Below are 56,562 nucleotides of genomic sequence, written 5' to 3'. Positions count from 1 at the left end.
GGCTCAAGTCTTGGGCAAGGTGACGCCGCGCTGGCCCTGGTACTTGCCGCCACGGTCCTTGTAGCTGGTTTCGCAGACCTCGTCGCTCTCGAAGAAAAGCACTTGCGCGCAGCCCTCGCCCGCATAGATTTTGGCCGGCAGCGGCGTGGTGTTGCTGAACTCCAGCGTCACATAGCCTTCCCACTCGGGCTCGAACGGCGTCACATTGACGATGATGCCGCAGCGCGCATAGGTACTTTTGCCCAGGCAGACCGTCAGCACATTGCGCGGAATGCGGAAATACTCGACCGTGCGGGCCAGGCAAAAACTGTTCGGCGGGATGATGCAGAAGTCCCCCTCCATGTCGACAAAGCTCTTCTCGTCGAAATTTTTCGGGTCGACGATGGAGCTGTAGACATTCGTGAAGACCTTGAACTCGGGCGCGCAACGGATGTCATAGCCATAGCTGGAGGTACCGTAGCTGACGATTCTTTCGCCGGCCGCATTGGCGCGAATCTGGCCCGGCTCAAACGGCTCGATCATGCCGTGCTGCTCGGCCATACGGCGTATCCACTTGTCGCTCTTGATGCTCATCTGAAATTCCCCAGGATTTGACAAGGCATTTTAGGGGCTGGCCCGAGCAAGCCCGAGTCAGCTCGACAGCGCCGGCGTGGTGATCTCTCCGGGCGTGCCCTTGCGCGCAAACAGCGTGTACATGGTCGGCACAACAAAGATGGTCAGCAAGGTGCCCAAGCTCATGCCGCCCACGATCACCCAGCCGATTTGCTGCCGGCTCTCGGCGCCCGCACCACTGGCCAGCGCCAAAGGCAAGGCGCCCAACACCATCGCTCCGGTGGTCATCAGAATCGGCCGCAGGCGCAAGGCAGCCGCCTCGACCACCGCCTCGGTCACGCCTCGCCCCTGCTGACGTAACTGATTACTGAACTCGACAATCAAAATGCCATGCTTGGTAATCAGGCCGACCAAGGTGATCAAGCCGATCTGCGAATAGACGTTCAGCGTGCCGCCAGACCATTGCAAGGCGGCAAGAGCTCCGGCCATGGACAAGGGCACCGACAGCAGAATCACAAATGGATCTACAAAACTCTCGAACTGCGCCGCCAAGACCAGAAAAATGAACAGCAGCGCCAGCACAAACACCAAGCCGAGCGCGCCGCTGCTGGATTTGTACTCACGCGACACCCCGTTCAACTCGGTTGCATAGCCGACCGGCAAGACCTTGGTCGCCGCCTGATCCATGAAGGTCAGCGCTTCGCCCAAGGCATAGCCGGGCGCCAGATTGGCGGTGAAGGCGACCGAGCGACGCTGGTTGAAGTGATTCAATTCGCGCGGGCTGACCGCTTCATTGACCTTGATCAGGCTCGACAGCGGCACCATGGTGTCGCCCCGCCCGCGCACAAACAGGCGCTCGATCTGCTCGGGCGTGGCACGCCCCGCAGCCTCGGTCTGCACCAGCACATCGTATTGATCCGCGCCACGCTTGTAACGCGTTACCGCACGGCTGCCCAACATCGTCTCGACCGTGCGCGCCACCGCTTCCACCGACACACCCAGATCGGCCGCTCGCTCGCGGTCGATTTCCATGAACAACTCGGGCTTGTTCAAGCGCAAATCATTGTCCGGCTGGCTCAAACCCGGGTTCTTGCCCATCTCGGCCATCATCGCCTGCGTGACCTTGGCCAGATTGGCATAGCTGTCACTGGTGACCACGACAAAATTAACCGGCCTGGCGGTGAAACCCTGCCCCAGGCTGGCCGGCGTGGTCGGGAAGGCCTGCACACCGGGTAAATTGCTGACCTGCGGCAGCATCAAGCGGGCGATCTCCTGCGTGCTGCGCTTGCGTTCGGACCAATCAACGGTGCGCAAGATCGCCAGCCCCGAGGACACGCCGCCACCGCCGGAGAACAAGAAAGCCCGGTCAAACTCGGGATACTGCGCCGCGATGCGGTCGACCGCATCGAGATAGCGTGCGGTGAAGGTCAAGGTGGAACCGTCCGGGGCGCTGATCGGCATCACGATCACGCCGCGATCTTCCATCGGCGCCAACTCGGACTTCATGGTGTTGAATAAATACCAACTGCCGGCCCCCGAGGCGAGCATCACCAACACCACCAACCAGCGGGCTCGCAGGGCAAAGCGCAATGCGCGGGCATAGCTGGCGGAGATCCAAACCAAGATGCGCTCCATGCCACGGTCAAACCGACTCGGATTGGCGTTATGGCGCAGCAATTTGCTGCACATCATCGGCGTCAGCGTCAGCGCCACAAAGCCCGAGACCACCACGGCTCCGGCCAAGGTCAGGGCAAACTCAACGAACAGGCGGCCGGTGCGCCCGGGCGTGAAGGCCAGCGGGGCGAACACCGCCGCCAACGTCAGCGTCATCGCCAAGACCGCAAAAGCAATCTCCTTGGCCCCCTTCAAGGCCGCTTGAAAGGGCTCCAAGCCCTCCTCGATGTGGCGAAAGATATTCTCCAGCACCACGATCGCGTCATCGACCACCAAGCCAATCGCCAGCACCAGCGCCAGCAAGGTCAAGGTGTTGACGGTGAAGCCGGCGGCGGCCATCAGCGCGAAGGAGCCGATCAGGCTGATCGGAATCGTCACCAGCGGGATGATGGAGGCGCGCAAGGTGCGCAAGAACACAAACACCACCAGCGCCACCAAGACCACCGACTCGACGATGGTGGAGTAGACCGACTTGATCGAGCGGTCAATGAAGACAGAGTTGTCGTTCGCCGGCAGCACCTTGATGCTGGCCGGCAAATCGGCTTGCAGCTTGGGCATCATCTCGCGCACCGCCGCCGACACTTCCAGCGGGTTGGCGGTGGCCTGGCGAATCACGCCCAGCGAAACCGATAACACGCCGTTCAAGCGCACGCGCGAGCGCTCGCTGGAGGCCGCTTCTTCAATCCGCGCCACGTCCTTCAGACGCACGGCAAAGCCGCCGGTCTGCTTCAAGATCACTTCGGAAAATTCAGCCACCGTATTCAGATCGGTGCGCGCGGTGACGCTGAATTCACGCTGCTGACTTTCAATCCGACCGGCCGGCACTTCCAGGTTTTGCCGGCGCAGCGCGTCCTCGACATCCTGCACGGTCAGTTTGTAGGCCGCCAAGCGATCCGCATCAAGCCAGATGCGCATGCCGTATTTGCGGTCGCCGCCGGTCTGCACATCGGCCACACCGGGGATGGTCTGCAGGCGCGGCTTGACCACCCGGTTGACCAGATCGGTGATTTCCAGTGGGCTCAGGGTCTCGCTGGAGAAGGCGATCCAGATGGTCGGTTGCGCATCCGCCTCGACCTTGGCCACCACCGGTTCATCGGCCGCGTCGGGCAAACGACCGCGCACCCGCGCGACGCGGTCGCGCACATCGGCGGCGGCGTCATCGGGGTTCTTCTCCAGTTTGAAGCGGGCGGTGATCTGACTCGACTCGGTACGCGAACTCGACGTCAGCACCTCGATCCCATCAATGCCGGCGATCGAATCCTCCAGCGGCTTGGTGATCTGGCTTTCGATCACCTCGCTGGATGCGCCCACCAAGCGGGTGCTGACCGTCACGACCGGCTCATCGATGCGCGGATATTCACGCAGCGAGAGGCGCCCGAAGGCCACCACGCCGACGAGAATCAACAGCAGAGACATCACCGTCGCAAAGACCGGGCGGCGGATTGAAATTTCGGAGATTCGCATCCCGGGCCTCTCAGTGACTGGCCGCGCTGGCAGCACTCGCCGCATTCATTGCATTCACCGCTTCGCGAGAAATGCCCTGCTTGTCAACGTCAATAATCTTCAAGACCTGACCCTCACCCCGCATCAGCTTGGCTTGACCGGCGGTCACCACCCGGTCCCCTGCCTTCAGCCCCGACAAGATTTCGACCTTGCCGGGCAAGCGCAAACCCAGCTTGGCCTCGAAACGCTGCGCGGTCGCGGGCCCCGCGCCGTCCTCCTGCAGCTTGATGATGTATTGCTTGCCGCCCTGTGGCACCAAAGCCTCCTCGGGCACCAACAAGGCGTTCTGATGGACCGCCAAGAGCACACGCACGCGGGCGAACAGGCCCGAGCGCAACTCGGGCGTACCGGCCGGCAACTTGGCCCGAACCAAGAGCGAGCGACCATTGGCATCCAACTGGGTATCCAAGGCGGCAATCTGCGCCGTGAAGGCCCTCCCCGGCAGCGCATCGAGTTGGACCTCAAGCTGCTGACCTATTTTCAAGCGCGGCACGAAACGCTCGGGCAAGCGAAAGTCCAACCACATCATCGAGGTGTCTTCAATACTGACCAGATCACTGCCATCCTTGACGTAGTCGCCCACATTGACCATGCGGATGCCCATCACCCCGTCAAAAGGCGCACGCACCTGCATGCGAGCCAGTTGAGCTTGGCTCAGCGCCACTTGCGCCTCGGCCACTTGCAAGACCGACTGAGATTGATCGACCGCGCTGGGACTGACAAAACCTTGCGCCAACAACTCGTTATTTCGCTTCAGGCTGGAACGAGCAATGCTGGCCTGCGCCTGCGACTGCTGCAACTGCGCCGCTTGCAGACTGTCATCGAGTTGCACCAACAACTGGCCCTGACGCACGTTTTGTCCATCGGTGAAGCCGAGCTTGACGATGCGCCCACTGACCTCAGGTTTCAGCAGCGCCGACTGACGGGCCTTCAAGGTGCCGACCGTTTGCGCATCGTCGGGCAACAACACCGACTCCACATTGCCCACCTCCACCGGGGTTGGGCCACTTGGCGCGTTCGGCCCGGCCGCAGATTTGCCCCCGCCGTCTCCCGCCATCTTGCCGGCAGACTTGCTCTCAAGGCCGGCCGCCTGAGCGGGTCGATGTTGCCACCAATAAGCGGCGCCGCTCAAGCCAACAAGGGCCACTACAGCCACCAGGGTGTGAAATTTTTTAACAGTCATGCAGGTCTCCGAGGCGCACTCTAGCGGCAGTCCGTGGCAGGCGCCTGGCAAATGGCCAGGCAAATGGTCTGAAATACGCTTTGGATGCCATGAACGACGGCGGCCGTACGCAAAGCGCACAAACACAATCTGCCACGGCATCCAGAATCATTCAGCGCGAGCTCCCATTCACACCCCGATTGGCCAGCGCATCGGCGCGCTCATTGCCTGGGTCCCCGGCATGGCCCTTCACCCAACGCCATTCAACTTGATGCAGCTTGCGCAAAGCCTCCAAGCGCTGCCAGAGGTCGGCGTTCTTGACCGGCTTGTTGTCGGCCGTCTTCCAGCCACGTCGCTGCCAACCGCCAATCCACTCGGTCATGCCCTTGCGGACATATTCGCTGTCGGTGAACACGGTGACATCACAGGTCCGCTTCAGCGATGCCAGTGCCTCAATCACGGCGGTCAACTCCATGCGGTTATTGGTGGTGTTGGCTTCGCCGCCGAACAGCTCTTTCTCATGCCCGCCGGCACTCAGCCAAGCGCCCCATCCGCCTCGACCCGGGTTGCCCTTGCAAGCGCCGTCGGTATAGATGACGACGACCGGTTTGGCGATCTTCGGCGCGGGAGCGGCTGTAGAGGCGGAAGGAATAACTGCTTGATTCATGGACCTTGTTCTTTATGTTGTTGCACCGCGACCGCAGGTGCACTGCTACGCCTGGCGCTGCGACTGCGCTCAAGCCCGACCAGACGCATGCCATGCACGCGCTTGACCGCTTTGATGAAATAAACCGCCCCCAGCACCGGCCACCAGCGTGCGCCGATCGGTTCGACCCAATCCCAACGCGCCAGCCAAGCGGCGGAGCGAAGCGGTGGGCGATAACAGCCGAACTGCGCGGCCTCGACTTCGAAACTGAGCAAGCGCAGCCAATCGCGCAAACGCCAGTAACCGATGAATTCGCCATCCTGAGGCAGATAGGGCCGCGGCCGGCCGGGCAGCATCGAGGCGAGATTTTGCCTGAGTCCCCACAGGCTGGCCGGATTCAGCCCCAAGATCACCAAGCGCCCCTCCGGCCGCAAGACCCGCTCCACCTCACGCAGGGTTTGGTGCGGGTCGCGCGCCAACTCGAGCGCATGCGGCAAGACCACCAAATCCAGGCTGCCGCTTTCAAACGGCAGGCTATCAAAGTCGCAGTGCAGCGCCACGCCGGGTGCGGACAGGGCAACTACCGGCCGCTGCTGAGCGTGCGACTCGAAGTGCGACTCAGGGCGAGGCAATGCCAACCAGCGATGCGGCATGCGGTTGCTGCGCAGCCCCGGCAGTTCGGGCAAACCAAGCTGCAGCGCATGAAAGCCGAACAGATCCACCACCGCCGCATCCATCTGCGCTTGCTCCCATGCCAGCAAATAGCGCCCGGGCGGGGTTTGCAGCCAGGCGGCCAACTCTATAATCGCAGCTTCACCGGCCATGGACATAAAAGAGTGAAAACAGGTATGGGTTTGACTGCATGAAACTTGAGGCCATCGCTGCCTTTGCAGACAACTACATCTGGATGCTTCACGATGGGGCCGAAGCCCTCGTGGTCGATCCGGGTGACGCTATCCCGGTACTCGACGCCTTGGCGGCGCGCTCGCTGCGTCTTGCTGGCATTCTAGTGACGCATCACCACGCCGACCATGTCGGCGGCCTGACAGCATTGCTGCCGCACCTGAGTGGTCCCGTATTTGGCCCGGCGCGCGAGAAGATGCCGATTCCCATAACGCCCTGCCAGCATGGCGACAAGATCAGCGTGGCGGGCCTGCAATTCAAGGTCTTGGACGTACCCGGCCATACCGCCGGGCATATCGCTTTTTACGCCGAGCAGCCAAGCGACCTTGGCTCCCCTTTGCTGTTCTGCGGTGACACCTTGTTTTCAGGCGGCTGCGGGCGCTTGTTCGAGGGCACGCCGGAGCAGTTGTTCGCCTCGCTGCAAACGCTTGCCGAGCTGCCCGGCGCGACCCGCATCTGCTGCACCCACGAATACACCTTGGCCAACCTGCGTTTCGCACGCACGGTCGAACCGGACAACGCCGAACTGGCGGCCTATCAACAATGGTGCGAAGAACGTCGCCGCCAGAACTTGCCCACCCTGCCCTCCAAGCTGGCCTTGGAGTTGCAAATCAACCCCTTTTTGCGTTGTAGCGAGCCGGCCGTCATAGCGGCCGCTCAAAGCCATGCGGCCGCAAGCCAGGTCAATGACCCGGTCGCGGTGTTCACGCATCTGCGCCAATGGAAGAACGATTACCGATGATAAAAACCAAGCTACAGGCGCCGCTCAAGCGCCTGCTCCCAAAGACGCTGGCATTGCTCGTCGCCGGCCTGCTCGGCGCCTGCGCCAGCACCACACCGCAACAAGACCTGACCCCTGGCAGTGCTCGCAACGCCTTGCCACGCAATTGGAGCCCGGTCCCCAACGCCGACGCCGGCCTGAGCGCAGCGCAGCCCAAGGTGGTCGCCGATGCAGCCGATATCGCCCACCCATTGCTGGAAGACAGCCTTCAGCCCGGTGTTGCCATCGACCTGAATGAAGCCCGCGCCTCGGCCGATTTGTGGGTGCGCCTGCGCAACGGTTTCGCCATGCCAGAGCTCGACAACAACGGCGTGCGCCGGGCCGAGATCTGGTACAGCAGCCGGCCCGACTATGTTCAGCGCATGACCGACCGTGGCGGGCGCTATCTGTTCCACGTCATCGAAGAGGTCGAAAAGCGCGGCATGCCGACCGAATTGGCGCTGCTGCCCTTTGTCGAGAGCGCGTTCAACCCGCAGGCCATGTCGAACGCCAAGGCCTCCGGCATGTGGCAGTTCGTGCCGGCAACCGGGCGCGATTTCGCCCTCAAACAAAACATCTTCCGGGATGACCGACGCGATGTGCTGGCCTCCACCCGTGCCGCACTCGACTATCTTGGGCGTCTGCACAAGATGTTCGGGGGCGACTGGCAACTCGCCTTGGCCGCCTACAACTGGGGCCAGGGCAATGTGCAAAAGGCCATCACGCGCAATCAAAAAGCCGGCCTGCCGACCGATTACGACAACCTGAAGATGCCGGACGAAACGCGCTACTACCTGCCCAAGTTGCAGGCGGTCAAGAACATCGTGCTGGCACCGCAGAAATTCGGGCTTAGCTTGCCGGCGATGTCCAACCATCCCTATTTTCTCAGTGTCATTCTGGACCGCGACATCGATGTGGATCTGGCAGCGCGGCTTGCCGGCATGAAGGTCGATGAGTTCAAGCAATTCAATCCGCAAATGAACAAGCCGGTAATGCTGGCCGCGGGCACCAACCAGATGCTGCTGCCCTACGACAACGCCAAGGCCTTCGCCGAAGGCTTGGCGGCGCACAGCGGTCCTTTGGCCAGCTGGACCGCATGGACCGTCACACAGACGATGAGCCCGGCCGCTGCGGCCAAGCAAATCGGCATGAATGAGGCGCTGCTGCGCGAGATCAATATGATTCCGCCGCGCATGCTGGTCAAGCAGGGCTCGACCTTGCTGGTGCCAAGAGCCGCGCATCGCATCGAGGATGTGTCCGAGCATATGGCCGAGAACGCCTCGATCAATCTGGCCCCCGATACGCCGGCCCTGCGCCGCGTCAGCTACAAGGCCGGCAAGGCCGAGACGGTGGAGAGCATGGCGAGCCGCTACCGCGTTAGCCCAGCGCAGGTGGCCGAATGGAACAAGGTCGGCGTAAAAGCCAGCTTCAACCCCGGCCAGTCGGTGGTGATGTATACCCCGTTCGCATCAAAACGGGTGGCCATGGCCAAGCCGAACGCCGCCGTCAAACCGGCAAATGCCGCCAAAGCGCCAAGCCCAGGCAAGGTCGGCAACAAGCCAATGGGTGGACGCACGGTTGCGGCAAAGTTCAACGGCGGAATCTTGCCAAGCGGGCTGGCGGCCCGTCAAATGAGCAAAAAATAATTAGCTGGCTTTTTAGGTCGATCAGCGGGCGCTGAAAAATAGTGCCACGCTGCAGACGACGCCGACAAACCATATGGCCGAGCGAAGTGAAGCCAGGTCGGCCATATAGGCGGCGATATAGGCCACGCGGGCGGCGATAAAACCCAGCGCCAGGGCATCAACCAAGCCTTGCGGCGCATTCATTTGCTGCGCCACCAAAACGCCCGCAATGAACAACGGCAAGGCCTCAAAACTGTTTGCTTGAGCGGCATTGGCGCGCGCCTTGCGGCCGCTCAATTGCGCCAACCAGGCACGTGGGTTGTGATTGTCATAACCCCCCTCACGGCGCGGGCGCCCGAAGCTGCCCGACTTGGCCAGCCCGGCACAAACAATCGGCAAGGCGCAGGCCGCCAGAATGCAGTAGTTGGCAATCGTCATCGGTAATCCTCAAGCATGTAAGGGGTAAACGGCCTAGCGACGCCTTAGCGCCGATCGACCAAGGCATGGGCGATGGTGCCCAAATCGACATATTCCAACTCGCTGCCGACCGGCACGCCGCGCGCCAAGCGAGTGGCTCGAATGCCGCGCGAGCGCAGCGCCTCACTCAGCACATGGGCAGTGGCCTCGCCCTCGGCCGTGAAGCTGCTGGCGAGAATCACCTCCGCCACACCGGTCTCGGCGGCGCGCAGGAGCAACTCGGCCGCACCGATCTGAGCCACACCGACGCCGTCGAGCGGACTGACCCGCCCGAGCAACACGAAGTAGTAGCCGCGATAGGAATTGGTGCGCTCTAACGCGGCCTGATCGGCCGGTGACTCAACCACGCAGAGCAGCGCCGGATCGCGGCTGACATCCGCGCAGATGCTGCAGATCTCCGTCTCGCTGAAGGTGTGGCAGCGCCTGCAATGCCCGATCTGCTCGGCCGCCGCACGCAGGGCCAGAGACAAACGAGCGGCGCCATCCCGATCATGCTGCAAGAGGTGATAGGCCATGCGCTGGGCCGACTTCTGGCCCACGCCCGGCAGGCGTTTGAGCGCCTCAATCAAGGTTTCGAGTGCAGTCACCAATTAAGACGGGCTTAAAACGGGAACTTCATGCCGGGCGGCATGGGCATGCCGGCGGTCAGCTTGCCCATCTTTTGCGAGCTGACTTCTTCGGCGCGGCGCACTGCGTCGTTGAAGGCGGCGGCGACCAGATCTTCCAGCATGTCTTTGTCATCGGCCAGCAGGCTGGGATCGATAGTGACGCGCTTGACATCGTTCTTGCAAGTCATCACGACCTTGACCAAGCCGGCACCGGATTGCCCCTCAACCTCGACCAGCGCAAGTTCGTCCTGCGCCTTCTTCATATTGTCTTGCATCGCCTGAGCTTGTTTCATCAGACCTGCGAGTTGACCCTTCATCATCTTCGTACTCCTTTGGTTTCTTGAAATTTCAATGGGACCGGATCGAACCGGGCACGATGCGAGCTGTTTTGAACTGAGCCAGCAATTGCTGCGCCAGCGGGTCTTGGACCACGATCTGTTCGACCGCTCGCTGACGAGCCTGCACTTGGGCGGCGTCGCGTAGAGCGGGCGAATCATGTGCCACACCGGCCTCCAACTCGATCAACACCGGCCGCTCCAAATGAGCCGACAGCGCGGCCTGCAATTTATCCTTGAGGGCCGGCTGGCGCAGCGACTCACGCTCAACACGCAAACGCCACAACAGCGTGTCGCCCTGTTCTTCGACGGCGACGCATTCCGACCTGACCGCCAATTCCCGCGTCAAAGCAAGCAAACCCATGGGGCGAATCTGCTCATGCCAGCGCTCACCCAAGGCCGTCGGCCGCAAAGCGACATCGACACCCGAGGTCGAGGCATAAGCTTGGCGCTCGGCGGAGCCCGCGCCGCCCTGCCATTCGCCCTGCTCGTCCGAACCGTCAACGGCATCGAAGCCTTGGTCTTGCGAACCCCCGCCCTCATCGTCAGCGGGCGGCGCGTCCATCCAGGGCGGCACTTCATCATTCGCGGATGCCGCCGCCTCTGCCATCCTGCCCGAGGCGACTTTCGGCGCAGGCTCAGGCCTGGGCTCAAGCGCGCGTGGGCGCAAGCGAGCGCTATGCCCACCGGCCGACTCGCGCGCCGACAACGCTGTTGCCACCACGGGCGCGGGGATGGCGCTTGGCGCCGCAGGCTCAGCGGCCAGTTGGGGCACAACCTGAGCTGGCTCTTGAGCCAATTGAGGCGCCGGCTCAGGGGCCGGCTCTTTCGCCAGATTCTGCATAGGCGCCGGCCTGATCGGCTGAGGTGCCCGCACCGTAGCTTGTGCAACTTGAGGCCGCAGCAAAGGCGCGCTGGACGCAGCGGCCTGCGGCCGGGGCTTGACGGGCTGAGTGCCGCTCAAGCCCTGCGGCCTGAAGCTCAACATGCGCAACAAGACCATCAACAGCCCTGCATACTCATCCGGTGCCAACGCCAGCTCCTGCCGGCCATGCAAGGCCATGCTGTACATCAGCTGGATTTCATCCGCCGGCAGCAGCGTCGCCAAGCGCTCGGCTTCGGCGGTATCCGGATCCTGATCATCCAGAGCACCCGGCGCAGCTTGCGCGACCGCCATTTGCTGCAAGAGGCCGGCCAAATCTTCCAGCGTGCCGGCCGCCGACAGCCCGAGGCTGCGCAAACCATCGGCCTGCGCCACCACATCGGCACCACTGGCCGCGATCAAAGCATCAAGAATCGCCACCACATGGCCGCGATCGACCGTGCCCAGCATCTGCCTCACACCGTCTTCGACCAGACTGCCGGCGCCAAAGGCGATCGCCTGATCGGTCAGCGACAGCGCATCGCGCATCGAGCCGCGCGCGGACCGACTCAATAGGCGCAAGGCCCCAGCGTCGACCGGCACGTTCTCGGCCTGCAACACTTGGCGCAGATGCGACAACACCGTTTGCGGCGCCATCGGCCGCAAGTTGAACTGCAAACAACGCGACAGCACGGTGACCGGCACCTTCTGAGGGTCGGTGGTCGCCAGCACGAACTTCAAATAATCCGGTGGCTCCTCCAGCGTCTTCAGCATCGCATTGAAGGCGGTGTTCGAGAGCATATGGACTTCGTCGATCATGTAGACCTTGAAGCGGCCCATCACCGGCTTGTAGACCGACTGATCCAGCAGTTGCGAGATTTCCTCGACACCGCGATTGGAGGCCGCGTCGAGCTCGATGTAATCAACAAAGCGACCCGCATCGATGTCGCGGCAGGCATCGCAAACGCCGCAAGGCGTGGCCGTGATGCCGCCTTGCCCGTCGGCGCCAGTGCAATTGAGGCTTTTTGCCAGAATGCGCGAGACCGTTGTCTTGCCGACGCCGCGCGTTCCGGTGAACAAATACGCATGGTGCAGCCGCTGCTGCGTCAGTGCATTGGCCAAGGCCTGCACCACATGCTCCTGACCCACCAGCTCTTCAAAACTGTGGGGGCGATATTTGCGGGCAAGGACCTGGTAGCTCATGGGCGTGGATTCTACGGTCCTCTCGACAAGCCCGTTGGCGAACCAGGCTCAGCAACCGCTTGGGAACTATCAGCAACAAGGCCGCGGCGACAAGCGCAGACTGACCGATAATCCCGCCCCATGAGCACGCATGAAGCCCCATCCTCCGCCGACACCCTTAGCTACAGCCAAGCCGGTGTCAATTACGACTTGATCGATCCCTTGAAGATCAGCGCCCAGCGCGCGGCCGCCGCCACCGGCGCCCACCTCGGCGCCCATGGATTCACCGAAGTACTGGCCTCGCGCGGCGAGTCGGCCTATGTGGTCGATGTCGGTCCCTTCTACATCGCCTCCATCGTCGAATGCCTGGGCACCAAGACCCTGGTCGCCGACGAAATGCGCGAGCTGACCGGCAAGAGCTATTACGACAGCATCGCGCAAGACACCATCGCGATGGCGGTCAATGACCTGATCACCGTCGGCGCCACGCCGCTGGTCGTGCAAGCCTACTGGGCCGCCGGCGGCTCGGACTGGTTTGCCGACAAGCAGCGCGCCCAAAGCCTGGTCGAAGGCTGGAAGCGCGCCTGCGACACCTGCCAGGTGGCCTGGGGCGGCGGCGAGACCCCGGCCTTGGCCGGCATCGTTGAAGCCGGTCGTATCGATCTCGCGGCCTCTTGCACCGGCCTGATCAACCCGAAAGAGCGGCTGTCGGTCGGTGACAAGCTGGGCGCCGGCGACGCCATCGTCCTGCTGGCCTCCAGCGGCATCCATGCCAACGGCCTGAGCCTGGCGCGCAAGTTGGTCGAGCGCCTGCCGCAAGGCTATTTGACCGAGATCACCCCCGGCCTGACTTACGGCGACGCGCTGCTGGCACCGACCACGCTGTATTCGCCGGTCACCGAGGCGCTGTTCAAGGCCGGCATCCTGCCGCATTACTGCGCCAATATCACCGGTCACGGCTGGCGCAAGCTGCTGCGCCACCAGGCCCAGTTCACCTACCGCATTCACAGCGTGCCACCCGTCACGCCGGTGCTGCGCTTCATGCAGGAGCAGGCCAAGCAAGACGACCGCGAAGCTTATTCCACCCTCAATATGGGTGCCGGCTTTGCAATCTTTGTGAAGGCCGAAGATGCGGCTCGCACGGTCGAGGTCGCCAAGGCCTGTGGCATCGACGCGATGATTGCGGGCCAACTCGAAGAAGGCCCGAAGCAGTTGCTGATCGAGCCGCTGAACATACGCTTTAGCGACGACGATTTGCAGCTGCGCTGAGCCAGTTTTACCAAGCATTTTGGGGCGAATTTCCAACAGCGAGCCAGGGCAAGTCGGGGCTTCGTTTACAATCCGCTTTGACGGGCCTCCTCGCATGGAAGCGCGGCCAACCGGGTCAGGTCGGGAACGAAGCAGCCCTAACCGTTGTGACCAGTGCCGGGGTAAGGCTCGTCAACCCCACTTCAAGATTTAAACAATCAAACCTGCATTCAGCAGGTTTTTGTTTTTTGCGCGCGACGCTCTGGACAACTCCCAGCCCTCCCCGTCCCTCAGATTTAGTTGGCGCCGGACGCGCGTCCATCCAATCGATCAGAGACACCGACTGGAGTAGCGGGAAGCTGCCCCGCACACGGTGGGTACGGTCCTGTGACAAGGCATTGCCGAACTGCATTACGGCCTAATCCCGCTTGAAAAGCCCCATGGATTGAACCGAAATGACGCGAGGACTGGCCCGTTGCCGATCCAAAGCATCTCAAACCACTGATGACATTGAAGATGCGGGTAAACAGGGCATACATATCAGCCCCTAGAAGCATCAATCAAACAAGCCCACCAGCGATAGCATCATGGCTTTGTGTCAAAATCATTCGGCACCCATACCAGCCACGAAAGCGCAACGCCGGCAACACAAACCGGCTAGCCCAAGGACAATTCATGAGCAGCGACCTGATCAAACATATTTCCGATGCATCTTTTGACGCCGACGTGATCCAAGCCGGCAAGCCCGTGCTGGTTGATTACTGGGCCGAATGGTGCGGCCCTTGCAAGGCGATCGCCCCGATCTTGGATGAAGTCTCCAAGGACTATGGCGACCGGCTTCAAGTCACCAAGATGAACGTCGACGAAAACCGCGATGTGCCAGCAAAGTTCGGCATTCGCGGCATCCCTACCTTGATGCTTTTCAAGGACGGTCAGTTGGCCGCAACGAAAGTTGGCGCTTTGTCAAAAGCTCAGTTGACGGCCTTCCTCGACGCTAATCTATAATCAAACTCAGCTTGCTGTTGAAGGCCTGGGTTCTACCGAACTTTCGGCCCTCAACGACAGCCAATTGCCAACACGCTCTTGTCATTTCGATGATTCTGAAGCGTGGACTCGGCGCCCAAGCTCCCGCATTCTTATCTGCTCAGCGACACCGCCCGCCACGCTTGTGGCATCAGCGGTTTTGCAACGCATCAGCGGTCGACTGGCTGCCGCAGTATTTGTCCCGGTCCTTGGCAGGACCTTTGACGACCTACCGGGTTCTCACCCATGCATCTTTCCGAACTGAAAGCGCTTCACGTCTCCGAGCTCATCAAGATGGGCGAGGCGCTGGAGATCGACAACGTCGCCCGCATGCGCAAGCAGGAGTTGATGTTTGCGATCATGAAAAAGCGCGCCAAAGGTGGCGAACAAGTGTTCGGCGACGGCGTTTTGGAGGTCCTGCCGGACGGCTTCGGCTTTCTGCGCTCGATCGACGACAGCTATATGGCATCCACCGATGACATCTATCTGAGCCCGAGCCAGATCCGCCGCTTCAACCTCCATACCGGCGACATGATCGAAGGTGAAGTGCGCGTCCCCAAAGACGGTGAGCGCTACTTTGCCCTGGTCAAGGTTGACCGCGTCAATGAACTGACGCCCGAGGAGAGCAAGCACAAGATCATGTTCGAGAACTTGACGCCCCTGTTCCCCAGGGAGCAGTTCAAGCTCGAGCGCGACAACTTCAAGGGCGAAGAAAACGTCACCGGCCGGATCATTGACCTGATCGCGCCGATCGGCAAGGGTCAGCGCGCGCTGATCGTCGCCCAGCCCAAGACCGGCAAGACCGAGATGATGAAGAGCATCGCGCATGCGCTGGTGGCTAATCATCCCGAGTCCCACCTGATCGTGCTGCTGGTGGACGAGCGCCCCGAAGAAGTGACCGAGATGATCCGCACCGTACGCGGTGAAGTGATCAGCTCGACCTTCGACGAGCCGGCCGCCCGCCATGTGCAGGTCGCCGAAATGGTGATCGAGCGCGCCAAGCGCCTGGTCGAACTGAAGAAGGACGTGATCATCCTGCTGGACTCGATCACTCGCCTTGCCCGCGCCTACAACAACGTCTTGCCCTCATCCGGCAAGGTGTTGACGGGTGGCGTGGACGCCAACGCCTTGCAGCGCCCCAAGCGCTTCTTTGGCGCGGCCCGCAAGGTCGAAGAAGGTGGCTCGCTGACCATCATCGGCACGGCGCTGATCGATACGGGCAGTCGCATGGACGAAGTGATTTATGAAGAGTTCAAGGGCACCGGCAACTGCGAAATCCATCTGGATCGCCGCATGGCCGAAAAGCGCGTCTACCCTTCGATCCTGATCAACAAGTCCGGCACCCGCCGCGAAGAGCTGCTGCTCAAGCCCGAGATCCTGCAAAAGAGCTGGATCTTGCGCAAGCTGCTCTACAACATGGACGAGATCGAGGCGATGGAGTTCGTGCTCGACAAGATGAAATCGACCAAGAACAACTTGGACTTCTTCGACATGATGCGTCGGGGCGGTTAAGTCGCCAAAGGTTGATTTCAACGGTGCCGCTGACGGGCACCCACTGAGCGCCTCGCTTGCAGGGGCACTCAAATACAGGCTATAATCCGCGTTTTGCCGCTGTCGAAAAGTGCGCCACATGGTGTGGCGAGGCTGTAGATACGTCAGCGCATCGAGAATTCGCAATCGAGCGAGAGGTTCATCATGAAAGACGGCATTCACCCTAACTACCGCGAAGTTTGCTTCGTGGATCAGTCCAACGGCTTCAAGTTCGTTACCCGCTCAACCATGGGCAGCAAAGAGTCCATCAAGATGGAAGACGGCCGCGAAATGCCGCTGATCAAGTTGGAAACCACCAGCGAAACTCACCCGTTCTACACGGGCACCCAGAAGAGCATTGACTCGCTGGGCGGTCGCGTTGAGAAGTTCCGCAACAAGTTCGCGGGCTTCAGCACCAAGAAGTAAGCCTTTCAAGGCCGAAGACAAAGGGCAGCTTAGGCTGCCTTTTTTTCGCCCATTTTTTGACTGCCGTGGCGTTGTTGATGAAGTCGGGCGATCTCGATACGGCATGATGATGACCCAGGTTTGACCCCCACAATATTCGCGTGAATTTACCTACTCCAGCCGTCGTCGGTATCCGTGGCGCCCAGCGTCTGCCAAGATTTGCCCTGCTGCTGCTGTGCGCCGCCTATGTTTTGCCGGGCTTGTTTGGGCGAGACCCATGGCGTCAGGCGGACCTCAGCTCATTTGGCTTTATGGCCAGCATTGCCCAGGGCCATGCCCCCTGGTGGCAACCTGCCATCGGCGGCGTTCCCGCCGAAGGCGGCCCGCTCCCCTACTGGGTGGGTGCCTTGGCGATCAAGGCCTTGCCTTTCTTCGATGCAGCCTTCGCCGCCCGCCTTCCGTTTGCGGTGATTTTGGGGCTGACGCTGGTGCTGGTCTGGTACAGCTGTTTCCATCTGGCCTGCACCGAAGCCGCTCAACCGGTCGCTTTTGCATTCGGCGGCGAAGCTCATTCCATCGATTACGCGCGCGCATTGGCCGATGGCGCTTTGCTCGCCTTGATGGCCACACTCGGGCTGCTGCAACTCGGGCATGAGACGACGCCGGAACTTCTCCAACTGCTGGCTTCATCGCTATTTTTGTATGGGCTGGCCGCGGCCCCCTATCGTCCCAATAAGGCGCGTTGGGCGGCCTTGAGTTCGCTGCCGGTGCTGGCGGCCAGTGGCGCACCTATCGTGGCGATGGTGTGCGCAGCGGCTGGCGCGTGGCTGTGCAATCGCTCGCGCTATACCGAGGCGCGGGCCTTGGTGAAATGGCTGTTGTTGGCGGGTTTGCTGGCAGCTTTGAGCGCCTGGGAATTCAATGCCTGGGCCTGGCGTATCAACACCTCATCTCCGGCCGACCTCGGTCTGCGAATGTTCAACCTGCTGGCCTGGTTCAGTTGGCCGGCGGGGCCACTGGCGGCATGGACGGTTTGGCGCTGGCGTGCGCATTGGCAACGCCGACATGTGCTCCTGCCCTTGGTTTGTGCCGTCATCCCCATCATTACCAGCATCTTGATGGGTGGCTCGGACCGTGCGCTGTTATTGGCCCTGCCGGCCTTGGCTCTATTGGCTGCGTTTGCGCTGCCGACGCTGCAACGCGGTTTCACTGCCGCCATGGACTGGTTTTCGGTGTTCTTCTTCAGTGCCAGCGCCTTATTTTTCTGGGTCTACTACAGCTCTATGCATTTGGGCTGGCCGGCCATTCCCTTGGCCAATTTGCGTCGACTAGCACAAGGCTTCGAGCCCCGCTTCAACGCCCTGGCCCTGTTCTTTGCCATTGCCGCCACGATAGCCTGGCTGGCCCTGGTGCGCTGGCGCACGGCCAAGCATCAACACGCGATCTGGAAGAGCCTGGTCTTGCCCGCTGGCGGGGTCGCCCTGGGTTGGTTGCTCGCCATGACCTTGCTGCTGCCACCGCTCGACTACGCGCGCAGCAACCGCCCTTTGGTGGAGCAATTGCGAAAATACATCCCGGTGAATGCGGATTGCATCGCAACCCCCGAGCAAGCACTGTCAACCGCGGCGGCGCTGGAGTTTCAAGGCCATTGGCGAGTCGATGCCAAGCATGCACTCGCTGCCAGCAACTGCAGCTACGCGATACAAGCCAGCCAGACGGCGATCCCTGAGGCCTGGGAGAAAATTGCCTTTGTCAGGCGACCAACCGATCGCGTGTCCGGCTTTGCCGTCTTGCGGCGCCGCTAGAAGCCCGAGCAAACCAACTCAGAGCAGCGACGCATTGGCCGCCTCAACACCCAAGGCTGGCTCCCCGAGATGGCGTACGCGCACTGCCGGCATGGCTAATCTGAACTTTGAGCCCTTGCCGGGTTCACTTTCGATTTGCAGTTCACCGCCGTGGCGATGCATCACATGTTTGACAATAGACAGACCCAAACCGGTGCCGCCTGTTTCACGCGAGCGGCTCCCGTCAACCCGGTAAAAACGCTCGGTCAAACGCGGCAGATGCTCGCGCGCGATGCCAAGGCCGGTGTCGCTGACGCAAAGTTCCCCCGAGCCATCGCCGAGCTGTCGCCAAGAGACTTCGATGTCCCCGCCTGCCGGCGTGTAGCGAACCGCGTTGTTGACCAAGTTGGCGGCGGCACTGAGCAACTCCGACTCAATACCAGCCAACTCGATTTGCGTATCCGGTTGGAACTTCAGCTGATGCCGCCCCGTCGACAGAGCCAGCGCATCGGATTTGATACGCGCCAGCAAACCATCCAAGGCGACCCAACGATCGGCGCTCGGGCGCGGGCTGCCCTCCAACTGAGCCAAGGTCAGCAAGTCGCTGACCAAACCTTGCATACGGTCGGTCTGCTGCCCCATCAAAGTCAACACACGCGTGCGCTCGGCCGCCGTCAGGGGTAGCGACACCATGGTCTCGATGAAACCCGCCAACACGGTCAAAGGCGTGCGAATCTCATGCGACACATTGGCTACGAAATCGCGCCGCATCGCGTCGGAGCGCTCACGTTCGGTGATGTCTTGCGACAGCACCAATTTCATGCCGCTCCCGTAACGCTTTACGATGACTGACAGGGTGCTGAACCCACGTACATTGCTCAACACCAAGGGGGCCGCATAACTATCTGTTTGGAGATAGGAAACAAACGCAGGCGAGCGCACCAGATTGGTCACGCGCTGAAGCAGGTCGCGTTTGGGGTCGAGCGAAAAATGGTCGGCGGCCACACGGTTGCACCAATGGATGTGATCGTGCGCATCCAACATCAACACACCGTTAGGCGACGCATCGATTGCCGATAAGAACTGTTCCAACTGCAGTCGCTCACTGGCGATTACTTTGTCGCGCTCACGCACCGCGCGCTCGACCCGGTAACCCAACTCCCCCCACATGCCGGTGTCTCGTGGAGCAGTGTCCAGTTGCGAGCCACGCAACCACTGCAGCAGGCGGTGGCCGCGCACGGCATCTACCAGCACCAAGGCGATAACGGCACTAGCGGCGCTCAGACCCTCGCCCAAAAAGGGCCAAGCCAGCAAGTGGCCAATCCAATGACCAAAAAAAACACCCGCAACGACCGCTGAGGCGGCCAATATAAAACGCGGTAAGAGCCAATTCACGCCAACTCCAGAAAAAGCCCCAGGCCAAAGCCCCGCCCCATAGTCATACGGGCAAGGCCGCCATCTGCTGCGTCAAACGGTAACCCGCGCCGCGAACGGTTTCGATCATGCGAGCACATTGAACACGCTCCAGCGCCTCCCGGAGCCGCTTTACATGCACATCAACCGTGCGCTCTTCGATGAACACATGATCACCCCAGACCCGGTCCAGCAGTTGTGAGCGGCTGTGAACGCGCTCCGGATGGGTCATGAAGAAATGCAGCAAGCGAAACTCGGTGGGGCCGAGTTTGACCTCGGCGCCATCGCGACTGACGCGGCGAGTACCCGGATCCAGATTCAAGCCACCGACTTCGACCAGGGTGTCCAGCGCCTCGGGGGCCTTGCGCCGCAGCACGGCACGAATTCGTGCCAACAATTCATTGGTCGAAAACGGTTTGGTCAGGTAATCGTCCGCTCCCGCATCCAGACCGGAGACCTTATCGGTCTCCTCTGCGCGAGCGGTCAACATGATGATGGGCATCTCTTTGGTACGAACTGCGCCGCGCCATTGGCGAGCCAGGGCCAGGCCCGATTGACCCGGCAGCATCCAGTCCAAAACCACCAGATCAGGCAGGATGCGGTCCACTTCGTATTGCGCCTGATCGGCACTCGCTGCGATCGTGACCTCAAATCCCGCATGACGCAGATTGATGGAAATCAGCTCGGCAATCGCCGACTCATCTTCCACCACAAGAACTCGGCTCATTCCTATTCCCCTTCGCTTTAGCGAACCATGGTCTCAACGGCCTCGGGTGTGTTGTGACGCACATCCGTACCCTTGACCACATAGATGATCACTTCGGCCAAATTCTTGGCATGGTCGCCAACCCGCTCAATCGCCTTGGCCACAAAAATCAGATCGATCGACGATGAGATGGTGCGCGGGTCTTCCATCATGTAGGTGATCAGCTTGCGCATCAGACCGTCGAACTCCTTGTCGATCTGGTCATCCTGCTTGAGCACCTCGACCGCACGCTCGACATCCAAGCGCGCAAACGCGTCAAGCGCCTTGCGCAGAAGCGCGGTCGCCAATTCGGCCTCAAAAGACAGGTCGCTCATCGGCAAGCGCAAGCGACTGGATACACCCGCATTGATCAAACGCTGCACCGTGCGCGCTATCCGGGCGGCCTCATCACCGACCCGCTCCAGATTGGCAATCGTCTTCGAAATCGCGATCAGCAAGCGCAAGTCGCGCGCGGTTGGCTGCCGGCGAGCAATGATGCTGGAGAGGTCGCGGTCGATTTCGACTTCCATCGCATTGACCAGTTCTTCCTGCTTGAGCACCGTACTGGCAATGTCGCCACTGAAGGTGGTCAGCGCCAGAACCGCCTGGGCCACTTGAGACTCGACCAAGCCGCCCATCTCCAGCACGCGCGTGGAGATGCCGCTCAGTTCGGCATCGAACTGCGTTGACAGATGTTTTTCACCCATGATTTGATCCTGAAAAATTTTGGTTTAACAACAGCGCTGATGCGAGCTTCAAACTGGCCTGCAGCGAGCCGAACTCATAGCCCGAAAATATCAACCGAAACGCCCGGTGATGTAGTCTTCGGTGTCCTTGCGCTTGGGCTTCATGAACAACTCGGCGGTCGGTCCAAACTCGATCAGGTCGCCCAAATACATATAGGCCGTGTAGTCCGAACAGCGTGCGGCCTGCTGCATATTGTGCGTAACGATGGCCACCGTGTAGTCGGTCTTCAGTTCATGAATCAGCTCTTCAATCTTGCCGGTGGAGATCGGATCCAGCGCCGAGCAAGGCTCGTCGAGCAACAAGATTTCGGGCTTGATGGCAATGCCGCGGGCAATGCACAAACGCTGCTGCTGGCCACCGGACAGGCCCGAACCGCTTTGATTCAGCTTGTCCTTCACTTCACCCCAAAGCGCCGCCTTCTTCAAGGCCCATTCGACCCGCTCATCCATTTCAACGCGCGGCAAGGTTTCGAACAAACGCACACCGAAAGCGATGTTGTCATAGATCGACATCGGGAACGGCGTCGGCTTTTGGAAAACCATGCCGATCTTGGCGCGGATCAGCGAGACATCGTCCTTGCTGGTCAGGATGTCATTGCCGTCGAGCAAGATCTGACCCTCGGCGCGCTGCTCCGGGTAGAGCTCGAACATCCGGTTCAAGGTGCGCAGCAAGGTCGACTTGCCGCAGCCCGACGGGCCGATAAAGGCCGTCACCTTGTTCTCGGGGATGTCCAGATTGATATTCTTCAGGGCAAGAAAATTGCCGTAGTAGAAATTCAAATTGCGTACCGAGAGCTTCGCCCGCTCGGTAACAGGCATATCAACTTTTGCGTCCATGGTGAACTCCGCTCTCTCTATCAATGCTTGTTCTTGAAAAGTACGCGCGCCAGAATATTCAGCGCCAACACACCCATCGTGATGATGAAAACACCCGCCCATGCCAGCTTCTGCCAGTTTTCATAGGGGCTCATGGCGAACTTGAAGATCGTGACCGGCAAGGTGGCCATCGGCTTGCTCAAATCCGTAGTCCAGAACTGATTGGACAAGGCCGTGAACAGCAAGGGAGCCGTCTCGCCCGAGATACGTGCCAGTGCCAGCAAAATACCGGTCAGCACGCCGGCGCGGGCCGACTTCAGCGTCACCGAGATGATCACCTTCCACTTTGGCGTGCCCAGCGCATAGGCCGCCTCACGCAAGGCGTTGGGGATCAGGCTCAACATGTTCTCGGTAGTGCGAATGACCACCGGGATAACGATCAAGGCCAGAGCCAAAATGCCCGCATAACCCGAAAAGGTCAGCATGCGAGTCACCACCAGGCCATAGATAAACAGCCCCACCACAATGGAAGGCGCCGACAACAAGATGTCATTGATGAAACGCACTGTGCTGCCAAGCCAGGTCCGCTGTCCATATTCGGCCAGGTAGATTCCGGCCATGATGCCGATCGGCGTGCCCAGCAAAGTAGCCAGTCCGACCATCATCAATGAACCAAAAATTGCGTTCGCAAGGCCACCGGTCTCGGCCATCGGAGGCGGGGTCATTTCTGTGAAAGTCGCCAGTTGCAAGCCACCCAGGCCCAAAACCACGGTCTCGAACAGAATCCACATCAACCAAAACAGGCCAAAGGCCATTGCGCCCAAAGACAGCGTCAAGGCAACCATATTGACGCGCTTGCGCTTGGCATGCATGGCCAAGCGCTTGGCATGCAGTTGGCTGGCGGCGGTCGCCATATTTGTTGCAGGGTTGCTCATGAACGTGCCCCTTCACTCTTCTTCAATTGCGACAACAAAACCTTCGAGCAAGCCAACACGACAAAAGTAATGAAGAACAACACCAGGCCCAAATAGATCAACGACGCCTGATGCAAGCCCTCGCCGGCCTCGGCGAACTCATTCGCCAGCGCCGATGTGATGCTATTGGCAGCCTCGAAGACCGACAGCGAGTTGAGTTGATTCATATTGCCGATCACGAAGGTCACCGCCATGGTTTCACCCAGGGCACGCCCCAGCCCCAGCATGATGCCGCCCATCACGCCCGTCTTGGTATAGGGCAGCACCACATTGGCCACGACTTCCCAGGTCGTGGCGCCCAGGCCATAAGCAGACTCCTTCAACATCGGTGGAGTCACCTCAAACACATCACGCATCACCGATGCGATGAAGGGGATGATCATGATGGCCAAGATGATGCCGGCCGACAAAATACCGATACCCACCGGTGGGCCTGACACCAGACCGCCAAGAAACGGCACGCCGGTGAGCAGGGTTTGCAGCGGTTGCTGCACATAGGTGGCCAGGATCGGCCCAAACACCATCAGGCCCCACATGCCGTAAACGATCGAAGGCACGGCCGCCAACAACTCGACGGCAACGCCCAAAGGACGCTTGAGCCAACTGGGCGACAACTCTGTCAAAAACAGGGCGATACCAAAGCTGACCGGCACCGCGATCAGCAAGGCAATGAATGAGGTCATCAAGGTGCCGTAAATCATCACCAGACCGCCAAACTTCTCTTTGACCGGATCCCATTCGGTAGTCCACAAGAAGCCCAAGCCGAACTCCTTGATGGCGGGCGAGGCTCCTATCACCAAAGAAACGATGATGCCCGCCAACAAGGCCAGCGTCAGCCATGCTGCGCCATGCGCGAGCAAGGAGAACACCGTATCAGCCCATGGGGCAACTCGGCGGCGCGCCGGCGGCAGGCCCTGGGGCTGAACCAGGTCGGCCGGCCTAGCGGATTCAAAATTATTGGCTGGAAGTATTGCGGCCACGGGGCCTCCGCATGGTCTGCGTTAAAGGGAAAAAGTGAATGTCTGATTCAACAACAGCCCGATCAAGCCAAGGCCGTCGGGCTGTTGCAGAAGTTCAAGTCAAACTTACTTGAAAGAAATGGCCTTGCCTGCGGTGTCCTTGACGTTGGCGGCCCAATGCTTGCGCACCAATTCCTTGACGCTGTCCGGCAGCGGCACATAGTCCAGTTCGTCGGCCATCTTGTCGCCGTTGTTATAAACCCAGTCGAAGAATTTCAAGGCGGCGCTCGCATTGGCAGCCTTGTCTTGCGACTTGTACATCAAGATGTATGTCGGGTTGGTGATGGGCCATGTGTCCTTGCCGGCTTGCTCGGTCGTGACCTGGAAGAAGGTCTTGTTCCAATCAGCACCGGCGGCGGCGGCCTTGAATGCAGCATCGTTCGGACGTACAAAAACGCCGTCCTTGTTCTTCATCTGAGCATAGGTCATCTTGTTTTGCAGCACATAGGAGTACTCGACATAACCAATCGAGTTAGGCAGACGCTGCACAAAAGCGGCCACGCCTTCGTTACCTTTGCCGCCGGCGCCGGTTGGCCAGTTCACGGCCGTGCCGTCACCAACCTTGGACTTCCACTCTTCATTGACCTTAGACAGGTAGTTGGTGAACACAAAAGTTGTGCCCGAACCATCGGCGCGGCGCACCACTGAAATTGCTGCATCCGGCAATGGCACACCTGGGTTGAGCGCGGTCAACGCAGCATCATTCCACTTGGCGATCTTGCCCAGATAGATATCACCCAATACTTGCCCCGTCAGACGCAACTGGCCCGGAGCAATGCCCTTGATATTGACCACGGGCACAACGCCGCCGATGACGGTGGGAAACTGGATCAAGCCGTCCTTGGCCAGATCCTCATCCTTCAAAGGCATGTCGGAAGCGCCAAAATCAACCGTTTTAGCCTTGATCTGCTTGATGCCGGCGCCGGAACCTACCGACTGATAGTTGATTCGCACACCGGTTGCCTTGTTATAGGCATCGGCCCATTTGGCATACAGAGGCGCCGGGAAGGTAGCGCCCGCACCTGTTACATCCTGGGCGTGCAGCAAGGGCAAAACAGCCATGCCGACGGCAAAGAACAATCCATTGCGAATCTGTGTAAATTTCATGTGCGGCCTTGTCAGATGAGGGCTTGAGTTAACAACGATCGTCATCGTATGACTTGAATATGACATTGTTGTGACCGAGTGCTACTGTAATTCGGCTCATCGCCGAACGGGCTATAGCCACTTCAAGTGAAATACAAATTTCATTGGACTGTCACATTTGATCTCTAAGCTGGGAATCTGTCCCCCTTCTTATCGAGCTCCCATGACAATCAAAGCCCTTCGTACCCTCGCCTTATCCAGCGTCGCAGCCTTGACTTTGCTGCTCGGCGCATGTGCAGTCGCTCCGGTTCCCGCTACCTTGGCCGATACGCTCGCGCTCAATCCGCAGCTGAGCACCTTTAACCGTCTGCTTGAACAAGCCGAGCTGAAGGCAACCCTGCAAGCCGCCGGCCCTATGACCGTGTTCGCACCGAACGATGAGGCCTTCAAGGCCGTGCCCGCCAAAACATTGGAAGCCTTGGTCAAAGACAAGGAACAACTGAAGTCGGTGCTGAGCTTCCACATCCTGGCTTCGCAATTGAAAGCAGCCGATGTCAAAAACGGCAATGTCAAGACCTTGCAAGGCGCCGAGTTGGCGTTGGGCCGGGCCGGCGATTTCGTCACGGTTGAAGACGGCATGGTTCAACAAGCCGACATCAAGGCCAGCAACGGCGTCGCTCATATCGTTGACCGCGTGCTGATGCCGCCGAAGAAGAAGTAAGCAACCATTGCCCAAATTGAAAAAGCCCCTGCAGCCGATGCTGCAGGGGCTTTTGTCTTGGCCGTCGGTGTCAGTTGCAGTTAGGAACCTCGGGCTTGCCGCTCGCCTTCATGCATTGCTTGTAGCCGCCGGGCAGATTCGTCAATTGGCGCGACTGCCCGGTCGCCAGTTTGAACTGATCGAAGACCTGGTGCGTACAGGTGGTCGTCGTCTTGCCGGCTTCACCCTCGACACTGTCACAACGGCTGGTGAAGAGTGCGTAATTGCACTCGCCGCTTGGGCTGGCCACACATTCGATCTTGGCCGAACCCGGGCTCTTGACGGTGGCGCTGTCGCCGTCCTTGGTGGTAGTGATGTGAACGGCGCAGCCGCTCAAAAGGGCGGTCAGCAGGCTGGCGAAGCAGCCAAGGCGGGCAATTGTGGAGAGTTGGAGCATGGGATTCCTAAGATCATGCAGGCCGATTGACCCGCGTGAGCGCATCCTAGGCAAGCCGGTCATCACCAGCAAAGCGGATGTGACGAGGCGACAAAAAAGACCACCCACCGGCAAAATCCAGGGGGCGGTCTTGCTCAAGCCAAGGAGCTATGGTCGGGGCTCAGGCCTTGCGGCGGCGCAATGTGAGCGTCAAAAAACCCAGGCCCAAGGCCAACAAGCCATAGGTTTCAGGCTCAGGCACAGGCGCCGCGCTCATCACAAAGGCGAGGTTATCGGCATAGCCGTCGTTGTCGCCACCACCCTGGCGCTCCATTGACAGATCAAACTTGATGGCGCTGGTGCCAACCGGCACGAAGCCGGTGACTTGGCGATAGAACAAGCCGGTCTGGTTGCCGCGATCGCCCGGCGTGACGGGGCCCAAGGTCACCATGCTGATATCGGCGCTGGCCGCATCAATAAAGGTCACCATGAGTTGAGCGTTGTCGCCCTGGCTGGTCCAGCCACCCAGGTAGCCATTCAGATCAAAGGCCGTAGTGCCGGCGGCAAAAGATGCCGTCAGGGCGCTGACGTCAATGGTTTGAAAGCCCGCCGAGTAGGCCGAACTCTGACCAGCAAACATCTTGGCACCGCGATCGACCGGGCCCGGCTGTGTTGGCAAGACCCAGTTGCTGCCGTAGGAGACGGACTGAAACAGGTCGGCATCGGCATAGGCGGTCCAAGCGCCGGCGCCGGCTTCGGCATCGCCATTGACGATCAAATTGCTGCCGAGGCCGGCGGCTTGCGCGGCCAAGGCGGCAAAGGCGAGCGATAGGGCAGCGGCGCTGCGGATCAAGGTGTTGGTTTTCATATTGATTCCTGAGTCGATAAATGAGTGATGGGGTGAACTTGCGATCAAACGGGCAGGCGGTACTGATTCAGCTGAGCCGGGCCTTGCATGGCCGGGTCGCTGATCGAGGGTTCGCCGGTTTCCAAGTGCCCAGCAAAGCGCCGGCTGAAATCGGCTTGGCCCACGACACGCACGCTGAAGTCATACCAATAGGCGCTGTCTTTCAGGGGCAGGCGCACGCTGGTGCTGGCACGCGGGGCCAGCTTGACGGTTTGCGGCGCCACCTCGTAATACTTGTTGGCGACGAGCGTCATGCTGCAAGCGAAACTGCCGGCGTTGCTCATCTCGATCAACAACTCGCCATTGACCGCGTCCATGGACACGCGCACCTCGGGGTTGGGCTGAGCGGCGGCGGCCACGCGGCGGGCGTTGCCGGTGAAGTGGCGATGAAAGCCATTGGGCCCCAGCACCCACAGGTCATAGGCGCCGCTGGCCACCGGCGTCCAATTGCCCTGCAACTGCTTGCCCGCTTCGACCGTGTAGCGACGCGGCAACGCGGCCAGGTTCAGGCGGTCATAGACATGGAACACCGCCGCGGCGGCGCCGGTATTGTCGAACTGCAACTCGACGCGGCTGGAGCCGACCCGGCCCGGGTTGACCTTGATCGCGGCACTGGTGTGCAACTCGTAAGGCAAGGCGCGCGCCGGGCGTGGGCCGCCCAATTGCTCGGGTGCGATCAAGTTGGCCGGCGTAGGCGGCGTGGTCGTGCCCGGCAAGGCACGGGCGCGCGTGGCCAACTCCAAGGTCTTGGGGAGCGCGGCGAAGAAGGCGCCGTCGTTGGGGTCTCGGAAGTTGAAGGCCGACATCATGTCGCCGCAGACCGCCCGGCGCCAAGCGCTGATATTGGGCTCCATCACGCCAAACCGCTTCTCGATGAACCGGATCACCGAGGTATGGTCGGCGACTTCGGAATTCACCCAGCCGCCCTTGCTCCAAGGCGAGATCACATACATGGGCACGCGTGGGCCGACGCCGTAAGGCTTGTGCTGGTGCGTGGCGGCGGTGCCGTTGAGGATGTGGTGGTATTCGCCGGTGGTGTCCACGGTCGAGGCGCCGGCCAACTCCGCCTTGGCCGGGTCGGCGTCCCAGGCCACGTAAGACGGGGCGGCCGGCGGCGGCATATGGTCAAAGAAGCCGTCGTTCTCGTCGAAGTTGATGAACAAAACAGTCTTGCTCCAGACCTCTGGATTGGACGTTAGCGCGTCCAGAACCTTGGCCGTGTAGTCGGCGCCCTGGGCCGGACTGGAAGGCCCAGGATGCTCCGAACCTTCTGCGGTTGCGACGATCCAACTGACCTGCGGCAGCTTGTCCGCCATCACGTCTTCAAGCAGCTTGTCGAGGTCGCGCGTGCTGATGCCGCGCTCCTTGAGTTGCTGCGAGTAGCCGGGGCGGCCGTACCAAGCGTCGCGGTAGGGCCTGAAGCCCGCCAGCGAGTTGTCGGTGAAGTTGTCGGCCATATTCTGGTAGACCTGCCAGCTGATGCCGGCGTCCTGCAGGCGCTCGGGGTAGGTGGTCCAGCTGTAATCGTCCAGCGGGTTCTCGTTGAACCAGTCGTGGCTGTTGTCGGTCGACGGGCCATTGCCCAGGCGCAGCGGGTCGTTGCTGCCGGTCCACAGGAACAGGCGGTTGGTGTTGGTGCCGGTCTGCGAGGCGCAGTGGTAGTGATCGCAAATCGTGAAGGCATTGGCCATCGCGAACTGGAAAGGCAGATCGCTTTCCTTGAAGTAGCCCATCGAATGGTTGTTCTTGGCCTTGGGCCAGGCATTCATGCGCCCCTGGTCCCAGGCGGCTTGTGCGTCGCTCCAGGAATGCGGCGTGCCGGAAACCCGCATGAACGCGAAATTCTGGGCCGTGTTCAAGTGGAACGGTGCCAAGGCCAATGGGCCAGTCGAAGGACGGCCGGGCACGGCGGTCACTGCGTTGGGTTGCACCCAGACGTTCTTGGCCGTGATGCCGGTTTTGTCCGCCACCGGCACCGGGAAGGGGTCGGCAAAGCCGCGCACGCCATTGAGGCTTCCGAAGTAGTGATCAAACGAGCGGTTCTCTTGGGTCAGGATGACGATATGTTCGACGTCCTGAATCGTGCCGCTGCGGTTATTGGCTTGAATGGCCAGGGCGCGTTGGATGGCGGGCGGAAAAGTTGCCAAGGCAGCGGAGGCGCCGGCTGCCGAGGCGACGGTGCGCAGAAAACTGCGGCGGTCTTGTTGGGTCATGGTGGGAGCTTTGTGAAGTGAGATTGAAGGCTCAACGGGACTGTTGGCGGCGTGTCGCGACACCCACAGCCAGCAGACCCGCCAGCAGCAAGGCGTAGCTATGCGGCTCGGGCACGGCTTGCGTGAACGTGAAATCGTCCATCACGAATTCGCCATGGTTGACGCTCTTGACCTGCACCATATCGACCAGGCCGGCATAACCACTGGCCAGAAAGCTCGGGGCCGCCGAGGGGTCAAGAGTTGCCGAGCTGTGCACCTTCTGGCCACCCAGGTAGAGCTCGAAACTCAACACAGCGCCGCCCTGGCCGGCGAAGAATGCGCCGTCGAAGGTGGTCATTTGAGCAAAGCGAATTGCGCTGCTCGCGTCATCGGCCATGAAGCCGGTCGTCACGCGGCCGGTACCCGAATGGGCGCTGTAGGGCGCGGCAGGGATTGAAAAAGCGGTCCAACCGGCGGTCGACCAGTCCAAGCCGCCATAGCCGGCGGGCAAGACGCCATCGGCCAAATCATCGAAGCTCAAAACCGTCGTGATGCTGGCGGCCATAGCCGCCGGCAAAGTCGCCACCGTTAGAACGCCAGCGGCCAAAACACCGCGCAGCAAATGCAAATTTTTCCTCATCGAAACCCTCCTGTTTGTGGATTCGATGCAATTTACTGAGGGAATATGCAAATTTGATGTTGAGCCATGGGCCGAATGGCTCCACAGCACAAAGCGACTGCCGCAGGGGCAAGCGCGCCCTGCCCCATGAAATCAAGCCAATTCGGCTTCGTTTTCAGGGCTGAAAGTAACGCTGTACTTGTGCGCATAGCAACCCAGCACCATTCAATCCGACTGGCCGAGCAAAATGCTCAACAAGATAATTTGTTCCGATCTGGCCTCGCCAGGGCGCGCGCTCAATGTTGGAATTAACCGACACCACGGCGGCTGCAGCATTGTTATGGTCTGCCCCGCCATCGTCACTCAGCCTCGAAAGCCTCACGCATGAAACGTATTTGGGACATCTCACCGCAGGTATCGGAGCAGTCGCCGATCTTCCCGGGCGATGAGCCATTCAGACTGAAATGGACCGCCAGACTTTCTGCCGATTGCCCGGTCAACCTCAGCGCGATCACGATGTCGCCTCATGTAGGCGCGCATGCCGATGCACCACTGCATTACGCCAATGGTGCGGCCAGCAGTGCCGAGGTCGAGCTGCAAGCCTATTTGGGCCCTTGCCGCGTGATCCATGCGATCAACTGCGGCCCGTTGATACAGATCGAGCATCTCAGACATGCTGCCGCCTTGATGCCGGCGCGCGTCTTGGTGCGCTGCTGCCAAAGCGCCGACACCGAATGGAACCCGGACTTCAGCGCCTTTGCGCCGGACACCGTCGATTGGCTGGCCGGCCTGGGCGTCAAGCTGATTGGTCTGGACACGCCCTCGGTGGATCCGGCCAGCAGCAAACTACTGGCCAGCCATCAGCAACTGCTGCGCCTGAACCTGCGCGTGCTGGAGAATCTGGTGTTGGACGAGGTGGCCGAGGGCGACTATGAATTGATCGCCTTGCCGCTCAAATTAGCCGGGGCCTGTGCCTCGCCCGTTCGCGCCATCTTGCGCGAGCTCTAATTACTTCGCGCCATCTTGCGTGAACTTTTGAACTCTGGAGAAGCTGCGATGACCACAAAGCAAGATTGCGACGTACTGGATCAGGAAGATCCGCTGCGTGAGCTGAAGCTGCAATTCGATTTACCTGTCGGCACCATCTATCTGGACGGCAACTCGCTGGGCGTATTGCCGCGAGCGACCCTCGGCCGAGTGCAAGAGGTGATTCAGAAGGAATGGGGTCAGGACTTGATCAAGAGCTGGAACAGCGCCGGCTGGATCGACCTGCCCGGACGCATCGGCGACAAGATAGCGCGCTTGGTCGGCGCCCGGCCCGGTGAGTTGATCGTTGCCGATTCGACCTCGCTGAATTTGTACAAGGTTTTGTCGGCGGCACTGCGCATTGCAAAAGAGGATGGGCCGACGCGCAAGCTGATCGTCTCCGAGCGCAGCAACTTCCCCACCGATCTCTATATTGCCCAGAGCCTGGCGGAGCAGCATGGTTTGCGTCTGCACCTGGTCGACGGGGTGGATGAAATCCCGGCGGCGCTGAACAGCGAACTGGCCGTGCTGATGCTGACCGAGGTCAACTACCGGACCGGCTATAGGCACGATATGAAGACCGTCACCGCCGCCGCTCACGCGGCGGGTGCGCTGGTAATCTGGGACTTGGCCCATTCGGCCGGCGCCGTGCCCGTCGACTTGAACGGTGCCGATGCCGACTTCGCGGTGGGCTGCGGCTACAAATACCTGAACGGCGGCCCCGGTGCGCCGGCCTTTGTATGGGCTCACCCCAAACATGCCGAGCGTTTCTGGCAGCCCTTGTCGGGCTGGCTGGGTCACGCCGCGCCATTCCAGTTCACGCCCGACTACCAACCGGCCGCTGGCATCAAGCGTTATATCTGCGGCACGCCGGCGCTGCTCTCCCTGGCAGCATTGGAGTGCGGCGTTGACACGGTGCTGGCAGCCGAGGCCATCGGCGGCATGGCGGCATTGCGCAAAAAGTCGATCGCACTGACCGAGCTATTTATCGAATTGGCCGAGTCGCGCTGCGCCAGTTTGGGCGTGCGCCTCGCCTCGCCTCGCGATGAATTGCAGCGCGGCAGCCAGGTCTGCTTGAGCCTTGACGAGCCGCTGCATGAGGCCGGCTACGCGGTGATTCAAGCCTTGATTGCGCGCGGCGTGATCGGCGATTTCCGCGCCGGTGACCCGGCACGACTGAAAGACATGCCTCACATCTTGCGCTTCGGCTTCACGCCGCTCTACATCGGTTTTGCCGATGTCTACGACGCCGTCGAGCATCTGGTCCAGGTGCTGAAGAACAAAGAGTGGCAACGACCCGAGTTCAACGAAAAAGGAGCAGTGACATGAGTTGCCCACACCAGCCAGAGAACATCGTCAAAGAAGAGGGGGCACAACTCGATTTCTCCAACGATATGAGCTACGGCGACTATCTGAAGCTCGACCAGATCCTCGGCGCCCAGCAGCCGCTCTCGCCCGAGCACAACGAGATGCTCTTCATCGTCCAGCACCAGACCTCGGAGCTGTGGATGAAGCTGATGCTGCACGAGATGCAAGCGGCTGTGGCTTGTGTGGCGAATGATCAACTGCCGGCCGCGTTCAAAATGCTGGCAAGGGTCTCACGCATCATGGAGCAACTGGTCCACGCCTGGGACGTGCTGGCCACGATGACGCCGCCGGAGTACACCGCTATTCGACCGTACCTCTCCAATAGCAGCGGCTTCCAAAGCGCCCAATACCGGCGCATCGAATTCATGCTGGGCAACAAGAATGCGGCCATGCTCAAACCCCACGCTCACCGGCCCGCCTTATTGGCTGAAGTTGAGGCCGCATGGCGCGCGCCCTCGCTGTATGACGAGGTGCTGCGCCTGCTGGCAAGGCGCGGTATCAAGGTACCGGCGGACGCGCTGGAGCGCGACTGGACACAACCTCGCTCGCTTGATGAAGGAGTCAAAGCGGCTTGGCTGACGGTCTACCGCGAGCCCGAAAAAAATTGGGATCTCTACCAAATGGGCGAAGAATTGGTGGATCTGGAAGATGCCTTCCGGCTCTGGCGCTTTCGTCACGTGACCACGGTGGAGCGAGTGATTGGCTTCAAGCGCGGTACCGGCGGCACCTCGGGTGTCGGCTATTTGCGCAAGATGCTTGACGTGGTCTTGTTCCCCGAGCTGTGGGCGTTGCGCACCGAGCTTTAATGGCATGCAGATGGAGCGTAATTGTTTGAGTCAAGCACTCGGCCTTTTGCTATAAAGTGAGCAACAAGCAAATTCGACCAATAGAGTCGAGTGGAGCCGGGTGGGACAGCAGAGAGTCTTGTGATGCCTCAAGCACTTGGACCGATAGATTTAACCTTGATCCCCGACGGTTGGGGGTCAAGTCTTGCCATCTATAGCCCAATCCGCACCAGAGCAAACGGGCGAGCTGCATGCCAACAGTCATGACGACTACTGAACCGTCGTCAGCAACGCCAACCCTGCCCTCATGGTTGAAAAGCCGTCTGGCAATCAGCGGCGCAGCCTTGCTGAGTTCAATCTTGATCCTTCTGGCGACAGGATTCATAGCGCTCGAATACCGCCAACAGAGTCAAATCGGGCGAGAACAAAACGAGTTGTACGTTCGGGCTCTCGAGGTCCATATCAGCCAGACCTTGAAAAGTGTCGATCTGGCGCTGCTCGGCATGGTTCAGTCCTTCGCCGGGCAGGTGGAAACAGCCGAAACGGCGACGTTGAATACGCTACTGGCCTTGTCTGCGAACAAGTTGCCTGAGGTGCGAAGCTTTTCCTTGCTGGACGCCCAGGGGCTGGTGCTGGCCAGCAGTTCGCCTCGCAATGTGGGGCGCAAGGTCTCCCTGCTCCAACTACAGTTGCAAGGGCAAGCCCAGCCCGCCGGTCTGGGCCGTATTTTGCCTGGGCGGGATTTGGCGGACTTGACGGACTTGGGTGCAAGTCCACCGCCTCATGCCGAATTGCAGCCACCCCAAAAGCCCGCCAATCCGAACCAGCAGTCAATGCTCCCACTGACCCTGGTTCAACAAACCGAGCGCGGTGTCCGCTATTGGGTGGCGATATTGAAGCCCGAATCCTTCGCCAAGATTTTGGACCGCTTGGTGGAAGACCATGGCCAGCAAACAGCAATACTTGGCCTTGATGGTGAAATGATTGCCGCCAGCCAGCGCCTGCAAGGAACATCTGCCACCGCAGCCGAAACACACACGGTCTTCAAGGACCTTTTACCCGACCGGGAGAGCGGCAGCTATCGCGCCATAGGTTTGATGGGTTTGAACAGTACCGGAAGTTTCCAGCGTATTGCCGGCCATCCGCTGGTGCTGCTGGTTGAATTGCCGGGCACCCAAATCTGGGAGCGGATGCAGAGTTACGCCCAAGCGGTGGTGCTGATGACTCTGGTGGGATTGGTCTTGATGATGGCCCTGGGTACGTTCTCTTGGCGGGCGCTCAATGTTTATGAGCATGCAAAACGCGAATTGGTGACCACTCACGAGAGCTTGGCCAGCAAAGCGCGCGAGCAAAGCCTGTTGATCCAAAACGTACAGGAGTTGATGTTCCACACCGATTCCAATGGTCTGCTGCAGTTCGTCAACCATGTCGATTTTTTGGGCGCCAAAAGCATCGACTCCTTGCTGGGTCAGCCATTTGAAGCCTTGATCGATCCGCGGGACAAGCACAAGGCACGCGGCCTGTTCCGCAGAACCACTGGTTTTTTGAACCTGCCGGTCATCCTGCGCCTGGCGGCACCCGATAGCCGCCAACGTGTCTTGGAAGTGGTCGTCACCGCGGTCAAGCCGAATGAAGGCGGCGTATCCGGTTTCGTGGGCTTCGCTCTGGATGTGACCGAACGCGAAGACGCGCGCCAGCGACTGCAGACTCAGCTGGATTTCACGGCACGGCTGATCGACGTTTGCCCGATTCCGATTTTCGCCAAGGACAGCGCCCTTCGCTTTGTGATGGTCAATCAAGCCTGGAGCGATATGACCGGGGTCGACAAAAACCTGGCGCTTGGGCGCAGGCTGAGCGAACTCAGACCGGCGAGCCTTGCCGAGCCGGTCGAGTTGCAGGACGCCCGGTTGATGTCCCAGGGTGGCAGCGAACATCTGGAGATCAGGGAACGCGAGCGGGACTTTTTGACGCATCGTGCCGTGTTCACCGATGCCAATGGCGCGATCGCCGGCTTGCTGGGAAGCGCGATCGACATCAGCCGCTTCGTAGAGGCAGAGCGCCAAATTGGCGAAGCCCGAGATGCCGCGGAGCGTGCCAACAATATCAAAACCGAGTTCGTTGCCAATATGAGCCATGAATTGCGCACGCCGCTGCAGAGCATCATCGGGTTCTCCGAACTGGGCGTGAACCGAAGCGGCGACAAGCCTCGTTTGCAGGACATGTTCGCTCGCATACAGGCCTCGGGGCAACGGATGCTGGAACTGGTCAACAACCTGCTTGACCTGTCGCGACTAGAAAGCACCATCGGCCATTTGATCTTGACCGAACAGGATTTGGTGCCGCTCATCAAGACCTTGATCGATGAGCATGCAGAGGCAGCCGACAAGCGATCAATCAAGCTGAAACTGCAATTGCCCGAGCAACCCTTGATCGCCGCAGTTGATGCGGAACGTCTCCAGCAAGCGCTGCGCAATGTGCTGGACAACGCGTTGCGCCTGGCCCCCGAAACCAGCCAGGTCACCATCAAGGCACACCAAGATGGCACAGAGCTTTGTATCAGCGTGCATGACCTCGGGCCGGGCATTCCTCCAGCCGAATTGGAGAGTATCTTCACGCCCTTTTCACAGAGCTCCCTGACCAAGGAGAGTGCCGGCGGCACCGGCCTGGGCCTGGCCGTTTGCCGCAAAATCATGTTTGCCCATGGCGGCGGGGTCTCGGCCCACAACCATGTTGAGGGCGGCGCCGTCTTCGAGTTGTGGCTGCCGCTCAGTTGAATCGCTGCCCGCACCTACAATCCGCGCCAGCCTCAACCACCTTAAAGCAAGCTCGGTCAGCGAAGCCTACCCGGCCTCGCCTGCCCCGGCGGAGACAAGATATGGATACCCGCACTTCAGAAGTTATGTTGCGCATCGAGAGACTGCGCGATGCGATGAAAGCACTCGGCGTGCACGCCTGCCTGATACCTTCAAGCGACCCGCATTTATCAGAGTACTTGCCCGAGCGCTGGCAAGGTCGGCAGTGGCTTTCCGGCTTTACCGGTTCGGTCGGTACCTTGGTGGTGACCCTGGAGCGCGCCGCCGTATTTGCGGACAGCCGCTACTGGACCCAGGCCGAAACCGAATTGGCCGGCACCGGCATCGCGCTGGAGAAGATCCCGACCGCAGCCGCCACCCATTACCTTGACTGGATTTCAGCCCAACTGCAGGCCGGTCAAAGCTTGGCGGTAGACGGTCAGATCCTGGGCTTGGCGCTGGCCCAGCAGTTGCGAGTCGCGATGCAGCGTGCCGGCATTCAGTTGCGTACCGACCTGGATCTGATCGACCGTATCTGGCCGGCTCGGCCGGGCCTGCCGGCGGGTCAGATATACGAGCATCTGCCGCCCCAGGCGGTGGTCTCCCGGGCCGAAAAATTGGCCGATATACGTACGGCAATGGCTCGCATCGGGGCCAGCCATCATTTCATTTCCAGCGTCGATGACAGCGCTTGGCTGTTCAATCTGCGCGGCGCCGACGTTGACTACAACCCGGTGTTCATGGCCCATACCTTGCTCAGCGCGGACTCGGCCACGCTATTTGTGGACGGTGGAAAAATTGATGCGGCCTTGCTGGCTCGATTGAATGCAGATGGCGTGCAGGTCGCCCCCTATGGTTCAGCGCCGGCCGCGCTGGCGGCCCTGCCGCAACAAGCCCGCGTCTTGATGGACCCGCGCCGCGTCACACTGGGCTTGCGTGAGGCCGTGCCCGCCCATGCGACGGTGCTGGAGGCGATCAATCCGAGCACGCTGGCAAAGAGCCGCAAGACCGCGGCGGAGGCACAGTTCGTGCGCAAAGCAATGGTGCAAGACGGTGCCGCGATGTGCGAGTTCTATGCCTGGTTCGAGCAAGCCCAAGGGCGCGAGCGCCTGACCGAGTTGAGCGTTGACGAACATTTGAGCGCCGCTCGCGCCAGGCGGCCGGGCTTTGTGGGCTTGAGCTTCCCCACCATCGCCGGCTTCAACGCGAATGGCGCAATGCCGCATTACAGGGCGACGCGGGCCTCACATGCGGTGATCGAGGGCAACGGATTGCTGTTGATCGACTCCGGCGCCCAATATCTGGGCGGCACCACCGATATCACCCGGGTTTGGCCGATTGGCGAAGTTTCAGCCGAGCAAAAGCGCGACTACACCCTGGTACTGAAAAGCACGCTTGCCTTGTCGCGTGCCTGCTTTCCGCGCGGTACGCTCAGCCCCATGCTCGACGCATTGGCGCGGGCGCCAATGTGGGAGCACGGCCTGGACTACGGCCACGGCACCGGCCACGGCGTCGGTTACTTCATGAATGTGCACGAAGGCCCGCAGTCCATTTCCAAAGCACTGCCGGACGCCAATATGGCGATGGAGCAAGGCATGATTACCTCGATCGAGCCGGGCATCTATCGACCCGGCAAATGGGGCGTTAGGATTGAGAATCTGGTCCTCAATGTGGCACTGCAAACGCCCGAGAACAACCAGTTTGGCGAGATGTTGGCGTTCGAAACCTTGACGCTGTGCCCGATCGACACCCGCTGCATTGACTTTGGCCTGCTAGGCGCCGAAAACATCGATTGGCTGAACCGGTATCACGTCGTGGTGCGTGAGCGGCTTGCGCCTTTGCTGTCAGGCCCTGCGCTGGCTTGGTTGCATTTGCGAACGCAAGCAATTTGACGCTCGGCAAATGCGATCAAAAAAGCGCAGTTTTACTGCGCTTTTTTTATGCTTAAGCACCTGGTAGAAACCCTTGACTCACCTTAAAGTAGGCATTAGGGAATCGATGATTTCTGTCAAGGAGCCCATCATGAGTAGCAACAAGATTCACACCTTCTCCGAGTCTGGACTGCATACCGCCTTGTTGGTGGCGTTGATTTTGCTTTTGGTCATCAGCTTGGTCGATGCTTTGTTCTTCACCCCTGAAGGCAGCACGCCGATGCTATGGCGCTTGGACCCCGTGGTGATCTCTGGGCAGGCGCAACCGGCGCGTTGAAACCGGCCACTCCGATCACATCTGCCGGAACAAATGTAGATAGCTGCGGCTGACGGGCAGCACTTCGGTGCGGCCTTTCAGGTGCACGTCGGCTGTTTCGTTCGGCCCTCGCGTGATATGGCTGATTGCATGCAGGTTGACCACGACGGAGCGATGCACCTGCACAAAACTGTTCGGATCGAGTTGATCCATCAACTCGCGTATGGGCGTACGTATCAGCGCCTCACCCTCGCTCCAGGCGACCAAGGTGTATTTTTCGTCCGAGCGCAAATAGACGATGTCGTCCACCGGAATCAGCTTCAACGTTGCCCCGACCGAGGCGCGGATCCATTGCAAATACTTGGGTGCAGGCCCGGCTTCGGCGGCAGGAGCCGGCGGCTGAACAACCGCTTGCGACACATGCTGCCCCAGACGCTCAAGTAGCTGAGCGATTACCGCCTCCAAGACCTGCGTAGACGGAGACGGCGGCGATGGCGATGATGACAACGCGCCCGCATGGGCATCGGCCCGCCTCGCCTTCAGGCGGGCCACGGTGTCATCCAACCTGGCTTCTTCAACCGGCTTGACCAAATAGTCCAAGGCACCTTGGTCAAAGGCCTGGACCGCATATTCCTCGTAGGCGGTCACAAACACAATCTGCGTTCGACGGGCCAACTGGCGCGCCGCCTCAATGCCGTTCAGCCCTGGCATATGCACATCCAGAAACACGATCTCAGGCTGAAATTGCTCGAACAGTTCCAGTGCCTCGCGGCCATTGCGAGCCTGCGCCACGATCTGCAATTCCGGCCAGGCGATGGCCAGACTGCGCGCCAGACTATCCCGCAACAAGGGTTCGTCATCCGCGATCAGCGCGGTCGGTCGATCGATTTGTGTGCTCATGGAAAGAACTGCAGTTCGGCCCGCAGGCCATGAGGAGAATTTTCGGTCATATCCAGGCGTGCACTGCTGCCGTAAAACATCTTCAGGCGCTCTCGCAAATTGCGCAGTCCGGTGCCAATGCCCGTGCTTTGCGTCAGCCCTACTCCGGTGTCACTGACCCAAACACGCACCGGCGAACCTGCGACCGAGGCCTCGGCCATCACCTCGATCACACCGCCCTCCTCACCTGGATCAATGCCATGACGAATCGCGTTTTCAACCAGGGTCAACAAGGCCATGGGCGGGAAGCGCAGCGAGCGCAAATTATCGGGCACCTCGATCCGAAAGCAGAGCCGATCGGGCATGCGCAGGTGCATCAATTCCAGGTACGAGCGCACCAAGATCAACTCATCCCCCAAGGTGGCGGCCTCGTTCTGCAGCCGCGGCATTGCCGCTCGAAGATAAGCGATCAAACTGCGCAAGACCGGGGCTGCTTGAGGTGAACCGGTTTCGACCAGAGCCCGGATATTGGCCAAGGTATTGAACAGGAAATGTGGCTCGATTTGCGCCTGCAGCAAACGCAAGCGGGCGTCCAGGGCCTGCCGCTCCAACTCGCTGCGCTCCAACTCAAAGCCAAGCGCCTGACTGCGCGCCTCGGCATCACGGTGCCGGTACAGGGCGCCCATCGCCAACAAGGGGCCCACGACCAGGCCCGACCCGGCAATCCAGATGAAGCCGGAGATGCGGTGTTCGTTCTGGAGCAGCGAAGCGATGTCGCCACCCACTAACACCAGATAAACCAGCACGGTCGCAAGCGGCACGGTCAGGCCCACCACCACGACCTGCAACAACCAGCGGGCCAACCATTCAGGCAGACGCCGCGGCCATTGGCCTGCGGCTGAAAACGCCAACAAGGCCAGCAAGCCGATGACCAAGGTTCGACCCAACAACTCCGGCAAAGGAGTCACAAATATTGGACTGAGCAATAGCGCAGCCAAGGCCGAAAGCCCAAGCGAAAGAGCCAACCTCTTCGGGGTCAAATAGGCAATGAATTCTGCCCATGCTTGAGCATGGCTGGGCATGGAAGTAAGCGGAGGCTTTTGAGGTATGGCGTTCAGCATATGCGCAGCGTAACGGGCCACGCCGAGCTAACCAAGACCTTTGGGCTTCTCAAAGCGATGAGTGGCGGTATACCGACCTCAGGCCGCAGCTCAGCGACTGATTGAGCGGCGTTTAAGCCACAAATGCCGAACCCCGGTTGAGCGGAATTTGCTGAGCTTTGCCGCCCATCGCGCTCAAACCATGGCGCCAACCCGACACATCACCACATCTCGGCCGGCGTTGATCGCGAAGCGCAGAGCCTCGGCGGGCGACGACCAGCAAAAACCGCCGGCCAGACTTTCTTCGCGGTAGGCCTCTTGGCGAGGCTGGCCCTCCCGCATGCGAATCACCACCACGGCCGCCACATAGCCGTAGCTATGGGTCCGATCCATGGCGCCGGCATAAATCCGATAGTCCCCTGCATCCACTTCGTCAAAATACATGATCAGCTCCAACGCAGGTTTAATCTGCGCCTAGGACCCAATGTCGCACTCACCACCCTGGGGGGAGGCCAAAGAAAATGGGGCCCCAAAAAGAGGGGCTTGCTCTTTTGACGGCCGCTTATTCGATTTCGCGGCGAAGCAAAACTAGACGACCGGTCTAATTGCGATTAGAATGATATTTATGCGAGCCGCCTACGACGACAACAAAGCCCATATCTTGGACAGTGGGCGCCCATTGATTGAGAGCAAGGGGTTCTCGGCGGTCGGTTTGGCAGAAATCCTGCAAGCGGCGGCCATACCCAAAGGTTCTTTTTATCACTACTTCGCCTCCAAGGAAGACTTTGGCCGAGCCTTGCTGGAACGCTACTTCTTGGACTACGGCCTGCGGCTGGACGACTTGTTCGGCCCCTCGGAACGCTCGGCGTTCGACCGTTTGATGCACTATTGGTCGCAATGGGCCAAGAGCCAGGCAGGCAATAGTGTTGATGCCAAATGCTTGGTCGTCAAACTGGGTGCCGAGGTTGCGGATCTGTCCGACAGCATGCGCGACTGCCTGCGCCAAGGTACCGACGATGTGATCCGGCGGTTGCGCGACTGCATTTTGTCGGGGCAAGAAGATGGCTCGGTGTCGGGCCAAATTGAGGCCCAGCAAAGCGCAAGAATGCTCTACCAAATGTGGTTGGGGGCCAGTCTTTTGAGCAAACTTCACCGTGATGATTCAGCGCTGCAAGCGGCCTTGTTGGTCACTCAAAAAATGCTGGCTCCGGCCCACGGCTAAGGCAGGGTCAGCCAAGTCGACTCGGCCAGGATATTGCCAATTCAAAAGTTTCCCGACAAATTAGTCGACCGGTCTAATAAACAACGAAAGCCACGCAATGAGCACAGCCATCAACACCCATCGCCGAATCGTCTTGGCCAAACGTCCTCAGGGCGCACCGACTACCGAAACCTTCAGCCTGCAAAGCGCAGCGTTGCCGGGTCTTGGTGAGGGTCAGGTCTTGCTGCGCACGCTCTATCTCTCCCTCGACCCCTATATGCGCGGCCGCATCAGCGAGGCCAAGTCCTACGCGCAATCGGTCGGCCTTGGTGAATTGATGGTCGGCGCCACGGTCTCTCGAGTGCTAGCCTCCACGCATCCCGAGTTCAAGTTGGGTGAGTTGGTGCTGGGCAATACAGGCTGGCAAGACCACGCCATCTCCGACGGCAGCGGACTGAGCCAGCTTGATCCGCAAATGCCCAGGCCGTCCTGGGCCTTGGGCGTGCTCGGCATGCCGGGCTTCACTGCCTACACCGGCCTCTTGGAAATTGGCCAGGCCAAGGCAGGCGAGACCGTGGTTGTGGCTGCGGCCACCGGGGCGGTCGGCGCCTTGGTCGGGCAAATCGCCAAGATCAAGGGCTGCCGCGTCGTGGGCATTGCCGGTGGCGCTGAAAAATGCCGTTATGCGGTGGAGGAACTGGGCTTCGACGCCTGCATCGATCACCGCGAGGCAGGCTTGGCCGCCAAGTTGGCTGATGCCTGCCCGCAAGGCATTGATGTGTATTTTGAAAACGTCGGTGGCGCGGTATTTCAGGCGGTGCTGCCGCTGCTGAATGTGGGTGCACGCGTCCCCGTCTGCGGCCTGATTGCCCAGTACAACGCACAGGAACTCCCGAGTGGGCCGGACCAAAGCCCGTTGCTGATGCGCGCTTTGTTGACCAAACGCATCCGCATGCAGGGATTCATCATCTTCGACCATTACGACGATCGCTACGGCGAGTTCCTCAAGCAGATGAGTCAATGGTTGGCCGATGGTCGTATCAAGGTATTGGAGGATGTCGTCGTCGGTCTCGAGAACGCCCCTCAGGCCTTCATCGGCCTGCTCGAAGGCCGCAACTTCGGCAAGCTGGTCGTTCAGATGGCCGCATAAACCAAGACCAAATTCACTTCCCCCATTCACACCCAAGGAAACAAAATGAATATTCTGATGGTTCTGACCTCGCACGATCAACTCGGCAACACCGGCCTCAAGACCGGCTTCTGGCTGGAAGAATTTGCCGCGCCCTACTTTGTCTTCAAGGACGCCGGCGCCAAGATCACGCTGGCCTCACCAATGGGCGGCCAGCCGCCGCTGGACCCTAAGAGCGATGACCCAAGCGCTCAGACCGAAGCCACGGCGCGCTTTCGCGCCGACAGCGCCGCCCAGACCTTGCTGGCCTCAACGGCCAAGCTATCCGGCATCCGCGTCGCTGACTTTGACGCCGTGTTCTACCCGGGCGGCCACGGTCCGCTGTGGGACTTGGCCGAGGACAAGCACTCGATCGCCTTGATCGAAGCCTTTGCCCGCGCGGGGAAACCGGTGGCGGCCGTCTGCCACGCACCGGCCGTGCTGCGCCACCCCCAAAACGCCGACGGCACGCCGCTGGTCCAGGGCCGGCGCGTGACCGGCTTCACCAATAGTGAAGAAGCGGCGGTGCAGTTAACCGAGATCGTGCCCTTCCTGGTCGAAGACATGCTCAAGTCCAAGGGCGGCGACTACAGCAAGGCGGCCGACTGGCAACCCTATGCGGTGGTCGACGGCAAGCTCGTGACCGGGCAGAACCCGGCCTCCTCCGACCTTGTTGCGCATGAACTGCTGAAACTGCTGGACTGATTCACCGCGACTCAAGTCGCGTAGAATCACCCACCGGGCCCAAATATTGGCGCCCGGTTTTTCGTTGATCGCACCATCCTTTGCTGATGGCCTCGCGGTCGGATGGCCGGACGTCCAAGTCAAGCGCTCGCAGCCCCAGGTGTGCACTGCATGAACGCACACCGAAACTTGCGAACCAATGATCCATCATGGAAATTTTTGACTACGACAACATCCTGCTGCTGCCACGCAAATGCCGTGTAGAGAGCCGCAGTGAATGCGACACCTCGGTCCAGTTCGGGCCACGCCGCTTCAAGCTGCCCGCCGTGCCGGCCAATATGAAAACGGTGGTCGACGAAAACATCACCGAGCATTTGGCCCGTAACGGCTATTTCTATGTGATGCACCGCTTTGACCTCGATACGGTCGCCTACGCGAAATCAATGCGCGACAAGGGCCTGTTCGTTTCGGTCAGCTCGGGCGTGCAAGCGGCCGACTATGCGGTGATCGACCGCTTGGCGGCAGAAGGCATTGGCGCCGACTACATCACCATCGACATTGCGCATGGCCATGCCGACAGCGTGCAACGCATGATCGCCCACATCAAGCACAAGTTGCCCGACAGCTTTGTGATCGCCGGCAATGTCGGCACGCCCGAGGGTGTGATCGACCTGGAAAACTGGGGCGCCGACGCGACCAAGGTCGGCATCGGCCCGGGCAAGGTCTGCATCACACGCTTAAAGACAGGTTTTGGCACCGGCGGCTGGCAGCTCTCGGCTTTGAAATGGTGCGCGCGCGTGGCCACCAAGCCCATCGTCGCCGACGGCGGCATCCGCCACCACGGCGACATCGCCAAAAGCATGCGCTTTGGCGCGGCCATGGTGATGATTGGCTCGCTCTTCGCCGGCCATGAAGAATCGCCTGGCAACACCGTTGAAGTGGACGGTAAGCTGTTCAAAGAATATTACGGTTCGGCCAGCGACTTCAACAAGGGCGAGTACAAGCATGTCGAGGGCAAGCGCATCTTGGAGCCAGTGAAAGGCAAGTTAGCCGATACCCTGCGCGAGATGCAAGAAGACCTGCAAAGCTCGGTGTCGTACTCGGGTGGCAAGACCTTGGCAGATCTGCGTAAAGTGAACTACGTGGTGCTGGGGGGTGAAAACGCCGGCGAGCACCTATTCATGTAACAGGGCAATGGCAGCCGGCGTTTCGGCGCAGCCAGAACGCAGGGGGACATTTGTTCATGTGATGGGCGGGCGTACAGCCATTCCAATGGATAAGGCTCCCTGCGGCGTTCGATCGAGCGCCGCACTTGACCAACTGCCCGAGCGGCGCGAAATGTTGCCGAATCTTGGTAACTCCGTGGAGCGCAGTGTCCCGGTCAGGATATTTACCAAGCCTAGACTTCCCCCTTGATATCAAGCGCACCTTGGGTGCCGGTCTAACAGGTGGAACTCATTGTGCTGAAAACATTCACCATCGCCGCTTTGGCGGCCGCATTACTGGCCATGGGCTACGCCCTGATACGCATCGAGAAAGAGCGCTACGCCCTCGCGATCGGGCTATGCACGCTAGATCCGGCGGGCCGCAACTCGGTCGTGCCTTGCGAAGCCAGGTTTACAAGTCGAAGCTCTTGGACCGGCCATTTGGCCGCAGCGCTACTGCCGGAATCGTAGAGAAGCAAGCACAAGTTCACCATCAATGACTCGGTCATAGGCAATTCGGCAAGTTGAGGCGAGTGGCAACCTACAATCCAGGCCCTCGCTCCTCTTCTCCCTATGAACTCCACTGCCCGGCCCAGCCGCCGTGCAGCATGCCGCCATCATGACCGAACTCGCCAAATCGTTTGAGCCCGCCGCCCTTGAAGCTCATTGGGGTCCCTTGTGGGAGGCCAAGGGCCTGTACAAGCCCACCCTGGACAGCGCCCGCGAATCGTTTTGCATCCAGTTGCCGCCGCCCAATGTGACCGGTACCCTGCATATGGGCCATGCCTTCAACCAGACCATCATGGACTCGTTGACGCGCTACCACCGCATGCTGGGGCACAACACGCTGTGGGTGCCGGGCACCGACCACGCCGGCATCGCGACCCAAATCGTCGTCGAGCGCCAATTGGCCGACAAGGGCGTCGTGGGCCAGAAGACCCGCCACGACCTGGGCCGCAAGAACTTTGTCGCCCGCGTCTGGGAATGGAAAAAAGAATCCGGCGACACCATCACGCGCCAGATGCGCCGCATGGGCGACAGCGTGTCCTGGGAACATGAGTACTTCACCATGGACGCGGGTCTGTCCAAGGTCGTCAGCGAAACGTTCGTGCGCCTGTTCGAGGAAGGCCTGATCTACCGCGGCAAGCGCCTGGTGAACTGGGACCCGGTGCTGAAGTCCGCCGTTTCGGATCTGGAGGTCAGCAGCGAAGAGGAAGACGGCTTCCTCTGGCATATCCGCTACCCGCTCGCCGATGGCAGCGGCGATCTGGTTGTCGCCACCACCCGCCCGGAAACCATGCTGGGCGATGTGGCCGTGATGGTGCACCCTGAGGATGAGCGTTATGCGGCCTTGATCGGCAAGCAAGTGGTGCTGCCGCTGTGTGATCGCCAGATCCCCGTGATTGCCGATGATTATGTGGACCGCGCCTTTGGTACCGGCGTCGTCAAGGTCACGCCCGCGCATGACACCAATGACTACGCGGTCGGCCAGCGCCATGGCCTGCCGATGATTTGCGTGCTGACGCTGGACGCCAAGATCAATGAGCAAGCGCCCCTGGCCTACCAAGGGCTGGACCGTTTTGTGGCGCGCAAAAAGGTCGTCGCCGATCTGGAGGCCGGCGGCTTCCTGGTCGAGGTCAAGAAGCACAAGCTGATGGTGCCGCGTTGCGAGCGCACCGGCCAGGTGATCGAGCCGATGCTGACCGATCAGTGGTTTGTCGCGATGAACAAGCCCGGCGCCGATGGCAAGAGCATTGCCCAGGGCGCGGTTGAGGCGGTCGCTTCGGGGGATGTGAAGTTCTTCCCCGAGCAATGGGTCAACACCTACAACCACTGGATGGGCAATATCAATGACTGGTGCATCTCGCGCCAGCTCTGGTGGGGCCATCAGATCCCAGCCTGGTACGGTGTTGGCGGCGAGCTCTTTGTGGCGCGCAATGAAGACGAAGCGCGCGCCAAGGCGACAGCCGCCGGCTACACGGGTGAGCTGACCCGCGACGAGGACGTGCTGGACACCTGGTATTCCAGCGCCTTGGTGCCCTTCTCGACCCTGGGCTGGCCGGAGAAGACGCTGGAGCAGGATTTGTTCCTGCCCTCGTCCGTCTTGGTCACCGGTTACGACATCATCTTCTTCTGGGTCGCCCGGATGATCATGATGACCAAGCATTTCACCAAGTCGGACGCGCATCCGAACGGCCAAGTGCCGTTCAAACATGTCTATATCCACGGTCTGGTGCGCGACGCGCAAGGCCAGAAGATGAGCAAATCGGAAGGCAATGTGCTGGACCCGGTAGACCTGATCGACGGCATCGAGTTGGCCCCGCTGCTGGAAAAACGCTCGCATGGCCTGCGTCGCCCCGAGACGGCGCCCAAGGTCCGCAAGGCAACCGAGAAGGAGTTCCCGGAAGGCATCCCCGCTTTCGGCGCCGATGCCTTGCGTTTCACTTTTGCGTCATTGGCATCACTGGGTCGGAACATCAGCTTCGACACCAAGCGCTGCGAGGGCTATCGCAATTTCTGCAACAAGCTCTGGAACGCGACCCGTTTTGTCCTGATGAACACCGAGGGCCAGGATTGCGGCCTGCAAGAACATACCAAGGACCAATGCGCGCCGGGCGCCGAGCTCCACGGCTATCTGTCCTTCAGCCAAGCGGACCGCTGGATCACCAGCGAGTTGCAGAAGGTCGAGATGACGATTGCGCAGGGCTTTGCCGAATACCGGCTGGACTTTGTGGCCAACGCGATCTACTCATTCGTGTGGGACGAGTATTGCGACTGGTATTTGGAAATCGCCAAGGTGCAGATCCAGAACGGCAACGAGGCGCAGCAGCGCGCCACGCGCCGCACGCTGATCCGCGTGCTGGAAACGATTCTGCGTCTGCTGCACCCGATCGCCCCCTTCATCACCGAAGAGCTGTGGCAGACCGTGGCGCCGATCGCCGGGCGCAAATCGACCGAGTACCTGGTCACCGCCGCCTACCCTATCGCCCAGCCTGAGCGCATTGATGCGGCAGCGATTGCCTGGGTCGACAACCTGAAGGCCATCGTCAGCACCTGCCGCAGCCTGCGCAGCGAGATGAACCTGTCGGCCTCGGCGCGCGTGCCGCTGCTGGTCGGCGGTGACACCGGCTTTGTGGCCGAGGCCGCGCCCTTCCTGAAGACGCTGGCCAAGTTGAGCGAGGTGCAGATCATCGGCGACGATGCGGCCTTTGCGGCGGCCAGTGCCAGCTCGCCGGTGCTGGTACATGGCGAGGCACGCCTGGCCCTGCATGTGGAAATCGATGTGGCGGCCGAAACGGCGCGCCTGAACAAGGAAATCGCGCGCCTGGAGGGCGAGGTCGTCAAGATCGAGGCCAAGCTCGGCACCGAGAGCTTTGTGGCGCGCGCCCCCGCCGCTGTGGTCGAACAGGAGCGTCAGCGTCTGCTCGATTTCAGCAACACCGTGATGCGCTTGCGCGCGCAATTAAACCAGTTGCTGGCCCGCTGACGCGGGTCAGCGCCACCGGCGTTCGGCTACGGGATCAGCTAACGCGCCTGGCCCGCTGATCCTGAACTCCGGCGCCGGCTCCGGCGGCGCCGCCAGCAATTCATCAATGCGCCGCGCCACGCCCCAAGCGGCGCGGGTGCGTGACTCACGCGTGGTGCTGGCCAGCCGGGGCGTGACCTGAAACGAGGGCACACCGTGCAAGGGGCAGCCGGGCTCTTGAAGGCCCGGCTCCATGCTGTCGAACCAGGCCGCCAAAATGCGGCCGCTGGTGAGTGCCTCGGCCAAGGCTTGATCGTCAAAAATCGCCGAATGCGCAATGCTGACCAGCACCTGATCGGGTTTGGCAAAACCCAGCACGCGCTCGCCCATCAGGCCCCGATAGCGCGGAAAGTAAGCCAGCTGCACACATACACCGTCACTTTGCTCCATCAAGTCACGCAGCGGCAGCGGCTCGACCCCCCATTGCGCCCACAGCGGGTCACTCTGGTGCAAGCTCGGGTCATAACCAATGACCCGCGTGCCAAAGGCCGGCAGCAACTGCGCCAACATGCGTGAAGCCGGCGTCATGCCGATCAAGCCGATCGTCGCGCAACCGAGTTCGCGCCCCACCATCATGCCGTCGTTGGCCAGCACGGGCACACGCCGCAGCAACGCCAACAAGGCACCAATGGCAAACTCTGCCTCGGCGCTGGCGGTGGCGGTGAGACTGCGGATCACCTCGACGCGCGCGGCGCGGCAGGCATCCAGATCGATGTTCTCGCCACCGGCACTCACGCGCCCGACCACCCGCAGGCGCGGAGCGGCCCGCAAGAGGGCGGCGTCCACGGCCACGCTGGGCGGCACGATCAGGGCTCGGGTGTGATGCAAAGCTTGCAAGAGCTGCGCGGTCTCGCCGACCAACTCGGGGGCAAAACGAACGCTATTGCGCTCCGATAGCCATTGCATGACCTCGGCTTCGAGCGGTTCTAAGATCAGCAGACTCATGTCATTTTTCAATGTTGTAATCTCGGCATTGGCGCGAATACCCCACAAAGACCCCATGCAACAATAAGCGCCAGCCAATAGGAGAGTGTACGGTTATGGCAGTCAACACAATCACGAAAGCGATCTTCCCCGTCGCCGGTTTAGGAACTCGATTTTTGCCCGCCACCAAGGCGCAGCCCAAAGAGATGCTGCCGGTGGTGGACAAACCGTTGATCCAGTACGCGGTAGAGGAAGCCTACGCCGCCGGTGTCAGGGAAATGATTTTCGTCACCGGCCGGCACAAGCGTCCGATCGAAGACCACTTTGACATGACTTTCGAATTAGAGGTAGCCCTCGAACAGGCGGGTAAGGAAGAATTATTGGCCGTGGTGCATAGCGTCAAGCCGGATGACATGGAATGCGTCTACGTTCGGCAAGCTCAGGCGCTCGGTTTGGGCCACGCGGTGCTGTGCGCACAGCGTCTGGTCGGCAATGAGCCCTTTGCCGTCTTGCTCGCCGATGACTTGATGGTGGGTCAGCCGCCGGTGCTCAAGCAAATGGTCGACCAATTCACCGATTGGCGTGCCTCGATCTTGGCTGTGCAGGAAGTGCCCGCCGAGCATACGCGCCGTTATGGCATCGTGGCCGGCACCCAGATCAACGACAAGTTGATGGATGTCAGCCGCATCATTGAGAAGCCGGCCCCCGAAGACGCCCCGTCACGCATGGCGGTGGCGGGGCGCTACATCTTGACGCCCGGCATCTTTCACGAAATCGCCAATCAGCCACGCGGCGTTGGCGGCGAGATTCAACTGACCGACGGCATCGCCGGTTTGCTGCGCCGCGAAAAGGTATTTGCCTATCGCTATGAAGGCAAGCGCTATGACTGCGGCAGCAAGGAAGGCTTTCTACAGGCCAATGTGGAACTTGCTCTGGCGCATCCACAGCTTGGCCCTGGCTTCCGCGAATTCCTGCGCACGCTGGAGCTTTGAATTCATCAAAGCCGAGCCAAGTAAAAAGGCACGCATGCGTGGCCTTTTTTTCGCCGAAACAGGCCGCAGAGCAGGTCTCAGCGCCGCTTCAGCACATGAATGAACTCGTCCGCTAGCGTGCTTTGCTCCATCAGCTCATTGCCGGTTTGGCGGGCGAAGGCCTGAAAGTCGCGGGTTGAACCGGGGTCGGTTGCGATCACCTTCAACAACTGCCCGCTCTCCATCTCGGCCAAGGCCTTCTTGGCCTTCAAGATGGGCAAGGGGCAATTCAGCCCTCGTGTATCCAGTTCTTTGTGAACGTCCATTTTTTGTGATCCTTGAGCTGGCTTAGCGCCCTATTTTAGAGGCGAGCCCGCCTGCGGGCTCAGGCATTTCAGGCCGGGAAAACGCCGGTAGACAGATAGCGGTCGCCACGGTCGCAAACCACGAAAACAATCGTTGCGTTCTCCACCGTCCGCGCCAACTGCAAGGCCACCCAGCAAGCGCCTGCCGCCGAGATGCCGGCAAAAATTCCCTCCTCCCGAGCCATTCGACGAGCCATTTCTTCGGCATCAACCTGACTCACCAACACCAGCTCATCGACGGCCAGCGGGTTATAGATTTTAGGCAGATAGGCTTCCGGCCATTTGCGAATACCCGGAATCCGAGAACCCTCGGCCGGCTGCGCACCGATGACGCGCACGCCCGGGTTTTGCTCTTTCAAAAAACGCGACACGCCGGTGATGGTGCCGGTCGTGCCCATGGCGCTGACGAAATGAGTGATCTGCCCGTCGGTATCGCGCCACAATTCCGGCCCGGTCGTTTCATAGTGAACACGCGGATTGTCGGCATTAGCAAATTGATCCAGTACGCGCCCTTTGCCGTCTTTTTCCATCTGATCGGCCAAATCGCGGGCGTATTCCATACCGCCTGATCTGGGCGTCAGGATCAATTCGGCGCCAAAGGCCTTCATGGTTTGCGCCCGCTCGATCGACAAATCCTCCGGCATGATCAAGACCATGCGGTAACCCCGAATAGCCGCCGCCATCGCCAAAGCAATGCCCGTGTTGCCCGAGGTCGCCTCGATCAAGGTGTCGCCGGGCTTGATTTCTCCGCGCTCTTCGGCGCGCCTGATCATGCTGATGGCCGGTCGATCCTTCACCGAGCCCGCCGGGTTGTTGCCCTCCAGCTTGGCCAGGATCACATTGCCGCGCTCAGCCAGCTCTGGAGTCAGCAGCCGCTGCAGTCGAATCAGCGGCGTGTTGCCAATGACGTCTTCAAGGCTGGGGTATTGTTTATTGCTGATGATCTTGCTCATGACCGACATTGTGGCAGTCAAAGTGAAATAAGTGTTTACAAGGCTTAAATTGTCATGGCATAATCGTGGGCTTCAGCAGCGAGATACCTGCCAACACCCAGCCCGGGTGGCGGAATCGGTAGACGCAGGGGACTCAAAATCCCCCGCCGCAAGGTGTGCCGGTTCGAGTCCGGCCTCGGGCACCATAGGTCAAACTAGGGTGACAGGTAGATTGCAGTTGAGGTCGTTGCGCATTGATGGATTGAGCCATTGATGCGCTGCGCAGATAGCCACCCTTGAGGTGGCTTTTTTGCGTCCTTTCACCGATGGCTTGCCTCGTTAGCTGCGCCGAACGGCATGCAAATTTCAGCGCATCCGCCTGCGATTACACTCGGGCCTTTGCAAGGGCAAAAATTCGCCCAGCACCCATTCGCGGCATTCAGAGAGCTAGTCATTCATGCCCCAGATCCCTCCGGTTACCAAGGCCTTCATGCTGGCCTGTGTTGGCTTGTACTGCGCGTTCTTGCTGCTCCCGCGCGGCTTGCAAGTGCCTTTTGAGTTGTGGCCATTGCTGTCGGGCCGCTTCATGCCTTGGCAGCCCATCAGCTACGCCTTTTTGCATGGCGGCGAGTTTCATTTGTTTTTCAATATGCTGGGCCTGTGGATGTTTGGCTCGGAGCTGGAACGCGTTTGGGGCGCCAAGCGCTACACCCAAATTCTGGTCGCCAGCACACTCAGCGCGGCCGCGGTTCAATTAATTGTGACATTGCTGGCCGGATCAATGGCGCCGACCGTGGGCGCCTCGGGCGCTTTGTTTGGCCTGCTCTTGTCCTTCGGCATGCTCTTCCCCGACCGCATCATCGTGCCGCTGTTCCCACCCATTCCGATGAAGGCCAAGTACTTTGTCGCGATCTTTGGCGCATTGGAATTGCTGATGGGTCTGAACAACAACAGCAGCGTTGCGCATTTCGCGCACCTCGGCGGCATGCTGGGCGCCTATTTGCTGATTCGCTACTGGCGCACGGCCCGTCGCCGCTGATCAGGCCAAGAGGCCATCGGCAAGCCGCGCATAGCGAAGGCGCAGACCTAACTCGGTCTTCAAGCGGGTATTGATCAGACGCCGCGATTCGCTCATGAAACTGAGCTGCATCGGCGACATCAATCGCTGCGCCTGCGCCCGATCAATCCGCGCAGGTCTCGGCAAGCCGCAGAGATCGGCCGCCAGGTCGAAGTAATCACCCATCAGCATTTCACTGTCATCACAGACATGAATGACACGCTGACTGAGGCCGCGAGATAGCGCCAAGACACAGGCGCGCGCCAGATCATCGGCATGAATATGGTTGGTGAACACATCATCCTCGCGCCGCAGCACCGGTGAGCCGCGAGCCAGGCGTTCGCGGGGGTGGCCGCCGACACGGTTCGAAGCGTAGATTCCCGGAATGCGCAAAATCGTCACCGCCGAGCCGAACTCGGCACCAAAGCGCCGCATACGCTGCTCGGCATCGACTCGGCGTCGCGCCCGGTCGGTCGCTGGGGCGGTTGGCCTAGCCTCATCAAAACGAGCTCCGTCGCAATCGCCGTAGACCCCCGTCGTACTGGCATACACGACGCGCTTGGGTGGCGACTTACGAGCCAGCGCAGCCAGCAAATTGGCGGTTCGACGGTCTTGCGCACCGCTGGACGCCGGCGGCGCCAGATGCAGCACGCAATCGGCAATGCCGGCCAAACGAGCCAGCGTGGCCGGCTGATCCAAATTACCCATGAGCGGGCAAGCCCCCGCCGCGCGAATTTCTCGCAAACGTGCCGGGCTTGAGGTCAAGGCCAAGACGCGCCAACGCTCGCCCAACAGACCCAATACCCGCATGCCAACATCGCCACAACCAACGATCAACAGGCGTGGCCGGCCTAGCTTGTTGGCCGCGCGATGCGTATTCACATGGGGAGCTACGGACTCGAAGGCTGACGAACTGAGAAGCATGTTTCAAGCTCAGGCAAAATAGCGGGCAGTGTACGGCCCGGCTTTCCCGGGCCGCTCTTGCATTTAAGAGCCCCTCGCATGAATTTCCAAGTCACCGTGCAGCCAAGCGGCCGCGTCTTTTCCGTCGAACGCGATGAAACTATGTTGAGCGCTGCCATTCGCGCTGGCGTTGGGCTGCCCTATGGCTGCCGCGACGGCGCCTGCGGCTCCTGCAAAAGTCGGCTACTGGATGGCAGGGTCATACACGGCGCCCATCAGCCCAAAACCTTGACCGAGGCGGAAGAGGCCGCAGGATTTGTGCTGACCTGCTGCGCGACGCCGCAAACCGACTGCATACTCGAAGCCCGTACGGTAGCAGGCGTCGGAGAGTTCCCGGTGCTCAAACTGCCCAGCCGGGTCTTGAGCCTGGAGAAGCCGACGGCCGATGTAGCGGTCTTGCGCCTGCAACTGCCGGCGACCCAGAACTTTCAATATCACGCTGGCCAGTATGTGGAGTTCATTCTTCGCGATGGCGCGCGCCGCAGCTACAGCATGGCCAACGCGCCTCATAGCATGCCGGGCTTCGTCGAGCTGCACATCCGCCATATGCCGGGCGGCAAGTTCACCGACCATGTGTTTGGTGCGATGAAGGAGAAAGACATCTTGCGCCTGGAAGGTCCGTTTGGCAGTTTCTTCCTGCGCGAAGACAGCGACAAGCCCATCATCTTGCTCGGCAGCGGCACCGGCTTCGCCCCGCTGAAAGCCATCATCGAACGCATTCAACACCTTGGCCTGACGCGGCCAACCACGCTGTACTGGGGCTGCCGCAGCAAGGCAGACTTGTATTTGCATGACTGGGCCGTTGAGGCTGCGGCGACGACGCCCGGCCTGAGCTACATCCCCGTATTGTCGGATGCCAAGCCCGAGGATGGCTGGAGCGGTAGAACCGGTTTCGTGCATCAGGCCGTGATGGCCGATCTGCCCGACCTGTCGGGCCACCAAGTTTATGCCTGCGGTGTGCCGGTGATGGTGGAATCGGCCAAAGTGGACTTCACGGCGAATTGCGGCCTGCCGCCGGAAGAGTTTTACGCCGACGCCTTCACATCCGAAGCTGACAAGCAGTAACGAGCAGCCAACTCAAGTTCCCGAGGTTTCAAGCAGCCATGATGTTTGCCCCACCCTATGTAGCCGCCGAGCAGTTCGAAGTGCAACTGCGTGAACAAGGTGCGGTGGTGATTGAGCCCGGCAGTCTGCCGCTGGCGCTCGGCCGCCAACTCGCCGGTCTGGACGAGCTGCCAGCCTTCTGGAGCGACCTGCCACCGGACGCCTACCTGCGCGATGGTGGGCGCTACCGCTTTCGTCGCCATGGCTGCTTTGTTGCCGAGGGTCAGGTTTTGACACAAGCGCCGCACCGTGCCCATTGGCAACCGCTCGACTACAACGCCTTGCATGGCGGCATCGAGCGTTGGTTCGAGCCCTTGGCGGACGAGATGCTTGTCCTGCCGGTCTGGCATCAACTGATGCTGGGCTTGGCCGACGTGGCCTCCCGATTGAAGGGCGAACGGCCCTGGTTCATCGAAGCGCATCAATTCCGCATCGACACCACCGACGGCATCGGCCGCCCGACCCCCGAGGGCGCGCACCGGGACGGCGTCGACTTTGTGGCGGTGTTCCTGATCGACCGCCAAGGCATCAAGGGCGGAGAATCGAGGGTCTTTGATGCCCAAGGTCCGAACGGTCAGCGTTTCACGATGACGCGGCCCTGGACCCTGCTGCTGCTGGACGACGAGCGGGTGATTCACGAGACCACGCCGATCCAACCAAGCGCCGAGCATGGCCATCGCGACACCCTGGTCGTGACGCTGCGAGCCGGCGGTTTTCAGGCAATTTGAGGCATTTCGGCCGAGGCAAACTTGGCCGTCGGCCGCCCGCGCAATTACACTTGCCGGCCTCGGCCACCAAAAGCGGCCGAATCCTGGGCTTCAAGCCCTTTCATCAGCATCACGAGTGCCATCAAGACATGAATGCAATTTCCGATTTTGCCCGCGCCATCGCGGCCGCGCCCGCTTCGTCCATCCCCTCTTCGCTGTTCGGCCTTCCCGACCAGGCACCACATGAGCGCGTGCTGCTGGCGGCCGATGCCGAGACCGGCCTGAAGGCAATTCTGGCCGTGCACAGCACCGCCCGAGGCCCCGCTTTCGGCGGCTGCCGCTTCTGGACCTATGACAACGAACTGGCCGCGCTGAACGACTCGCTGCGCCTGTCACAAGGCATGAGCCTGAAGAACGCCTTGGCCGACCTGCCGTTCGGTGGCGGCAAGGCCGTCATCATCAAACCAGCAGGCCACTTTGACCGCCCTGCCCTGTTCGCCGCCTTTGGCCGCGCCGTGCAGTCTTTGGAAGGCGCCTACATCACCGCCGAAGACGTCGGCACCACCACCGCCGACATGCTGGGCATGCAGGCCCAAACTCAGTTCGTCAGCGGTATCCCGCGCGCCGGCGCTTTTGGTGGCGACCCCAGCCCCAAGACCGCCTGGGGCGTGTTCGTCTCGATCGAAGCCGGTGTCAAGCTGCACCTGAAGCGCAGCTCGCTGGAAGGCGTGCGCGTGGCCATTCAAGGCCTGGGCGCGGTGGGCTGGCATCTGGCCGAGTTCCTGCACAAGGCCGGCGCCAAGCTGGTTGTCACCGATGTCGACGCCGCAAAAATTGCGCGCGCGCAGCAACTGCTGGGCGCGCAGGCGGTCGGCATTGACGAGATCTTGTCGGCCGATGTCGACGTGTTGGCGCCTTGCGCCCTGGGTGCCGCACTCAACAGCGTCAGCGTGCCTCAGATCCGCGCTCAGCTGATCGCCGGCGCCGCCAACAACCAATTGGCGACCGCCGCCGATGGCGACGCCTTGCAGCAGCGCGGCATCTGCTACCTGCCCGACTATCTGGTCAACGCCGGCGGCATCATCAGCGTGGCCCGCGAGTACCGCAACGAAGGCGAAGAGTCGGCCGTGATGGCCGAGGTCAGCCGCATCGGTGATCGCGTCGCCGAGTTGCTGGAGCGCGTCAAGCTGGAGAACTCCACCCCCGGCCGCGTGGCCGACGCCTGGGCGCGTGCCAAGCTGGTCAAGCCGGCCTGAGCATCCAAGCGCACAACAAAAAAGCGGCCATTGGCCGCCTTTTTTCATCGGGCAGGACTCTCATTCCCCCAGATAAGCCGCCCTGACCTTCGGATCATCCAGCAGCGTCTTGCCCTCGCCCGACATCGTCACCAGACCCGACTCCATCACATAGCCCCGGTTGGCAATCTGCAGCGCGCGGCTGGCGTTTTGCTCCACCAACAATATGGTCACGCCCTGCTTGTGGATGTCGTTGATGACCTCGAATATCTTGTCCACCATGATGGGGCTCAGGCCCATCGACGGTTCGTCCAAGAGCAGCACTTTGGGCTGCGTCATCAAGGCGCGGCCCATCGCCAGCATCTGCTGCTCGCCGCCCGACATCGTGCCGGCCAGCTGCAGCCGCCGCTCTTTGAGGCGAGGGAAGATCGCGAACACCTTGTCGATGTCC

Annotated in this window: 52 protein-coding genes, 1 tRNA gene and 1 other RNA gene; 26 read left to right on the top strand and 28 right to left on the bottom strand. The window is 60.6% G+C overall.

Annotated elements, in window-relative coordinates; all coding sequences use genetic code 11:
* Positions 1-3: 3 nt before the first annotated feature.
* The 5 genes from dcd to LNV07_RS22400 all read right to left on the bottom strand — a co-directional run bounded on the left by dcd (position 4) and on the right by LNV07_RS22400 (position 6,361).
* A complete protein-coding gene (gene dcd, locus LNV07_RS22420; RefSeq protein ID WP_263573424.1) occupies positions 4-573 on the bottom strand; it encodes a dCTP deaminase in 570 nt (189 codons plus the stop codon).
* Positions 574-630: 57 nt separating this feature from the next.
* On the bottom strand, positions 631-3,690 hold the full coding sequence (locus LNV07_RS22415) for an efflux RND transporter permease subunit (RefSeq protein ID WP_263573423.1): 3,060 nt from the start codon (positions 3,688-3,690) through the stop codon (positions 631-633).
* Between the two features lie 10 nt (positions 3,691-3,700).
* Positions 3,701-4,912 carry an efflux RND transporter periplasmic adaptor subunit gene (locus LNV07_RS22410; protein WP_263573422.1) on the bottom strand — a complete coding sequence of 404 codons (1,212 nt, stop codon included), beginning with the start codon at positions 4,910-4,912 and terminating at the stop codon, positions 3,701-3,703.
* 151 nt (positions 4,913-5,063) lie between these two features.
* The gene (gene rnhA, locus LNV07_RS22405; protein WP_263573421.1) at positions 5,064-5,558 is read right to left on the bottom strand and encodes a ribonuclease HI; all 495 of its coding nucleotides are present in this window, start codon (positions 5,556-5,558) and stop codon (positions 5,064-5,066) included.
* The gene (locus LNV07_RS22400; protein ID WP_263573420.1) at positions 5,555-6,361 is read right to left on the bottom strand and encodes a class I SAM-dependent methyltransferase; all 807 of its coding nucleotides are present in this window, start codon (positions 6,359-6,361) and stop codon (positions 5,555-5,557) included. Before LNV07_RS22400 ends, rnhA begins: the two co-directional genes overlap by 4 nt.
* A 38-nt stretch (positions 6,362-6,399) precedes the next feature.
* Between LNV07_RS22400 and gloB the strand changes: the two genes are divergently transcribed.
* Together gloB and LNV07_RS22390 are read left to right on the top strand one after the other, a co-directional pair.
* The gene (gloB, locus tag LNV07_RS22395) at positions 6,400-7,182 is read left to right on the top strand and encodes a hydroxyacylglutathione hydrolase (RefSeq protein ID WP_263573419.1); all 783 of its coding nucleotides are present in this window, start codon (positions 6,400-6,402) and stop codon (positions 7,180-7,182) included.
* Complete coding sequence (locus LNV07_RS22390) at positions 7,179-8,846, top strand: transglycosylase SLT domain-containing protein (RefSeq protein ID WP_263573418.1); 1,668 nt, start codon at positions 7,179-7,181, stop codon at positions 8,844-8,846. Before gloB ends, LNV07_RS22390 begins: the two co-directional genes overlap by 4 nt.
* A 21-nt stretch (positions 8,847-8,867) precedes the next feature.
* Here the strand turns inward: LNV07_RS22390 and LNV07_RS22385 are convergent, their stop codons facing one another.
* The 4 genes from LNV07_RS22385 to dnaX are packed head-to-tail and all read right to left on the bottom strand — an operon-like array spanning position 8,868 to position 12,310.
* Positions 8,868-9,263 carry an MAPEG family protein gene (locus LNV07_RS22385; protein ID WP_263573417.1) on the bottom strand — a complete coding sequence of 132 codons (396 nt, stop codon included), beginning with the start codon at positions 9,261-9,263 and terminating at the stop codon, positions 8,868-8,870.
* Positions 9,264-9,307: 44 nt separating this feature from the next.
* Entirely contained in the window at positions 9,308-9,892 is a 585-nt protein-coding gene (gene recR / locus LNV07_RS22380; RefSeq protein ID WP_263573416.1) for a recombination mediator RecR, read from the bottom strand.
* Positions 9,893-9,903: 11 nt separating this feature from the next.
* The gene (locus tag LNV07_RS22375) at positions 9,904-10,230 is read right to left on the bottom strand and encodes a YbaB/EbfC family nucleoid-associated protein (RefSeq protein WP_263557335.1); all 327 of its coding nucleotides are present in this window, start codon (positions 10,228-10,230) and stop codon (positions 9,904-9,906) included.
* A gap of 28 nt (positions 10,231-10,258) precedes the next feature.
* Positions 10,259-12,310, bottom strand: a complete 2,052-nt coding sequence (gene dnaX / locus LNV07_RS22370; RefSeq protein WP_263573415.1) for a DNA polymerase III subunit gamma/tau — start codon at positions 12,308-12,310, stop codon at positions 10,259-10,261.
* Between the two features lie 120 nt (positions 12,311-12,430).
* Between dnaX and LNV07_RS22365 the strand changes: the two genes are divergently transcribed.
* From LNV07_RS22365 to LNV07_RS22340, 6 genes are all read left to right on the top strand, one after another.
* Positions 12,431-13,558, top strand: coding sequence for an AIR synthase-related protein (locus LNV07_RS22365; protein WP_263573414.1), 1,128 nt, complete (start codon positions 12,431-12,433; stop codon positions 13,556-13,558).
* Positions 13,559-13,637: 79 nt separating this feature from the next.
* Positions 13,638-13,734: signal recognition particle sRNA small type (gene ffs / locus LNV07_RS22360), an RNA gene on the top strand.
* A 478-nt stretch (positions 13,735-14,212) separates the two neighbouring features.
* The gene (trxA, locus tag LNV07_RS22355) at positions 14,213-14,542 is read left to right on the top strand and encodes a thioredoxin TrxA (protein WP_263535372.1); all 330 of its coding nucleotides are present in this window, start codon (positions 14,213-14,215) and stop codon (positions 14,540-14,542) included.
* 264 nt (positions 14,543-14,806) lie between these two features.
* Positions 14,807-16,072, top strand: coding sequence for a transcription termination factor Rho (rho, locus tag LNV07_RS22350; protein WP_263535371.1), 1,266 nt, complete (start codon positions 14,807-14,809; stop codon positions 16,070-16,072).
* A gap of 183 nt (positions 16,073-16,255) precedes the next feature.
* Positions 16,256-16,516 carry a type B 50S ribosomal protein L31 gene (locus LNV07_RS22345; RefSeq protein WP_263573413.1) on the top strand — a complete coding sequence of 87 codons (261 nt, stop codon included), beginning with the start codon at positions 16,256-16,258 and terminating at the stop codon, positions 16,514-16,516.
* 140 nt (positions 16,517-16,656) lie between these two features.
* Complete coding sequence (locus LNV07_RS22340; protein ID WP_263573412.1) at positions 16,657-18,300, top strand: hypothetical protein; 1,644 nt, start codon at positions 16,657-16,659, stop codon at positions 18,298-18,300.
* 18 nt (positions 18,301-18,318) lie between these two features.
* On the opposite strand, the gene phoR is transcribed toward LNV07_RS22340, so the two are convergent.
* The 7 genes from phoR to pstS form a co-directional block, all read right to left on the bottom strand.
* Positions 18,319-19,674 carry a phosphate regulon sensor histidine kinase PhoR gene (gene phoR / locus LNV07_RS22335; protein WP_263573411.1) on the bottom strand — a complete coding sequence of 452 codons (1,356 nt, stop codon included), beginning with the start codon at positions 19,672-19,674 and terminating at the stop codon, positions 18,319-18,321.
* 43 nt (positions 19,675-19,717) lie between these two features.
* Positions 19,718-20,419 (bottom strand): phosphate regulon transcriptional regulator PhoB, encoded by a 702-nt coding sequence (phoB, locus tag LNV07_RS22330; protein ID WP_263573410.1) that lies wholly within the window; start codon positions 20,417-20,419, stop codon positions 19,718-19,720.
* Between the two features lie 17 nt (positions 20,420-20,436).
* Positions 20,437-21,144 (bottom strand): phosphate signaling complex protein PhoU, encoded by a 708-nt coding sequence (phoU, locus tag LNV07_RS22325; protein WP_263573409.1) that lies wholly within the window; start codon positions 21,142-21,144, stop codon positions 20,437-20,439.
* A gap of 90 nt (positions 21,145-21,234) precedes the next feature.
* On the bottom strand, positions 21,235-22,020 hold the full coding sequence (gene pstB, locus LNV07_RS22320; protein WP_263573408.1) for a phosphate ABC transporter ATP-binding protein PstB: 786 nt from the start codon (positions 22,018-22,020) through the stop codon (positions 21,235-21,237).
* A gap of 20 nt (positions 22,021-22,040) precedes the next feature.
* Positions 22,041-22,913: a phosphate ABC transporter permease PstA gene (pstA, locus tag LNV07_RS22315; RefSeq protein WP_263573584.1), complete on the bottom strand. Its 873-nt coding sequence runs from the start codon at positions 22,911-22,913 to the stop codon at positions 22,041-22,043.
* A gap of 17 nt (positions 22,914-22,930) precedes the next feature.
* Positions 22,931-23,902 (bottom strand): phosphate ABC transporter permease PstC, encoded by a 972-nt coding sequence (pstC, locus tag LNV07_RS22310; protein ID WP_263573583.1) that lies wholly within the window; start codon positions 23,900-23,902, stop codon positions 22,931-22,933.
* A gap of 156 nt (positions 23,903-24,058) precedes the next feature.
* Positions 24,059-25,054 carry a phosphate ABC transporter substrate-binding protein PstS gene (gene pstS / locus LNV07_RS22305; protein ID WP_263573582.1) on the bottom strand — a complete coding sequence of 332 codons (996 nt, stop codon included), beginning with the start codon at positions 25,052-25,054 and terminating at the stop codon, positions 24,059-24,061.
* A gap of 247 nt (positions 25,055-25,301) precedes the next feature.
* Between pstS and LNV07_RS22300 the strand changes: the two genes are divergently transcribed.
* Entirely contained in the window at positions 25,302-25,799 is a 498-nt protein-coding gene (locus LNV07_RS22300; protein WP_263573407.1) for a fasciclin domain-containing protein, read from the top strand.
* Between the two features lie 70 nt (positions 25,800-25,869).
* Here LNV07_RS22300 and LNV07_RS22295 read toward each other — a convergent pair whose 3' ends face one another.
* From LNV07_RS22295 to LNV07_RS22280, 4 genes are all read right to left on the bottom strand, one after another.
* Positions 25,870-26,235, bottom strand: coding sequence for a hypothetical protein (locus LNV07_RS22295; RefSeq protein ID WP_263573406.1), 366 nt, complete (start codon positions 26,233-26,235; stop codon positions 25,870-25,872).
* 160 nt (positions 26,236-26,395) lie between these two features.
* Positions 26,396-27,082, bottom strand: coding sequence for a PEP-CTERM sorting domain-containing protein (locus LNV07_RS22290; RefSeq protein ID WP_263573405.1), 687 nt, complete (start codon positions 27,080-27,082; stop codon positions 26,396-26,398).
* A 44-nt stretch (positions 27,083-27,126) separates the two neighbouring features.
* Positions 27,127-29,334, bottom strand: a complete 2,208-nt coding sequence (locus LNV07_RS22285; RefSeq protein ID WP_263573404.1) for a phosphocholine-specific phospholipase C — start codon at positions 29,332-29,334, stop codon at positions 27,127-27,129.
* A gap of 31 nt (positions 29,335-29,365) precedes the next feature.
* Positions 29,366-29,953, bottom strand: a complete 588-nt coding sequence (locus tag LNV07_RS22280; RefSeq protein WP_263573403.1) for a PEP-CTERM sorting domain-containing protein — start codon at positions 29,951-29,953, stop codon at positions 29,366-29,368.
* 363 nt (positions 29,954-30,316) lie between these two features.
* Here LNV07_RS22280 and kynB point away from each other — a divergent pair, with 363 nt between their 5' ends.
* The 6 genes from kynB (at position 30,317) to LNV07_RS22250 (ending at position 38,111) form a co-directional block, all read left to right on the top strand.
* Entirely contained in the window at positions 30,317-30,940 is a 624-nt protein-coding gene (gene kynB / locus LNV07_RS22275; RefSeq protein WP_263573402.1) for an arylformamidase, read from the top strand.
* 48 nt (positions 30,941-30,988) lie between these two features.
* On the top strand, positions 30,989-32,287 hold the full coding sequence (gene kynU, locus LNV07_RS22270) for a kynureninase (RefSeq protein ID WP_263573401.1): 1,299 nt from the start codon (positions 30,989-30,991) through the stop codon (positions 32,285-32,287).
* The gene (gene kynA / locus LNV07_RS22265) at positions 32,284-33,132 is read left to right on the top strand and encodes a tryptophan 2,3-dioxygenase (RefSeq protein ID WP_263573400.1); all 849 of its coding nucleotides are present in this window, start codon (positions 32,284-32,286) and stop codon (positions 33,130-33,132) included. The genes kynU and kynA overlap by 4 nt, the downstream gene beginning before the upstream one ends.
* A 452-nt stretch (positions 33,133-33,584) precedes the next feature.
* On the top strand, positions 33,585-35,885 hold the full coding sequence (locus LNV07_RS22260) for an ATP-binding protein (protein WP_263573399.1): 2,301 nt from the start codon (positions 33,585-33,587) through the stop codon (positions 35,883-35,885).
* Positions 35,886-35,986: 101 nt separating this feature from the next.
* Positions 35,987-37,795 (top strand): aminopeptidase P family protein, encoded by a 1,809-nt coding sequence (locus LNV07_RS22255; RefSeq protein ID WP_263573398.1) that lies wholly within the window; start codon positions 35,987-35,989, stop codon positions 37,793-37,795.
* A 130-nt stretch (positions 37,796-37,925) separates the two neighbouring features.
* Entirely contained in the window at positions 37,926-38,111 is a 186-nt protein-coding gene (locus LNV07_RS22250; RefSeq protein WP_263573397.1) for a hypothetical protein, read from the top strand.
* 15 nt (positions 38,112-38,126) lie between these two features.
* On the opposite strand, the gene LNV07_RS22245 is transcribed toward LNV07_RS22250, so the two are convergent.
* The 3 genes from LNV07_RS22245 to LNV07_RS22235 all read right to left on the bottom strand — a co-directional run bounded on the left by LNV07_RS22245 (position 38,127) and on the right by LNV07_RS22235 (position 40,513).
* A complete protein-coding gene (locus tag LNV07_RS22245; RefSeq protein WP_263573396.1) occupies positions 38,127-38,990 on the bottom strand; it encodes a LytR/AlgR family response regulator transcription factor in 864 nt (287 codons plus the stop codon).
* Complete coding sequence (locus LNV07_RS22240) at positions 38,987-39,937, bottom strand: sensor histidine kinase (RefSeq protein WP_263573395.1); 951 nt, start codon at positions 39,935-39,937, stop codon at positions 38,987-38,989. Before LNV07_RS22240 ends, LNV07_RS22245 begins: the two co-directional genes overlap by 4 nt.
* A 327-nt stretch (positions 39,938-40,264) precedes the next feature.
* Positions 40,265-40,513, bottom strand: coding sequence for a hypothetical protein (locus tag LNV07_RS22235; protein ID WP_263573394.1), 249 nt, complete (start codon positions 40,511-40,513; stop codon positions 40,265-40,267).
* 181 nt (positions 40,514-40,694) lie between these two features.
* On the opposite strand from LNV07_RS22235, the gene LNV07_RS22230 reads away from it, so the two are divergent.
* From LNV07_RS22230 to LNV07_RS22210, 5 genes are all read left to right on the top strand, one after another.
* On the top strand, positions 40,695-41,291 hold the full coding sequence (locus LNV07_RS22230; RefSeq protein WP_263573393.1) for a TetR/AcrR family transcriptional regulator: 597 nt from the start codon (positions 40,695-40,697) through the stop codon (positions 41,289-41,291).
* A 97-nt stretch (positions 41,292-41,388) separates the two neighbouring features.
* Entirely contained in the window at positions 41,389-42,420 is a 1,032-nt protein-coding gene (locus tag LNV07_RS22225; RefSeq protein ID WP_263573392.1) for an NADP-dependent oxidoreductase, read from the top strand.
* 45 nt (positions 42,421-42,465) lie between these two features.
* A complete protein-coding gene (locus LNV07_RS22220; RefSeq protein ID WP_263573391.1) occupies positions 42,466-43,143 on the top strand; it encodes a type 1 glutamine amidotransferase domain-containing protein in 678 nt (225 codons plus the stop codon).
* 188 nt (positions 43,144-43,331) lie between these two features.
* Complete coding sequence (locus LNV07_RS22215) at positions 43,332-44,309, top strand: GMP reductase (RefSeq protein WP_263573390.1); 978 nt, start codon at positions 43,332-43,334, stop codon at positions 44,307-44,309.
* A 637-nt stretch (positions 44,310-44,946) separates the two neighbouring features.
* Positions 44,947-47,814 carry a valine--tRNA ligase gene (locus LNV07_RS22210; protein WP_263573389.1) on the top strand — a complete coding sequence of 956 codons (2,868 nt, stop codon included), beginning with the start codon at positions 44,947-44,949 and terminating at the stop codon, positions 47,812-47,814.
* Positions 47,815-47,820: 6 nt separating this feature from the next.
* Here the strand turns inward: LNV07_RS22210 and LNV07_RS22205 are convergent, their stop codons facing one another.
* A complete protein-coding gene (locus tag LNV07_RS22205) occupies positions 47,821-48,798 on the bottom strand; it encodes an NAD(P)-dependent oxidoreductase (RefSeq protein ID WP_263573388.1) in 978 nt (325 codons plus the stop codon).
* A 95-nt stretch (positions 48,799-48,893) separates the two neighbouring features.
* On the opposite strand from LNV07_RS22205, the gene galU reads away from it, so the two are divergent.
* Positions 48,894-49,769 carry a UTP--glucose-1-phosphate uridylyltransferase GalU gene (galU, locus tag LNV07_RS22200; protein ID WP_263573387.1) on the top strand — a complete coding sequence of 292 codons (876 nt, stop codon included), beginning with the start codon at positions 48,894-48,896 and terminating at the stop codon, positions 49,767-49,769.
* Between the two features lie 77 nt (positions 49,770-49,846).
* Here the strand turns inward: galU and LNV07_RS22195 are convergent, their stop codons facing one another.
* Together LNV07_RS22195 and cysM are read right to left on the bottom strand one after the other, a co-directional pair.
* Entirely contained in the window at positions 49,847-50,074 is a 228-nt protein-coding gene (locus tag LNV07_RS22195; protein WP_263573386.1) for a sulfurtransferase TusA family protein, read from the bottom strand.
* A 68-nt stretch (positions 50,075-50,142) separates the two neighbouring features.
* The gene (gene cysM / locus LNV07_RS22190) at positions 50,143-51,066 is read right to left on the bottom strand and encodes a cysteine synthase CysM (protein WP_263573385.1); all 924 of its coding nucleotides are present in this window, start codon (positions 51,064-51,066) and stop codon (positions 50,143-50,145) included.
* Between the two features lie 100 nt (positions 51,067-51,166).
* On the opposite strand from cysM, the gene LNV07_RS22185 reads away from it, so the two are divergent.
* Positions 51,167-51,251: transfer RNA gene (locus LNV07_RS22185), tRNA-Leu, on the top strand.
* A 251-nt stretch (positions 51,252-51,502) separates the two neighbouring features.
* The gene (locus tag LNV07_RS22180; protein ID WP_263573384.1) at positions 51,503-52,084 is read left to right on the top strand and encodes a rhomboid family intramembrane serine protease; all 582 of its coding nucleotides are present in this window, start codon (positions 51,503-51,505) and stop codon (positions 52,082-52,084) included.
* Here LNV07_RS22180 and LNV07_RS22175 read toward each other — a convergent pair whose 3' ends face one another.
* Complete coding sequence (locus LNV07_RS22175; protein ID WP_263573383.1) at positions 52,085-52,984, bottom strand: SDR family oxidoreductase; 900 nt, start codon at positions 52,982-52,984, stop codon at positions 52,085-52,087. It abuts the gene before it with no gap.
* 120 nt (positions 52,985-53,104) lie between these two features.
* On the opposite strand from LNV07_RS22175, the gene LNV07_RS22170 reads away from it, so the two are divergent.
* From LNV07_RS22170 to LNV07_RS22160, 3 genes are all read left to right on the top strand, one after another.
* Positions 53,105-54,130, top strand: a complete 1,026-nt coding sequence (locus tag LNV07_RS22170; protein WP_263573382.1) for a CDP-6-deoxy-delta-3,4-glucoseen reductase — start codon at positions 53,105-53,107, stop codon at positions 54,128-54,130.
* A 41-nt stretch (positions 54,131-54,171) separates the two neighbouring features.
* Complete coding sequence (locus tag LNV07_RS22165; protein WP_318013788.1) at positions 54,172-54,897, top strand: 2OG-Fe dioxygenase family protein; 726 nt, start codon at positions 54,172-54,174, stop codon at positions 54,895-54,897.
* A gap of 128 nt (positions 54,898-55,025) precedes the next feature.
* On the top strand, positions 55,026-56,132 hold the full coding sequence (locus LNV07_RS22160) for a Leu/Phe/Val dehydrogenase (protein WP_263573380.1): 1,107 nt from the start codon (positions 55,026-55,028) through the stop codon (positions 56,130-56,132).
* Positions 56,133-56,192: 60 nt separating this feature from the next.
* Here the strand turns inward: LNV07_RS22160 and LNV07_RS22155 are convergent.
* Positions 56,193-56,562: ABC transporter ATP-binding protein (locus tag LNV07_RS22155; protein ID WP_263573379.1), on the bottom strand; the 370-nt coding region annotated here is incomplete at its 5' end.

Source organism: Roseateles oligotrophus (assembly GCF_025717515.1).
Taxonomy (GTDB): domain Bacteria; phylum Pseudomonadota; class Gammaproteobacteria; order Burkholderiales; family Burkholderiaceae_C; genus Paucibacter_A; species Paucibacter_A oligotrophus.
This window is presented reverse-complemented; position numbering and strand designations above follow the sequence as displayed.

What these genes read in the sequence shown, in the direction of transcription:
- LNV07_RS22400 (WP_263573420.1), bottom strand. Translation starts at nt 6,361, where the DNA reads ATGGCCGGTGAAGCTGCGATTATAGAGTTGGCCGCCTGGCTGCAAACC.
- LNV07_RS22215 (WP_263573390.1), top strand. Translation starts at nt 43,332, where the DNA reads ATGGAAATTTTTGACTACGACAACATCCTGCTGCTGCCACGCAAATGC.
- LNV07_RS22290 (WP_263573405.1), bottom strand. Translation starts at nt 27,082, where the DNA reads ATGAAAACCAACACCTTGATCCGCAGCGCCGCTGCCCTATCGCTCGCC.
- galU (WP_263573387.1), top strand. Translation starts at nt 48,894, where the DNA reads ATGGCAGTCAACACAATCACGAAAGCGATCTTCCCCGTCGCCGGTTTA.
- LNV07_RS22160 (WP_263573380.1), top strand. Translation starts at nt 55,026, where the DNA reads ATGAATGCAATTTCCGATTTTGCCCGCGCCATCGCGGCCGCGCCCGCT.
- LNV07_RS22170 (WP_263573382.1), top strand. Translation starts at nt 53,105, where the DNA reads ATGAATTTCCAAGTCACCGTGCAGCCAAGCGGCCGCGTCTTTTCCGTC.
- LNV07_RS22345 (WP_263573413.1), top strand. Translation starts at nt 16,256, where the DNA reads ATGAAAGACGGCATTCACCCTAACTACCGCGAAGTTTGCTTCGTGGAT.
- LNV07_RS22300 (WP_263573407.1), top strand. Translation starts at nt 25,302, where the DNA reads ATGACAATCAAAGCCCTTCGTACCCTCGCCTTATCCAGCGTCGCAGCC.
- dnaX (WP_263573415.1), bottom strand. Translation starts at nt 12,310, where the DNA reads ATGAGCTACCAGGTCCTTGCCCGCAAATATCGCCCCCACAGTTTTGAA.
- kynA (WP_263573400.1), top strand. Translation starts at nt 32,284, where the DNA reads ATGAGTTGCCCACACCAGCCAGAGAACATCGTCAAAGAAGAGGGGGCA.
- LNV07_RS22220 (WP_263573391.1), top strand. Translation starts at nt 42,466, where the DNA reads ATGAATATTCTGATGGTTCTGACCTCGCACGATCAACTCGGCAACACC.
- kynU (WP_263573401.1), top strand. Translation starts at nt 30,989, where the DNA reads ATGACCACAAAGCAAGATTGCGACGTACTGGATCAGGAAGATCCGCTG.
- phoB (WP_263573410.1), bottom strand. Translation starts at nt 20,419, where the DNA reads ATGAGCCGAGTTCTTGTGGTGGAAGATGAGTCGGCGATTGCCGAGCTG.
- cysM (WP_263573385.1), bottom strand. Translation starts at nt 51,066, where the DNA reads ATGAGCAAGATCATCAGCAATAAACAATACCCCAGCCTTGAAGACGTC.
- LNV07_RS22410 (WP_263573422.1), bottom strand. Translation starts at nt 4,912, where the DNA reads ATGACTGTTAAAAAATTTCACACCCTGGTGGCTGTAGTGGCCCTTGTT.
- LNV07_RS22250 (WP_263573397.1), top strand. Translation starts at nt 37,926, where the DNA reads ATGAGTAGCAACAAGATTCACACCTTCTCCGAGTCTGGACTGCATACC.
- LNV07_RS22235 (WP_263573394.1), bottom strand. Translation starts at nt 40,513, where the DNA reads ATGTATTTTGACGAAGTGGATGCAGGGGACTATCGGATTTATGCCGGC.
- LNV07_RS22230 (WP_263573393.1), top strand. Translation starts at nt 40,695, where the DNA reads ATGCGAGCCGCCTACGACGACAACAAAGCCCATATCTTGGACAGTGGG.
- pstB (WP_263573408.1), bottom strand. Translation starts at nt 22,020, where the DNA reads ATGGACGCAAAAGTTGATATGCCTGTTACCGAGCGGGCGAAGCTCTCG.
- LNV07_RS22385 (WP_263573417.1), bottom strand. Translation starts at nt 9,263, where the DNA reads ATGACGATTGCCAACTACTGCATTCTGGCGGCCTGCGCCTTGCCGATT.
- LNV07_RS22390 (WP_263573418.1), top strand. Translation starts at nt 7,179, where the DNA reads ATGATAAAAACCAAGCTACAGGCGCCGCTCAAGCGCCTGCTCCCAAAG.
- LNV07_RS22375 (WP_263557335.1), bottom strand. Translation starts at nt 10,230, where the DNA reads ATGATGAAGGGTCAACTCGCAGGTCTGATGAAACAAGCTCAGGCGATG.
- gloB (WP_263573419.1), top strand. Translation starts at nt 6,400, where the DNA reads ATGAAACTTGAGGCCATCGCTGCCTTTGCAGACAACTACATCTGGATG.
- dcd (WP_263573424.1), bottom strand. Translation starts at nt 573, where the DNA reads ATGAGCATCAAGAGCGACAAGTGGATACGCCGTATGGCCGAGCAGCAC.
- pstA (WP_263573584.1), bottom strand. Translation starts at nt 22,913, where the DNA reads ATGGCGACCGCCGCCAGCCAACTGCATGCCAAGCGCTTGGCCATGCAT.
- trxA (WP_263535372.1), top strand. Translation starts at nt 14,213, where the DNA reads ATGAGCAGCGACCTGATCAAACATATTTCCGATGCATCTTTTGACGCC.
- LNV07_RS22205 (WP_263573388.1), bottom strand. Translation starts at nt 48,798, where the DNA reads ATGAGTCTGCTGATCTTAGAACCGCTCGAAGCCGAGGTCATGCAATGG.
- LNV07_RS22255 (WP_263573398.1), top strand. Translation starts at nt 35,987, where the DNA reads ATGGATACCCGCACTTCAGAAGTTATGTTGCGCATCGAGAGACTGCGC.
- LNV07_RS22225 (WP_263573392.1), top strand. Translation starts at nt 41,389, where the DNA reads ATGAGCACAGCCATCAACACCCATCGCCGAATCGTCTTGGCCAAACGT.
- LNV07_RS22415 (WP_263573423.1), bottom strand. Translation starts at nt 3,690, where the DNA reads ATGCGAATCTCCGAAATTTCAATCCGCCGCCCGGTCTTTGCGACGGTG.
- phoU (WP_263573409.1), bottom strand. Translation starts at nt 21,144, where the DNA reads ATGGGTGAAAAACATCTGTCAACGCAGTTCGATGCCGAACTGAGCGGC.
- LNV07_RS22180 (WP_263573384.1), top strand. Translation starts at nt 51,503, where the DNA reads ATGCCCCAGATCCCTCCGGTTACCAAGGCCTTCATGCTGGCCTGTGTT.
- LNV07_RS22210 (WP_263573389.1), top strand. Translation starts at nt 44,947, where the DNA reads ATGACCGAACTCGCCAAATCGTTTGAGCCCGCCGCCCTTGAAGCTCAT.
- LNV07_RS22285 (WP_263573404.1), bottom strand. Translation starts at nt 29,334, where the DNA reads ATGACCCAACAAGACCGCCGCAGTTTTCTGCGCACCGTCGCCTCGGCA.
- LNV07_RS22195 (WP_263573386.1), bottom strand. Translation starts at nt 50,074, where the DNA reads ATGGACGTTCACAAAGAACTGGATACACGAGGGCTGAATTGCCCCTTG.
- LNV07_RS22365 (WP_263573414.1), top strand. Translation starts at nt 12,431, where the DNA reads ATGAGCACGCATGAAGCCCCATCCTCCGCCGACACCCTTAGCTACAGC.
- LNV07_RS22165 (WP_318013788.1), top strand. Translation starts at nt 54,172, where the DNA reads ATGTTTGCCCCACCCTATGTAGCCGCCGAGCAGTTCGAAGTGCAACTG.
- pstS (WP_263573582.1), bottom strand. Translation starts at nt 25,054, where the DNA reads ATGGCTGTTTTGCCCTTGCTGCACGCCCAGGATGTAACAGGTGCGGGC.
- LNV07_RS22245 (WP_263573396.1), bottom strand. Translation starts at nt 38,990, where the DNA reads ATGAGCACACAAATCGATCGACCGACCGCGCTGATCGCGGATGACGAA.
- kynB (WP_263573402.1), top strand. Translation starts at nt 30,317, where the DNA reads ATGAAACGTATTTGGGACATCTCACCGCAGGTATCGGAGCAGTCGCCG.
- LNV07_RS22280 (WP_263573403.1), bottom strand. Translation starts at nt 29,953, where the DNA reads ATGAGGAAAAATTTGCATTTGCTGCGCGGTGTTTTGGCCGCTGGCGTT.
- LNV07_RS22295 (WP_263573406.1), bottom strand. Translation starts at nt 26,235, where the DNA reads ATGCTCCAACTCTCCACAATTGCCCGCCTTGGCTGCTTCGCCAGCCTG.
- rnhA (WP_263573421.1), bottom strand. Translation starts at nt 5,558, where the DNA reads ATGAATCAAGCAGTTATTCCTTCCGCCTCTACAGCCGCTCCCGCGCCG.
- rho (WP_263535371.1), top strand. Translation starts at nt 14,807, where the DNA reads ATGCATCTTTCCGAACTGAAAGCGCTTCACGTCTCCGAGCTCATCAAG.